The organism is Paenarthrobacter sp. NPDC018779 (assembly GCF_044391085.1).
Taxonomy (GTDB): Bacteria; Actinomycetota; Actinomycetes; order Actinomycetales; family Micrococcaceae; genus Arthrobacter.
Map to the genome: position 1 here is coordinate 169,893 of NZ_JBIRZS010000005.1, position 56,928 is coordinate 226,820.

General features: G+C 64.1%; 52 protein-coding genes (2 of these 52 running past the window's edge). 29 read left to right on the forward strand and 23 right to left on the reverse strand.

What is annotated here, in order from left to right:
- Positions 1–328, forward strand: the 3' end of a protein-coding gene (locus ACH488_RS08565; RefSeq protein WP_397323530.1) for an SAM-dependent methyltransferase. It extends 401 nt beyond the left edge of the window; only the last 328 of its 729 coding nucleotides appear in the window; the start codon falls outside the window, past its left edge; the stop codon is at positions 326–328.
- A 130-nt stretch (positions 329–458) separates the two neighbouring features.
- Here the strand turns inward: ACH488_RS08565 and ACH488_RS08570 are convergent, their stop codons facing one another.
- Entirely contained in the window at positions 459–1,496 is a 1,038-nt protein-coding gene (locus ACH488_RS08570) for an Lrp/AsnC family transcriptional regulator (protein WP_397323532.1), read from the reverse strand.
- 139 nt (positions 1,497–1,635) lie between these two features.
- Between ACH488_RS08570 and ACH488_RS08575 the strand changes: the two genes are divergently transcribed.
- Both ACH488_RS08575 and ACH488_RS08580 read left to right on the forward strand, forming a co-directional pair.
- Entirely contained in the window at positions 1,636–2,853 is a 1,218-nt protein-coding gene (locus ACH488_RS08575; RefSeq protein ID WP_397323533.1) for a M20 family metallopeptidase, read from the forward strand.
- 25 nt (positions 2,854–2,878) lie between these two features.
- A complete protein-coding gene (locus tag ACH488_RS08580) occupies positions 2,879–4,171 on the forward strand; it encodes an MFS transporter (protein ID WP_397323534.1) in 1,293 nt (430 codons plus the stop codon).
- A 71-nt stretch (positions 4,172–4,242) separates the two neighbouring features.
- Here ACH488_RS08580 and ACH488_RS08585 read toward each other — a convergent pair whose 3' ends face one another.
- Positions 4,243–5,499: an MFS transporter gene (locus ACH488_RS08585; protein WP_397323608.1), complete on the reverse strand. Its 1,257-nt coding sequence runs from the start codon at positions 5,497–5,499 to the stop codon at positions 4,243–4,245.
- Positions 5,500–5,681: 182 nt separating this feature from the next.
- On the opposite strand from ACH488_RS08585, the gene trmB reads away from it, so the two are divergent.
- Genes trmB through ACH488_RS08600 form a run of 3 tightly spaced genes read left to right on the forward strand, consistent with a single transcriptional unit; the run spans position 5,682 to position 7,491 of the window.
- Positions 5,682–6,587, forward strand: a complete 906-nt coding sequence (gene trmB, locus ACH488_RS08590; protein ID WP_397323535.1) for a tRNA (guanosine(46)-N7)-methyltransferase TrmB — start codon at positions 5,682–5,684, stop codon at positions 6,585–6,587.
- A gap of 21 nt (positions 6,588–6,608) precedes the next feature.
- Positions 6,609–7,001 carry a hypothetical protein gene (locus tag ACH488_RS08595; RefSeq protein WP_397323537.1) on the forward strand — a complete coding sequence of 131 codons (393 nt, stop codon included), beginning with the start codon at positions 6,609–6,611 and terminating at the stop codon, positions 6,999–7,001.
- Between the two features lies 1 nt (position 7,002).
- Positions 7,003–7,491 (forward strand): type II toxin-antitoxin system RatA family toxin, encoded by a 489-nt coding sequence (locus ACH488_RS08600; RefSeq protein ID WP_397323538.1) that lies wholly within the window; start codon positions 7,003–7,005, stop codon positions 7,489–7,491.
- Here ACH488_RS08600 and ACH488_RS08605 read toward each other — a convergent pair.
- Both ACH488_RS08605 and ACH488_RS08610 read right to left on the reverse strand, forming a co-directional pair.
- The gene (locus ACH488_RS08605; RefSeq protein WP_397323540.1) at positions 7,474–8,136 is read right to left on the reverse strand and encodes an anti-sigma factor family protein; all 663 of its coding nucleotides are present in this window, start codon (positions 8,134–8,136) and stop codon (positions 7,474–7,476) included. The two genes, ACH488_RS08600 and ACH488_RS08605, sit on opposite strands and share 18 nt — an antisense overlap.
- Positions 8,133–8,630: a sigma-70 family RNA polymerase sigma factor gene (locus ACH488_RS08610; RefSeq protein WP_397323542.1), complete on the reverse strand. Its 498-nt coding sequence runs from the start codon at positions 8,628–8,630 to the stop codon at positions 8,133–8,135. The genes ACH488_RS08605 and ACH488_RS08610 overlap by 4 nt, the downstream gene beginning before the upstream one ends.
- Positions 8,631–8,764: 134 nt before the next feature.
- Between ACH488_RS08610 and ACH488_RS08615 the strand changes: the two genes are divergently transcribed.
- Positions 8,765–9,286, forward strand: a complete 522-nt coding sequence (locus tag ACH488_RS08615; RefSeq protein ID WP_397323543.1) for a hypothetical protein — start codon at positions 8,765–8,767, stop codon at positions 9,284–9,286.
- A gap of 174 nt (positions 9,287–9,460) precedes the next feature.
- On the opposite strand, the gene ACH488_RS08620 is transcribed toward ACH488_RS08615, so the two are convergent.
- Both ACH488_RS08620 and ACH488_RS08625 read right to left on the reverse strand, forming a co-directional pair.
- Positions 9,461–10,345 (reverse strand): hypothetical protein, encoded by an 885-nt coding sequence (locus ACH488_RS08620; protein WP_397323545.1) that lies wholly within the window; start codon positions 10,343–10,345, stop codon positions 9,461–9,463.
- A 325-nt stretch (positions 10,346–10,670) separates the two neighbouring features.
- Positions 10,671–11,519: a hypothetical protein gene (locus tag ACH488_RS08625; RefSeq protein WP_397323546.1), complete on the reverse strand. Its 849-nt coding sequence runs from the start codon at positions 11,517–11,519 to the stop codon at positions 10,671–10,673.
- 165 nt (positions 11,520–11,684) lie between these two features.
- On the opposite strand from ACH488_RS08625, the gene ACH488_RS08630 reads away from it, so the two are divergent.
- From ACH488_RS08630 to ACH488_RS08640, 3 genes are all read left to right on the forward strand, one after another.
- Positions 11,685–15,110, forward strand: a complete 3,426-nt coding sequence (locus tag ACH488_RS08630; protein WP_397323548.1) for an SNF2-related protein — start codon at positions 11,685–11,687, stop codon at positions 15,108–15,110.
- Positions 15,111–15,289: 179 nt separating this feature from the next.
- Positions 15,290–17,449: an FG-GAP-like repeat-containing protein gene (locus ACH488_RS08635; RefSeq protein WP_397323549.1), complete on the forward strand. Its 2,160-nt coding sequence runs from the start codon at positions 15,290–15,292 to the stop codon at positions 17,447–17,449.
- Between the two features lie 155 nt (positions 17,450–17,604).
- On the forward strand, positions 17,605–18,189 hold the full coding sequence (locus ACH488_RS08640) for a hypothetical protein (protein WP_397323550.1): 585 nt from the start codon (positions 17,605–17,607) through the stop codon (positions 18,187–18,189).
- A gap of 286 nt (positions 18,190–18,475) precedes the next feature.
- Here the strand turns inward: ACH488_RS08640 and ACH488_RS08645 are convergent, their stop codons facing one another.
- The 3 genes from ACH488_RS08645 to ACH488_RS08655 all read right to left on the reverse strand — a co-directional run bounded on the left by ACH488_RS08645 (position 18,476) and on the right by ACH488_RS08655 (position 20,759).
- Entirely contained in the window at positions 18,476–18,655 is a 180-nt protein-coding gene (locus ACH488_RS08645; RefSeq protein WP_397323551.1) for a hypothetical protein, read from the reverse strand.
- Positions 18,656–18,921: 266 nt separating this feature from the next.
- Entirely contained in the window at positions 18,922–20,097 is a 1,176-nt protein-coding gene (locus tag ACH488_RS08650; protein WP_397323552.1) for an MFS transporter, read from the reverse strand.
- Complete coding sequence (locus ACH488_RS08655; protein WP_397323553.1) at positions 20,094–20,759, reverse strand: GntR family transcriptional regulator; 666 nt, start codon at positions 20,757–20,759, stop codon at positions 20,094–20,096. Before ACH488_RS08655 ends, ACH488_RS08650 begins: the two co-directional genes overlap by 4 nt.
- Before the next feature lie 271 nt (positions 20,760–21,030).
- Here ACH488_RS08655 and ACH488_RS08660 point away from each other — a divergent pair, with 271 nt between their 5' ends.
- On the forward strand, positions 21,031–24,537 hold the full coding sequence (locus ACH488_RS08660; protein WP_397323554.1) for a discoidin domain-containing protein: 3,507 nt from the start codon (positions 21,031–21,033) through the stop codon (positions 24,535–24,537).
- Between the two features lie 262 nt (positions 24,538–24,799).
- Positions 24,800–25,828 (forward strand): Fic family protein, encoded by a 1,029-nt coding sequence (locus tag ACH488_RS08665; RefSeq protein WP_397323555.1) that lies wholly within the window; start codon positions 24,800–24,802, stop codon positions 25,826–25,828.
- Positions 25,829–25,833: 5 nt separating this feature from the next.
- On the opposite strand, the gene ACH488_RS08670 is transcribed toward ACH488_RS08665, so the two are convergent.
- The 4 genes from ACH488_RS08670 to ACH488_RS08685 form a co-directional block, all read right to left on the reverse strand.
- Positions 25,834–26,634, reverse strand: a complete 801-nt coding sequence (locus ACH488_RS08670) for a GNAT family N-acetyltransferase (RefSeq protein ID WP_397323556.1) — start codon at positions 26,632–26,634, stop codon at positions 25,834–25,836.
- A 104-nt stretch (positions 26,635–26,738) separates the two neighbouring features.
- A complete protein-coding gene (locus ACH488_RS08675) occupies positions 26,739–28,640 on the reverse strand; it encodes a DUF2264 domain-containing protein (RefSeq protein WP_397323557.1) in 1,902 nt (633 codons plus the stop codon).
- Entirely contained in the window at positions 28,640–29,776 is a 1,137-nt protein-coding gene (locus ACH488_RS08680) for a LacI family DNA-binding transcriptional regulator (protein ID WP_397323559.1), read from the reverse strand. Before ACH488_RS08680 ends, ACH488_RS08675 begins: the two co-directional genes overlap by 1 nt.
- Positions 29,766–31,721 carry a heparinase gene (locus ACH488_RS08685; protein ID WP_397323561.1) on the reverse strand — a complete coding sequence of 652 codons (1,956 nt, stop codon included), beginning with the start codon at positions 31,719–31,721 and terminating at the stop codon, positions 29,766–29,768. Before ACH488_RS08685 ends, ACH488_RS08680 begins: the two co-directional genes overlap by 11 nt.
- 162 nt (positions 31,722–31,883) lie before the next feature.
- Here ACH488_RS08685 and ACH488_RS08690 point away from each other — a divergent pair, with 162 nt between their 5' ends.
- The 5 genes from ACH488_RS08690 to ACH488_RS08710 all read left to right on the forward strand — a co-directional run bounded on the left by ACH488_RS08690 (position 31,884) and on the right by ACH488_RS08710 (position 36,817).
- Positions 31,884–32,897 (forward strand): hydroxyacid dehydrogenase, encoded by a 1,014-nt coding sequence (locus ACH488_RS08690; RefSeq protein WP_397323562.1) that lies wholly within the window; start codon positions 31,884–31,886, stop codon positions 32,895–32,897.
- Between the two features lie 62 nt (positions 32,898–32,959).
- Entirely contained in the window at positions 32,960–34,243 is a 1,284-nt protein-coding gene (locus ACH488_RS08695) for an ABC transporter substrate-binding protein (protein ID WP_397323563.1), read from the forward strand.
- Positions 34,244–34,251: 8 nt separating this feature from the next.
- The gene (locus ACH488_RS08700) at positions 34,252–35,181 is read left to right on the forward strand and encodes a carbohydrate ABC transporter permease (protein ID WP_397323564.1); all 930 of its coding nucleotides are present in this window, start codon (positions 34,252–34,254) and stop codon (positions 35,179–35,181) included.
- Entirely contained in the window at positions 35,181–36,116 is a 936-nt protein-coding gene (locus tag ACH488_RS08705; RefSeq protein ID WP_397323565.1) for a carbohydrate ABC transporter permease, read from the forward strand. The genes ACH488_RS08700 and ACH488_RS08705 overlap by 1 nt, the downstream gene beginning before the upstream one ends.
- Entirely contained in the window at positions 36,113–36,817 is a 705-nt protein-coding gene (locus tag ACH488_RS08710; protein ID WP_397323567.1) for a hypothetical protein, read from the forward strand. Before ACH488_RS08705 ends, ACH488_RS08710 begins: the two co-directional genes overlap by 4 nt.
- Positions 36,818–36,926: 109 nt before the next feature.
- Here ACH488_RS08710 and ACH488_RS08715 read toward each other — a convergent pair whose 3' ends face one another.
- Complete coding sequence (locus ACH488_RS08715) at positions 36,927–37,271, reverse strand: hypothetical protein (RefSeq protein ID WP_397323568.1); 345 nt, start codon at positions 37,269–37,271, stop codon at positions 36,927–36,929.
- A gap of 59 nt (positions 37,272–37,330) precedes the next feature.
- On the opposite strand from ACH488_RS08715, the gene ACH488_RS08720 reads away from it, so the two are divergent.
- Positions 37,331–37,981 carry a hypothetical protein gene (locus tag ACH488_RS08720; protein WP_397323570.1) on the forward strand — a complete coding sequence of 217 codons (651 nt, stop codon included), beginning with the start codon at positions 37,331–37,333 and terminating at the stop codon, positions 37,979–37,981.
- 81 nt (positions 37,982–38,062) lie between these two features.
- Positions 38,063–38,533, forward strand: a complete 471-nt coding sequence (locus ACH488_RS08725) for a hypothetical protein (RefSeq protein WP_397323571.1) — start codon at positions 38,063–38,065, stop codon at positions 38,531–38,533.
- Here the strand turns inward: ACH488_RS08725 and ACH488_RS08730 are convergent.
- Positions 38,530–38,847, reverse strand: a complete 318-nt coding sequence (locus tag ACH488_RS08730) for a DUF3040 domain-containing protein (RefSeq protein ID WP_397323572.1) — start codon at positions 38,845–38,847, stop codon at positions 38,530–38,532. The genes ACH488_RS08725 and ACH488_RS08730 overlap by 4 nt on opposite strands.
- A 304-nt stretch (positions 38,848–39,151) precedes the next feature.
- Between ACH488_RS08730 and ACH488_RS08735 the strand changes: the two genes are divergently transcribed.
- Positions 39,152–39,514: a hypothetical protein gene (locus ACH488_RS08735; protein ID WP_397323574.1), complete on the forward strand. Its 363-nt coding sequence runs from the start codon at positions 39,152–39,154 to the stop codon at positions 39,512–39,514.
- A 9-nt stretch (positions 39,515–39,523) separates the two neighbouring features.
- Here the strand turns inward: ACH488_RS08735 and ACH488_RS08740 are convergent, their stop codons facing one another.
- The 7 genes from ACH488_RS08740 to ACH488_RS08770 all read right to left on the reverse strand — a co-directional run bounded on the left by ACH488_RS08740 (position 39,524) and on the right by ACH488_RS08770 (position 46,354).
- Positions 39,524–39,955 (reverse strand): heat shock protein transcriptional repressor HspR, encoded by a 432-nt coding sequence (locus tag ACH488_RS08740; protein WP_397323575.1) that lies wholly within the window; start codon positions 39,953–39,955, stop codon positions 39,524–39,526.
- Between the two features lie 10 nt (positions 39,956–39,965).
- On the reverse strand, positions 39,966–40,940 hold the full coding sequence (locus ACH488_RS08745) for a DnaJ C-terminal domain-containing protein (protein WP_397323576.1): 975 nt from the start codon (positions 40,938–40,940) through the stop codon (positions 39,966–39,968).
- Between the two features lie 272 nt (positions 40,941–41,212).
- The gene (locus tag ACH488_RS08750) at positions 41,213–41,866 is read right to left on the reverse strand and encodes a nucleotide exchange factor GrpE (RefSeq protein WP_397323577.1); all 654 of its coding nucleotides are present in this window, start codon (positions 41,864–41,866) and stop codon (positions 41,213–41,215) included.
- 2 nt (positions 41,867–41,868) lie between these two features.
- Positions 41,869–43,737, reverse strand: a complete 1,869-nt coding sequence (gene dnaK, locus ACH488_RS08755) for a molecular chaperone DnaK (protein WP_397323578.1) — start codon at positions 43,735–43,737, stop codon at positions 41,869–41,871.
- 191 nt (positions 43,738–43,928) lie between these two features.
- Positions 43,929–44,825 (reverse strand): DUF817 domain-containing protein, encoded by an 897-nt coding sequence (locus tag ACH488_RS08760; protein WP_397323579.1) that lies wholly within the window; start codon positions 44,823–44,825, stop codon positions 43,929–43,931.
- On the reverse strand, positions 44,818–45,618 hold the full coding sequence (locus tag ACH488_RS08765) for an oxygenase MpaB family protein (protein ID WP_397323580.1): 801 nt from the start codon (positions 45,616–45,618) through the stop codon (positions 44,818–44,820). The genes ACH488_RS08760 and ACH488_RS08765 overlap by 8 nt, the downstream gene beginning before the upstream one ends.
- A gap of 22 nt (positions 45,619–45,640) precedes the next feature.
- Positions 45,641–46,354, reverse strand: coding sequence for a TetR/AcrR family transcriptional regulator (locus ACH488_RS08770; protein ID WP_397323582.1), 714 nt, complete (start codon positions 46,352–46,354; stop codon positions 45,641–45,643).
- A gap of 135 nt (positions 46,355–46,489) precedes the next feature.
- On the opposite strand from ACH488_RS08770, the gene ACH488_RS08775 reads away from it, so the two are divergent.
- Positions 46,490–47,422 carry an NAD-dependent epimerase/dehydratase family protein gene (locus tag ACH488_RS08775; RefSeq protein WP_397323583.1) on the forward strand — a complete coding sequence of 311 codons (933 nt, stop codon included), beginning with the start codon at positions 46,490–46,492 and terminating at the stop codon, positions 47,420–47,422.
- A gap of 13 nt (positions 47,423–47,435) precedes the next feature.
- Here ACH488_RS08775 and ACH488_RS08780 read toward each other — a convergent pair whose 3' ends face one another.
- Entirely contained in the window at positions 47,436–48,455 is a 1,020-nt protein-coding gene (locus tag ACH488_RS08780; RefSeq protein ID WP_397323584.1) for an Abi family protein, read from the reverse strand.
- 575 nt (positions 48,456–49,030) lie between these two features.
- Here ACH488_RS08780 and ACH488_RS08785 point away from each other — a divergent pair.
- The 8 genes from ACH488_RS08785 to ACH488_RS08820 all read left to right on the forward strand — a co-directional run.
- The gene (locus ACH488_RS08785; protein WP_397323586.1) at positions 49,031–50,611 is read left to right on the forward strand and encodes an alkaline phosphatase D family protein; all 1,581 of its coding nucleotides are present in this window, start codon (positions 49,031–49,033) and stop codon (positions 50,609–50,611) included.
- 207 nt (positions 50,612–50,818) lie between these two features.
- On the forward strand, positions 50,819–51,481 hold the full coding sequence (locus ACH488_RS08790) for a hypothetical protein (protein ID WP_397323587.1): 663 nt from the start codon (positions 50,819–50,821) through the stop codon (positions 51,479–51,481).
- A gap of 32 nt (positions 51,482–51,513) precedes the next feature.
- Complete coding sequence (locus ACH488_RS08795; protein ID WP_397323588.1) at positions 51,514–52,755, forward strand: phage tail sheath family protein; 1,242 nt, start codon at positions 51,514–51,516, stop codon at positions 52,753–52,755.
- 1 nt (position 52,756) lies between these two features.
- Complete coding sequence (locus tag ACH488_RS08800) at positions 52,757–53,236, forward strand: phage tail protein (protein WP_397323589.1); 480 nt, start codon at positions 52,757–52,759, stop codon at positions 53,234–53,236.
- A gap of 991 nt (positions 53,237–54,227) precedes the next feature.
- Complete coding sequence (locus ACH488_RS08805; RefSeq protein ID WP_397323590.1) at positions 54,228–54,524, forward strand: hypothetical protein; 297 nt, start codon at positions 54,228–54,230, stop codon at positions 54,522–54,524.
- A gap of 1 nt (position 54,525) precedes the next feature.
- Positions 54,526–55,284 carry a hypothetical protein gene (locus tag ACH488_RS08810; protein ID WP_397323591.1) on the forward strand — a complete coding sequence of 253 codons (759 nt, stop codon included), beginning with the start codon at positions 54,526–54,528 and terminating at the stop codon, positions 55,282–55,284.
- Positions 55,281–56,801, forward strand: a complete 1,521-nt coding sequence (locus ACH488_RS08815) for a phage baseplate assembly protein V (RefSeq protein WP_397323592.1) — start codon at positions 55,281–55,283, stop codon at positions 56,799–56,801. The genes ACH488_RS08810 and ACH488_RS08815 overlap by 4 nt, the downstream gene beginning before the upstream one ends.
- Before the next feature lie 7 nt (positions 56,802–56,808).
- A protein-coding gene (locus ACH488_RS08820) for a hypothetical protein (RefSeq protein ID WP_397323593.1) crosses the window boundary here: on the forward strand, positions 56,809–56,928 show its start. It continues 219 nt past the right edge of the window; 120 of the gene's 339 nt are visible here — the first part of the coding sequence; it begins with the start codon at positions 56,809–56,811; its stop codon lies beyond the right edge, outside the window.

The following is a 56,928-nucleotide window of genomic DNA, read 5'->3' on the forward strand; positions in this document are numbered from 1 at the left end:
CGAGCCGGTCTTCGACTTGGTCTCGGCACACTTCCTCCACTCCCCCTTGCTGCCCTGGCAGGACTCCACCTCAAAGGCAGCGGCTGCGGTTGCACCGGGTGGCACGCTCCTGATCGTTGGGCACCACCCGCACGGACTGGCCCCATGGGGTCACCACCACGAACCGGGAATGTTCTTCACGCCGGACGAGCTGGCGGAATCGCTCGGCCTGGAACAGGGTCCTTGGCTTATTGACGTCCTGGAAGCCCGGGAGCGGACCATCGACGATCCCGACGGCAACCCCGCAACAATCCTTGACACGGTCCTGCGGGCGACGAAGAAGCCCTAGCGAACCGGGAGCCGCCCGGCCTCGGTTCGCTCCGAACACCGCCGCGGCACTCGGCTTCCCAGCCGCCCGGGGCACTGCCAGCCCAAGCGTCGCCGGACCGAGGCACCCAAGCCGCGCTCCGGCGTCGTACCTAAACAGCCTCCGGCAGCAGTTCGCGGTAAGGTGCCACCACCGTTCCCGTGGCTGTGGAGTCCGGGTTGAGCATCCAGCCGACGCGTTTGGCCGTGTTGAGCATGACCACGCTTTCCACCAGCTCAACGCCGGGGATGCGCTGCTGGATGGCGAGTTCCATCTCCATGACCTCGGCCAAAGTGCGCAGCCACATGATCATGGTGAAGTTGGTCCGCCCCGTGGTGGAGGCTGAGAAGCGGACGTTCCTGATGGCGCGGAGCTCGGTGGCGGCGGCCTCGTGCTGGCCGGCGGGGACGTTGGCGAACCATTGGACGGTGACGGGGTAGCCGGAGAATTTCTGTGCGATCTCGCAGCGGAAGGACAGCATCCGGCTGGCGAGTACCCTGCCCAGTTGCCGCTGGACCGTAGCTGGGTGGCGGCCGAGGGCACGCGCAATCTCGGCGGCGGAGGCGCGGCCGTCCCGGGCCAGGAACGGAATGAGGGCCAGGTGGCTTTCCGGGAGCGGGACCACAATGGCGTCCGGCGCCGAGGGGTTGGCCGACTCAGGGCCGGCGAGCGCGCGGATCGCTTGCTGTTCGGCTTTGCTCAGCACGTTGAGCCGCCAGGCGTAACCGCTCGTGTGGATGCGCGTGCAGAGGGACGTGTGGTACTTGGTGAGCCCGCGGACTTCCTTTAGCCGGGGCAGCAGGCTGGTGCTGAATTCGTCCAGATCCTGGGTGATCACCGTCAGAGTGAGGTCACGGTTGCTTGCCGCTTCCTCCACGGTGATGACCTCGGGAAGCTCGGCGACGGCAGCTGTAACCTGCGGCCGAAGGTCCATGTCGCAATCAATATCCACCATGGCCAGGCACATGTTCTTGGGGTCGCCCATGAGGTGGGCGGTGGTCCACGCTGCGCCGACCGCCCGGAGCCGGTCCCATCGCGCGGCCAGGGTGGTGGCGTGGACGCCCAGGACATCACCGGCGTCGGACCAGCTGATCCGCGGTGAAATCTGCAGGGCGTTGATGAGGCGCAGATCTTCTTCACTGAGTTCCATGGGTACATTCTCCCGCAATGATGCACGAATCCTGTGTCCTGTGCCTGAAAATGCAGATTTCCAGATGTTTCAGGATCTGTGAATCAGGTCACCACAGAATGGCATGAGGAAGCAATCGCCGAGCACCACAGGAGAACACATGACCATCGCCGCCGACGCCAAGGAACTGCAGGAAGACATCGTTCGCCTCCGCCACGACCTCCACCGCGAACCGGAGATCGGCCTGCAACTCCCCCGCACGCAGGAAAAGGTGCTCAAGGCGCTGGACGGACTCCCGTACGAAATCACGCTTGGTAAGGACACGACGTCGGTCACCGCGGTTTTGCGCGGCGGCGCGGCCCACGCTTCGGCCGAGAAGCCGGTGGTCCTCCTGCGCGCCGATATGGACGGACTGCCTGTCCAGGAAACCACCGGCGTTGATTACACCTCGCGGTTGGACGGCGCGATGCATGCGTGCGGACATGATCTCCACACCTCCATGCTTGCCGGGGCGGCCACCTTGTTGGCAGAACGGCGGGACCAGTTGGCCGGCGACGTTGTGCTGATGTTCCAGCCCGGCGAAGAAGGATTCGACGGTGCGAGCTACATGATCAACGAGGGCGTCCTGGATGCCGCGGGCCGCCGTGCGGACACCGCCTACGGCATGCACGTTTTCTCCTCGCTGGAACCGCACGGCCAGTTCGTCACCAAGAACGGCGTGATGCTCAGTTCTTCCGACGGCCTGGTGGTCACCGTCCTCGGCGCGGGCGGCCACGGCTCGGCGCCGCACTCGGCTAAGGACCCCGTGACTGCCGCCGCTGAGATGGTCACGGCCCTTCAGGTCATGGTCACCCGGCAGTTCAATATGTTCGATCCCGTGGTCCTCACGGTCGGTGTGCTGCACGCAGGCACCAAGCGCAACGTCATCCCGGAGACCGCCCGCATCGAAGCAACCATCAGGACCTTCTCCGAGGACTCGCGGCAGAAGATGATGGTTGCAGTACCCAAACTGCTCAAAGGCATCGCATCGGCCCACGGTTTGGAGGTGGACGTGGACTACCAGCAGGAATATCCCCTCACCATCAACGACGAGGATGAGACGAACACGGCCGAAAAGGTCATCGCCGGAATGTTCGGTGAATCCCGCCTCACCCGCATGGCCACTCCCCTGAGCGGCTCCGAGGACTTCTCCCGCGTCCTCGCCGAGGTTCCCGGAACTTTCGTGGGACTCAGTGCCGTTGCCCCCGGCGCCGACCACTCGACGTCGCCCTTCAACCACTCGCCGTACGCAACGTTCGACGACGGCGTCCTCACCGACGGTGCGGCGCTTTATGCCGAACTTGCCGTATCCCGCATCGCCACCCTTTCCGCCAACTAGCCCCACGGCCCCTTTGGAGAACCCCATGACCGCCACCGTTGGAACGTCCCCTGACGTCAAGGTCCACAAATCCCACCTGCGCACGCTCGTGGGCACCGGCATCGGCAACGCCGTGGAATGGTACGACTGGGCCATCTATGCCACTTTCTCGCCGTTCATCGCCAGTGCCCTGTTCAGCACCTCAGACCCAACCTCGGCCGTGCTGTCCACGTTGGCGATCTTCGCCGTCGGATTCGTTGCCCGCCCGTTCGGTGGCTTCGTGTTCGGCTGGATCGGCGACAGGATCGGCCGCAAGACCTCCATGACCATCGCCGTCGCGCTCGGCGCAGTGGGCAGCCTCCTGATTGGCATCGCCCCTACCTTCGCTGCCGTTGGCGCCTTCGCATCCGTGATGCTGCTGGTGGCCCGCCTCATCCAGGGCCTGGCGCACGGTGGTGAGTTGCCGTCGTCGCAAACGTACTTGTCCGAGATGGCACCCAAGGAAAAGCGTGGATTCTGGGCCACCCTCATCTACACCTCCGGCACCGCCGGCATCCTGGCGGGCACGTTGCTCGGCGCGATCCTCACGGCCGTCCTGAGCAAGGACGACATGAGTGCTTGGGGCTGGCGTATCCCGTTCCTGATCGGTGGCGCGTTGGGCGTCTACGCCCTGATCATGCGCTCCAAGATGAAGGAAACCGAGGCGTTCGAGGCCGAGGCTCCCAAGGAGAAGCGTGCCCCCATGTGGCCGCAGATCGTCAAGTACCGCAAGCAGGCGCTGCAGGTCATCGGCCTGACCGTTGGGCTCACGGTGGTCTACTACATCTGGGGCGTCGTGGCACCGAGCTACGCAGCAACCGCCTTGAAGATGGACCGCGGCGCGGCTCTCTGGGCCGGCGTGATCGCCAACGTCGTGTTCATTGCAGCCCTGCCGTTCTGGGGCAAGCTGTCCGACCGGATCGGCCGCAAGCCCGTCCTGATCATGTCCTCCGCCGGCTCGGCCCTGCTCCACTTCCCCATGACGTGGCTGCTGAAGGATTCCCCATGGCAGCTCGCCGTGTCCATGTCCGTGATGTTGTTCTTCATCGCAGGAAGTGCCGCCATTGTTCCGGCCGTGTACGCCGAGCTGTTCCCCACGCACATCCGCACTGTGGGCGTCGGCGTTCCGTACTCCATCTGCGTCGCCGCGTTCGGTGGCACGGCTCCGTACCTGCAGACGTGGCTGGGCACCATCGGCCAGGGTTACCTGTTCAACGTGTACGCCGTGATCCTGCTGGTGCTGAGCATCGCGTTCGTGTTCACGATTCCTGAGACGAAGGGCAAGGACCTGACCGTCTAGGCTCTCCCAAGTAGGGGACAGCTCCTGTCGCTATGAGCCCTCATAGCGACAGGAGCTGTCCCCTACTTGGGTTAAACGAAGCGGTCGCGGCCGGCCCGGTACCCGAAGAATGCCGCGAGCGAACCGACCACCAGGAACAGGATTCCGGCGGCAGCAAAACCACCTGTTGCCTGGTGAAGCTGGCCCACCATCAAGGTGCCGGTGGAACCCACTCCGTACCCGACGCCCTGCATCATTCCAGACAGGTGGGCGGCCGTGTGGGCATCCCGGGTGCGGACCATGATCATCGTCAGGGCCACCGCCGTGAGCGAACCCTGGCCCAGGCCAAGCAGCCCGGTCCAGAGCCAGATCAGCTCGGTTGGCCCAAAAATGCTGAGTGCGAAACCTCCGCCGGTCATCAACGCCACAACAGTGTTGATGGCCCGCTGATCCCTGAACCGTGTGGCCAGCGCCGGCGCAAACAATGAGCCCAGCATCTGCAGCACGATCGAGACCGACACCATCAAGCCGGCCGTGCCGCCATCAACGCCTCGCTCGCGCAGGATAGGCGCCAGCCACGCGAACACACTGAACGACATCATGGCCTGCAGCACCATGAACGCCGTCACCTGCCACGCCACCGCGGAACGCCACACGTTGACCCCGCCGTGCGTTGCTTGGTGCTTTATCGACGGTTGCCTGACGGCCAACGGCAGGAAAAGCAAAAGCACGACGGCGGCAGGCACCGCCCAGAACCACAGCGCCGAGGTCCAGTGGCCGGTTGCCGCAAAGACCGGATACGTGAAGCCCGCCCCGAGGGCTGCCGACGCGCAGATGGCTGTTGTGTAGAGCCCGCCCATGAGGCCCAGCCGGTGCGGGAAATCCCTTTTCACCACGCCGGGGAGAAGCACGTTGCACAGTGCGATCGCTGCGCCGCAGGCGGCCGTTCCCAGCAAGAGTGATGGCACATGGCCCGTTCCGGGGAGTTCGCTGGGCCGGATGAGGAGGCCCGCCGTGAGCACTGCCATGGCTCCCAGGAGCACCCGTTCAGCCCCGAACCTGCGGGCCAGGACCGGAGCAAGGGGTGCGAAGACACCGAGCAAGGTCACTGGCACGGTGGTCAGGACCACAACCGCCCAGCCCGGCAGACCGGCGTCGGACGTTATTTCCGGGAGCACAGCGGAAAAGCTGGAGAAGACCGTCCGCAGGTTGAGCCCGATGAGGATCAGGCAGACCGCCAGATACGCCAGGCCGCGTTTGCCTCTGAGTTCGGTGGGGGCTGCCGCGGGGTCGTCGTCGATCTCGGCATCCACCGCGACCTCGGGCAAGGAGCGTTTGTTCGCGGACATCTCTGGGCGCTGCGCTGATGAGGCGGGCTTCCCTGCGTTGGCGGGCTTCTGGGAGGAGGTCACACGTCCTATTCTGTCAGTCGGGCGCGAACGCAGTACTTTGGCTTGCTCACCTATTGTGGCGACCCTGGCCACAGACCCGGCGCTGCAGAGCCAGCGGGGCAACGTATTCTGGATAAGAGATGAGTGACACCCCAGAATCCCCGCGCCCCATTACTCCCGGTAGCCAGGCCTCCTTCGGAACCTACGGCGGCCGGCCGGTCAGCTTCGTGCGCCGCGGCACCCGTCTTCAGGGTCGCAGGCAGGCCGCCTGGGAAGAACACGCAGAGCGATGGGCCGTCCAGGTCCCGCGGCATGTAGCCAACACCTCGGTGCACCCGGAATACGTCTTCGACGCAGAGGCAGTGTTCGGGCGCAAGGCTCCCCTGATCGTCGAGGTTGGTTCCGGTTTGGGCGACGCCGTGGTCCACGCAGCGGAGCAGAACCCGGACAAGGACTTCCTGGCCGTGGAGGTCTACACCCCCGGGCTGGCCAACACCATCATGAAGATCAACGCTCGTGGGCTCACCAATGTGCGCGTGGTGGAAGCCAATGCTCCCGAGGTGCTGGAATCCATGCTCCCTGCCGGATCCGTCAGCGAACTCTGGGTGTTCTTCCCGGATCCGTGGCACAAGGCCCGGCACCACAAACGCCGCCTCATCCAGCCTGCCTTCGCATCCGTTGCGGCGAAAGCCCTCGAAAAGGGCGGCTACTGGCGCATCGCTACTGACTGGTCCAACTACGCCGTCCACGTCCGCGAAGTCCTGGCGGGCTCCACGGAATTTGAGAACATGCACGACGGCGAGCGCAGCGGCGAGGAGAGCCCGCTGACGCAAGTGTGGCAATCCGGCGTCGAATCCGTGGTGGGGGGTGCGCCGGTCAAGGAAGGCCGCGCCCCTGTCAGCACGGAGCACACCGGCCCGAATGAGGGCGTTGACCAGGAGGGCGGCTGGGCGCCACGGTTCGAGGGCCGCATCCGGACCAGTTTCGAGAACAAGGCGCATGAGGCCGGGCGCATGATCTTCGACCTCACGTACCGCAAGATCTAGCGAACGGATTTCGGGGGAACCATGAGCTACCAACCGCCGGCTGATTACTATCAGCAGCCGCCACGGACCCGGACACTTGGGTTGGGCGCAGGGATCACGAGCATCGTGGCCGCGGTGCTCTCGCCGGTGGCCGCAGTGGTGAGCATACCCTTGGGGATCGCGGCAGTTGCTTCGCAGATCAGCCGCTACAACCAAGGCAACGACGCGTGGTGGGTAGGCGCACTGGCTTTCGCTGCCTTGGCAGTCCTCCTGGCCGTGGTGTCCATGGTTTCCGGATTGATCGCCGTGTTCCGGTCCGGCCGCATGAATGCCGGACGGGTCACGGGCATCATCGGCCTGTCCATCATGGCTGTCAACGTGTTCGGCGTGGCATTCCTGGTCATCCTGTTGCTCGGTTCCGGGCAAGGTGCCTGACATGCCTCAAGTACGCGCAGAGAGGTTCATCCGGCTCGACCCGGAAACCACGTTTGCCCTTTCCCAGACCACGGGTGCGTTCCGGCTCAAATGGGATCCATTCATTTCGGCCCAGTCCTTTGTTGACGGTGCCAGGAGTGCAGGCAAAGGGGTGCGGACCAGAACGGTGTCCCGGATGGGGCTGACGATGGTCACGGAGTACGTCTCCTACACACCACCCCGCAACGTGGGAATGACCATGGTGGCCGGGCCGTGGTTCTTCGACAACTTCGGTGGCGGCTGGCGGTTCACTCCTGAGGGCGACGGCACCCGGGCTGTCTGGAAGTACACCTTCTCTTGCAAGCCGGCTTGGCTGGCGCCCCTTGCCGAAAAGGTGGGGCTGGTGGTGCTGGGCCGGGAAATCGAACGGCGCATCGAAGCGTTCGCCAAGGCGTGCGAGGACCCGGCACTCGTGGCCGAGCTGCACGCCGCATCACGGCACGGAAATTGATGCCACCGTCTTGTCCGAGTCGTCCCTCAACTCCACTCCCGCGATACCGGTCAGCTGCACGGGCGTGGCACCGGTGATCTTGATGCGCCCACTCGGCGTGGCCGTCCACCCGCAGGTCCGTTCCTCGGCACCGTCACGACCCTTCACCCACAGGTAAAGCGTCCCTTCCAGGGGCATGCTCCGGCCCTCAACGTCCAGCTCAGTCCCCCAGGTTTTCTTGACCATGCCCACGGTCAATTGCAGGCCATCGCCGGACTGTACGGAGTAGCTGGCGTCAGGCTTCTGCGGCTGGTTCAGGATCGGACCGGCCAGGACACCCACCGCGAGGCACGCCGCAGCCACGCCACCCACAACGGCCGCCCACCGCCGTCGTGATTTCCGCCTGCGGGCCGACAGGTCAACCAGGAGGGCCTGCGGAGCGGATTCCAAGGGTGTGAGCGGTTGCGTTGCGCCAGCAGTGGTGAGGGCGACGGCGTCCGCGGCGGGCACGGCGTCGAGCAGCGCGGGGAGGCTTTCGAGTTCCTCCAACTCCTTGCGGCACTCGGCACAACGCGTGAGGTGGTCCTCAAAGGCGCGGGCCTCGTCCGCTTCCAGGCCGCCCAACAGGTAAGCCCCCAGCAATTGGTGGACGGATTCGCCGTTCATTTCTCCACCCCCATTTCGTCAAGGATCGTTCGGAGGGCCTTCACTGCGTAAAAGGCCCGGGACTTCACAGTGCCCGCCGGAATGTTCAGCTGCAGTGCTGCTTCCGTGACGGTGTACCGCTGGTAGTGCAGGGCCACGAGCACCTCGCGGTGTTCGTGGCTGAGCCTCAGCAGCGCCTCCTCCATGAGCACGCGGTTGAGGAGTTCGTCCACACGTTCTGTGGCGCCTTGGTCCGGGAGGTCATGCTCGCCAGTTTCCGTGGGGCGCCGCTGGGCTTTCCGGTAATTGTCGATGATCACGTTCCTCGCGGTCCTGAAGAGGTAGCTGCGCAGGCTGCCCGTGATCTGAGGAGCGTGCTGCCACACCTTCAGGATGGTTTCCTGCACCACGTCGTCCGCCAGATGCGCATCGGGCGTGCAACTCAGGACGAAGCGTTTCAGGGCCGTGCCGTGGTCGCGGTAGATCGCTGCCACCACGTCCTCGTCCAACGGCATAGCCACCTCCTTCGCTTGTCACCCCGTACGACGCGTTTTACGCCCGCGCGGTTCACCCTTGAACCATTCTTCACCCCACGGCGTCGTACGGGTTAGCGCCGACCCGTCCGGCCGGCTCGTCATAGGAGCTAAGGATGAAAAAGCAACTCAGCCTGGGAATCGGGGCACTGGCCCTCGTGGCCGCTTTGGCAGGATGCGGCGGGAGTTCGGGATCCTCTGCGTCGGCGCCGCCGGCTTCTTCCGCTGCCGCTTCCTCGGCGGCGGCTTCGTCCAGCCCGGCCGCGGCCGCAGAGATGAAAGTGGCTTCTTCCAGCGCCGGCCAGATCGTGGTGGACAGCAAAGGAATGAGCCTCTACTTCTTCACCAAGGACGTCAAGGACTCGGGAACCAGCGCATGTACAGGAGCCTGCCTCGCGGCCTGGCCGGTATTTACGACGACGGCGGACGCCCCCACCGTTGACGGCGTCACGGGCACCGTGGGAACCATCGCGACGCCTGACGGGAAGAAGCAGGTCACGTTGAACGGGATGCCGTTGTACTACTACGCCAAGGACAAGGCCCCGGGCGACGTCACTGGCCAGGGCGTGAGCAACGTCTGGTACCTGGTGAGCCCAAGCGGCGAAATGATCAAGGGGGCCGCGAGCACGGGGTACTGAGTCTGGCCCGGCTACCCCGCCCTTCCCGCGCCGGGTTCGCGGGAACCCCTCCGTTCCCCGCCGAGTTCGCGGGAAACCTCCCCTGTCCGCATCGAGTTCGCGGGAAACCTGCCAACACCCCGGGAAATTTCCGGGGGTGCTGGCAGGTTTCCGGCGAACTGAGCGCAGGGACCGTCATCCGAGCGCCCGCAGAATGCGTTCCTTGAACGCCCGTTCCTGGAATAAGTCCTTCCATTCGATGCGAATGAAACGCCAACCATCTTCCATGAGGGCCTTCTCGCGACGCCTCTCCTGGAAGATGACCTCCTCGGTGGGTTTGTAGTCGAAGTATTTGGTCCGCCCATCAAACTCCAGCGCGAGCTTCTCCTCCTCCCAGGCGAAGTCCATCCGGTGCTCGCCTAGCCGGGTTCGCACCTTGAACTGCGGCTCGGGGAGCCTGATGCGCAGGCGTTGCATGAGTTCCCGCGTCAGCGTCTCGCCGGCCGATTCTGCGCGAACATCAGCGTTTTGCAGAGCCTTGCGCAGAATCCGGACACCCCGTTTGCCGGCAGAGGCGTCGGCCAGCTCTTCAACCAGGGCCCGGTTGGCGCCCAGCCGCAGCCCGTGATCCACGATGACCAAGGCCTTGGGATAGCTGAGCATCCGGGCACAGTCGGAAACCGTCCGCTCAAGCGTTGTCGCCCTCAAGCCCCGGACCGTACTGACCTGGACCTCGGAGAGGGCTTCAGTATGGGCCTGCACGTCCTTTCCCCAACGGTCGGCGGAGGCGCGGACCGGGTGAAGCAAGTGAACCTTGTCATTTACCCCGAACAAGAACAGCCCGTGAAGCCTGGCCGCGGAGAGATGGCTGTAGACGAAGCTTCCGGTGGACGTTGTCAGGGTGCCGTGTGCGTGGGCAGCAATCCGTTGCAGGGCACGCTGGCGCGGACCCAAGGCATCCCAACGGCTGGTCCGGATGTAGCACCCGTACCTCAGCCGTTGGATGTGCCCGGTGTCCAACAACGCTTTGATGCTTCGACTGTTGTGGCCCATGCCGAGCAACTGCTCGGTTCGCCACATATTTCCGCTCGCAGGGAGTCCCCGAACTTTGGGAGATCTGGATGTTTCTGGCGGTGTGCTCACCTGCCCAGCATCGCCACACAACGGGGACCGGCAAAAGGCTGAAATGGGCCTATGTGGACAGTCACGGGTGCCTCAGGAACCGGGTTCGCTGGAAGCGTGCCCACCGTCCGGAAACTTCCACGCGATCAGGCAGTGTTCCCGCGAACGCGGCGCGGACAACGGCCGGAGACTCCCGGGTTCGCTGGAAACAAACCAGCACCCCCGGAAACTTCCGGGGGTGCTGGCAGTGTTCCCGCGAACCCGGCGATGAGAACAGGGAAGCCTACGCCTCCACGAACTCGTCTGACTCCTCGAACTCCACGGCCGCGATGATTTCCTTCGTCTCGGGGTGGATCATGAAGGCCTCGTCTTCGTCCTCGATCATGATGTAGTCGCCGTGATCGGTGGAGAAGTGCCACGCGAGGGTAGTGACGCCGTCGTGCTCGTAGTTCGGATCGCCCATGGTGATTTTCTCGAGGGAGTAGCCAGCAACGTCGCACAGTTCGCGGATGATGACTTCGAACTCGGGTGCGTTGGCCATGGCTTCCTCCTCAGCCTCGGCCTGGCGCTCTTCAAGGTCCGGGATCAGGGCAACGCGCTCGGCGATGTGTGCCTCGATGTCCTCCTCAGACAGGACCAGCAGGCCGGGCTGGCTGCGGAGGTATTCGGCGTTGAGGTCCACAATGTCCTCTTCTTCCAGGAGTGCCTCGAACTCTCCGTCGAGTTCATCCAGCAACGCCACCGATGCAGGCATTGACTCGGACTCGTCCAGCTCGCCATCGAGGTAGGCCTCGGCCTCGTCTTCGGACAACGCGTCAAACGCAGCAGCGGTGCGGTTGAAGAGTTCCAGATGCCGGGCAGCGCCGATTCCCTCCAATCCGGCGCGGACAAAGGCATCCACTTCGTCGCGCTCGGGAGCAGTGAACACGTACTGGGCAAACCCACCGGCCAGTGCCTGCGTCAGGTAGAAGTCAACAAAGTAGCTGTTGACCGCAGCCGGTGCGATTTCGTCGCTGTTGAGGAGCTCCGCGTACATCTCATTCACTACGTTGACGTTGGAATCCACTACGTCCCCATTGCCGGCTTCGACGGCGGTCTTGTTCAGGACGACGGGGTACTCGTTGGTAGTCATGGGAAATCCTCACTGCTGAAAGCTGATGGTGCTCCGGACACCTTCAACGTACGCGCGCGAATGGCGCCGCAATCGAGGTTCAGGTTAACGGTGGGCGAAGTTTGGGGGCCGCTCCGGGCTGACTAAGATTGAGCAGATAACCTCCTGCCGAAAGTAGCCGCCTGCATGCCGTCCCACCCCGATGACAATTGGGAACTGGCCATACAAACACCTGCCATTAACGACCGCTCCCTCGCGGCCGGACTGGCCTATGCCATGGGCAGCCGGGTCACGGGCATCACGTTCGATTCGGCCACGGGGCTTCTCCTGGGCAAGGTCCGCGGCAACACACCGCAGCCTTACTCCACCTCGGCAAAACTCGTCCGCAAACCCAGCGGCTGGAGCTGCACGGTGGGCATCTGCAGCTGCCCGGTGCGCAAGGACTGCAAGCACGTTGCCGCCCTCCTCTTCACCGCTGAGGACCACCCGAGCATCCGCGCGCAGCTTTTGGCCCAGGCTCCCGGCATGCAAACAGCCCGCCCGGACCAGGCCGGCACCCGCCCGGCGTGGGAACTCGCCCTCAACAGGCTGATCGCCAAGCCGGGTCCGGCGCAGAGCCCCGCCGGGATTCAGCTCGCGCTGCAGTTCGAAGTGGAGGAACCGGCAGCCCACTTCTCCTACACAGGCCGCCGCGACCCCGTGCGCAGTGTCCGGCAACTCAAGGTCCGCCCCATGATGATGGGCGCCAAGGGCAAGTGGATCCGCGGCGACGTGTCCTGGAACAACCTCAGCTACGTCAGCTTCCGCCGCGAATTCAACGAAACGCAGGTGGAGTGGCTGCAAACCTTCCTCGCGGCCCACGGCTCCCCCAACGGCCGGCAGCAACCGTCGGGTGCCATGTGGCTGAGCCTGAACGACTTCACAGGCAAAAACCTCTGGGCACTCCTCAATGAAGCAACAAAGGCCGGAATCCCGCTGATTCATGCGGCTGGGAGCGAGCCTGTCCGCGTCGAGTCCCAACCCGCCGTCGTCGGCCTCAGCCTTGCCCGGCCCGGCGCGGCTCGGCCCGGCGCGAACGGCACCACAAGCGGAAAGCACGACGGCGGCCTGCAGCTTGCGCCGTTGGTGACCGTAGGCGGGGAGGAGGTTGATGCCGGAACTGTGGGCTTCCTGGGCAAGCCGGCCAACGGGATCTTCTTCACGCAATCCGGGGCCGAAACGCTGCCCGGCGTGACGGCGCAGAAGAACCTGATCACGCTGGCCCCGATCGATGGCACCATCAGCGACGAGCTCCTGGAGTTCGTCACTGACGGTTCCACACTGCAGATCCCGGCGGAGGACGAGAGCCGCTTCCTCACCTCCTTCTACCCGAAGCTTCGGCAGTCCACGCCCGTGCAGGCGGCTGACGAGTCCGTGGAGCTGCCCACACTGGCCGTGCCCACGCTCTCCCTGCTGGCCAATTACGGCAACGACCACAAGGTGAGGCTGCACTGGGAGTGGCATTACACCTCGGGGACGCTGGTCACGGCACAGCCTTTGTGGCGGCATCCCGATGACCGTGGGTACCGCGACGACGCCGCCGAGGCCCGCATTCTTGAATCGCTGGGGCACCCCTGGGAGACCGTTCCCGCCCTGGCAGAGTCCGCCACCGGGGGTTGGGGCGCGCCGCGGCTCACGGCCACCGCGGAACTGGGCGGCCTGGACACCCTCGCGTTTACCGAAGAGGTGCTGCCGGCACTCAGGGAACTGCCCGACGTCGTGGTTGAGACCTCCGGTGACATCGCCGACTACCGCGAGGCGGAAGAGGCACCGGTCGTCTCGATCTCCACCAAGGAAACGGCCAGCGGCGACTGGTTCGACCTAGGGATCGTCATCACCCTCGAGGGCGAACCGGTGTCCTTCGCCGCAGTATTTTCCGCGCTCGCCGCCGGACAAACACGCATGCTCCTGCCCAGCGGCGCCCACTTCTCGCTGGACCTCCCCGAACTCCACCAGCTCCGCGCGCTGATCGACGAGGCCCGCTCACTCCAGGACAATCCGGACAACAAGGACGGCAGCCTGCAGATCAGCCGCTTCCAGGTGGGGCTTTGGGACGAGCTGGCGCAGCTGGGGATCGTGGACGAGCAAGCAGCTGCGTGGCGGGAGTCGGTAGGTGGACTGCTCGACGACGGCGTGACCGGGCTGCCGCTGCCGGCCGGCCTCAACGCTGAGCTCAGGCCGTACCAGCATGAAGGATTCAACTGGCTTAGCTTCCTGTACAAACACAGCTTGGGCGGTGTCCTGGCCGACGACATGGGCCTGGGCAAGACCGTGCAGGCCATTGCGCTGATGTGCGCGGCGCAGGAGTTGGCCGTAGCCGGCGGAAACGACAGGGCCCCGTTCCTGGTGGTTGCCCCCACCAGCGTGGTCAGCAACTGGGCTTCCGAAGCGCAGCGGTTCGCTCCGGGCCTGGTGGTGCGCACCGTTACGGAGACTTTCGCGAAGAGTGGCCTGTTGCCGTCGGAGGCGATGGCGGGTGCCGACGTCGTGATTACCTCCTATGCCCTGTTCCGCATCGACTATGAGGCGTACGCCTACTTCCAGTGGGCCGGGCTCATGCTTGACGAGGCCCAGTTCGTGAAGAACCACCAGTCCAAGGCGTACCAGTGCGCGCGCAAACTTCCGGCGCGGTTCAAGCTGGCCATCACGGGTACTCCGTTGGAAAACAACCTCATGGAGTTCTGGGCCCTCACCTCGATCGTGGCGCCCGGGCTGTTCCCCAGTCCCAAGAGGTTCGCCGAAAACTACCAGAAGCCCGTGGAGAAAAACGGCGACTCTGCGCAACTGGGCAAGCTCCGCCGTCGTGTGCGTCCGCTCATGATGCGCCGCACCAAAGAGCAGGTGATCCAGGACCTGCCGCCCAAGCAGGAACAGGTCCTCGAGGTAGTGCTCAACCCGCGCCACCAGAAGGTCTACCAGACCCACCTGCAGCGCGAGCGGCAGAAGATCCTGGGGCTGATCGACGACGTCAACAAGAACCGTTTCACGATCTTCCAGTCGTTGACCCTGCTGAGGCAGCTGAGCCTGGACGCTTCGCTGGTGGACTCTTCCCTCTCCGCCGTCCGCTCGTCCAAGCTGGATGTCCTGTTTGAGCAGCTCGAGGACATCATCTCCGAAGGTCACCGCACCCTGATCTTCAGCCAGTTCACGGGGTTCCTCGGCAAGGTCCGCGAGCGGATGGACGCCGAGGGCATCGAATACTGCTACCTCGACGGCAGCACCCGGAACCGAGGCGACGTAGTGAGCGAATTCAAGAACGGCAGCGCTCCCGTGTTCCTGATCTCGCTGAAGGCCGGCGGGTTTGGGCTGAACCTGACCGAGGCCGACTACGTGTTCCTGCTGGATCCGTGGTGGAACCCCGCCTCCGAAGCGCAGGCCGTGGACCGCACGCACCGCATCGGCCAGGCCAGGAACGTCATGGTCTACCGGCTGGTTGCCAAGGACACCATCGAAGAGAAGGTCATGGCGTTGAAGGCCAAGAAGTCGCAGCTCTTCGCGGATGTGATGGAAGGCGATGCCTTGGCCGGCGGTTCGTTGACGGCGGAGGATCTGGCAGCGCTGTTCGCGGAGTAGCCTGCCAACTGACTGGCAGTTGTTGTTGTTCTGAGCGCTCATGGCAACCACTAGTGCCAGTCAGATGAGGCGCCGCCGTCGTAATTCTGCATCGCGTGTGAGGCAGTTGATCGTGACTGTAGAATCTCCTCTGGCCCCGCAAAAATGTGGTTGCTGACACATCACCAGAGGGAGCCGCAGTGGCCATTCTGCCGTTTTCAACGCATGAAACTTTCAGGGGTCCTTGGCGGCTGGCCTCGGCTGCTGTGCTCGCCGTCGGCCTGACGGCTGGTGCTTTGTTCGGCGTAGCCGCGCCGGCACACGCAGACGTAAAGGTCGCCGACATCGCGACGGGTAGCGGACCGGACACAACAGCGGTCAACCCGGTGACGAACAAGATCTACGTCGGGCACCTTGGGAGCCCATACGTTACGGTCATCGATGGTGCCAGCAAAGTTGCTTCCAGCATTCCCGTTGGCGGCGGAACATGGGCCTTGGCCGTGAATACGGTCACCAATAAAATCTATGCATCCGTTGTTGGCAGCAGCGTCGTCGAAATCGATGGTGCTACCAAGGCGACCTCTGTCATCGCCAGCGGCCAGCAGATCGTGGCGCTGGCGACCAATGAGAAGACCAACCAGGTTTTCGCCTCCGATCCGGGCGCGGACAGCGTGCAGATCATCGATGGGGCCACCAATGCCAAGGCAACTATTCCGGTGGGCACCAACCCGCGAGAACTTGCTGTGAACGCAACCTCAAACAAGGCGTACGTCGTTGATCAGGACAGCAACTCGGTGTACGTCGTTGATGGTTCCAGCAAGACTTCAGTGAAAGTCCCCGTAGGTTTGCAGCCCACGCACGTGGTCGTGAATCCACGCACCAACAAGACGTACGTCAGCTGCGAAGGAGAGACCGGGACCACTGGCCCGGGCGTCACCGTTATCGACGGAGCCACGAACGCGACGCTGAACGTCGCCGTCCGAGATACCCCGGGTGGTGTGGCCATCAACAAAAACACCAACAAGGTCTATGTCTCAACCGGCAGCGAGATGTCGGTCATTGATGGCTCTACCAACGCCGTATCCCGCATCAGCTTCCCCTTTGATGTCGATCATCTCCGGGGGCTGGGCGTCAACGAGAAGACAAACAAGGTCTACGCCGCCAACGAATGGCAAGCCAGCGCCGTAGTCCTCAATGCCAACACCGGGGTTTCCGCGACGATCTCCACAGGCTCATACCCACAGATGGTCGCCGTTAACGAAGCGACAGGGTTGGCCTACGTGCCCAACCAGGGCTCGGGAACAGTTTCCGTTATAGACGGTGCCGACGCACCCCCAGCCTTCACCGCCGGCCAGCCGCCCGTTGTAGCAACAGTTGGATCTTCATACAGCTACACGTTCCAGGCCAAAGGATCACCGGCACCGAAATTCTCGGTCTACGCAGGCACAGTGCCGCCCGGCCTGACCCTGAACCAGCAGACCGGCGTCTTGTCAGGCATCGCTAGTAAAGCCGGGACCTACAAGGTTCAGGTCGCAGCCGCCAACGGAGTCAGCCCCTCAGCCTTCACCAAGTGGTTTTCGATCACCGTGAACCCCGCCAAGAACGACTTCAACTCCGACGGCAAAGCAGACACCCTCGCCCGTGATTCGGCCGGGAACCTCTGGCTGTATGCGGGAGACACCGGCGGACACTTCTTGCCCCGGACCCAGGTTGGCTCGGGCTGGAATGCGATGACGTCCCTTGTGGCGCCCGGCGATTTGAATGGCGACGGCAAACCGGACGTATTGGCCCGGGACGGAGCCGGCTCGCTCTGGCTCTACCCCGGCAACGGATACGGCGAGTGGTACCCCCGTGTCCAAGTGGGAGCTGGATGGAACGTCATGACCTCGATCGTGGGTCCGGGCGACTTCAACGGCGACGGCAAACACGACATCCTGGCCAGGGACTCTTCCGGCGTTCTGTGGCTTTACCCCGGCAACGGCTCCTCCGGTTGGCTCCCCCGCGTCCGGGTCGGCTCCGGCTGGAACGCCATGGACAAGATCGCCGGTCCGGGCGACTTCAATGGCGACGGCAAGCACGACGTCATGGCCACCGACACGGCTGGCACGTTGTGGCTGTATCCCGGAAACGGGACCAGCGGGTGGCTCCCGCGCGTCCAGGTCGGTTCGGGCTGGAGCTCCATGACCGCCGTCGTTGGTCCCGGCGACTTCAACAGCAACTTCCCGCCCGACGGCACTGCGGACCTTCTGGCCCGCGACACCCAAGGCGTGCTGTGGCACTATCCCGGTGATGGCCGGGGTGGCTGGTTGCCACGTTTCGCTGTGGGTTGGGGCTGGGACGCCATGACGGCCGTGCTCTAGAAGCGTTCGACGGCGGTCTCCCGGATTTGGGCGGCCGCCGTCACCTTACTTCAGGCGCCTCCGTCGCCTCCGATACCTGTAGCTGCGGGGCTCGCTGCCTAGTAGTAATAGACTGCTCTCATTCGGCAAATTCGAGCTACGGGCCCAAGGTGACGATGATCAGACAGGCAGAGGTTTCATTCGAGCTGCATGCCTGGGTGGATGAAAGCATGCGAACTGTGAACGTCAAAGAACCCATGTACATGCTCGGCGCGGCAGTGGCGGACCCATCAGGTTGTGACCTCGTGCGGGATGATTTGCGATCCATCCTGACGGACGGCCCGAAGCTGCATTGGCGGGACATGGACAACCGCGCGAAGAAACTGTCCATTGATCTCTTGGGGGCGCTGGACGCAGCTCACATCGTCGTTGTGGCGGCGCCTCTTGAACCCCGGCGGCAGGAAAGGGCCCGAGCCAAATGCATGGAGAGGCTGTTCTCGGAATTGGGCGCCGTGGGCGTTACATCTGTCTTCCTTGAGTCCCGTACCCGATCGCTCAACGCACGCGACATGCACCTCGTCGATAAGTTGCGAGGTCGAAGAGTTATGCCTGAGTCACTCCGAGTGGAAATTCAACTCCCCTCGGAAGAACCGATGCACTGGATACCGGATCAGGTTCTTGGCGCCATGGGAGACGCTGAGGCGGGGGATGCCACATGGCTCGAAAGGTTCAGGGGCCACATCAGCCGACACATCATCTGATCCGGCTCACAAAGCGCGAAAGCCAGGTCCCGTCAACCGGCGGGGATCCTGGCTTTAACTTCCCAACCCCCCAGCAGGAGGTGGGCTACATCAATCGAACCTCAACGCGAATGAAAGTGTCAAGGCGTAGCATCGCGGCTGATTGACACTCTTTGACAGCGTTTCGCATCTGCCAAGCCGCCGGCGAACACTGACACGCCGATGGTGGCTCCCACTACGGGGTTGGCAATCACGGCGAAGAGCCCGCCGATCCCAAGTGCCACCGCCGCAGCCAAGATGTGTAATTTCAAAAGAGCCTCCAATCATCGACCATTCCCGGTTCCGACACGATGTCTGGGCGGGGGACCTTCCGGACTGCCCTGATTTCTACGTCTTCCTCGGCGCCGAACAGTCGCCTGCCAACTCCGTTGACGTAGATCCAGACGCCGGTTCCGTCAAGCATGACGTCCTGTACCAAACCAGCCATTACCCCCCCCCCCCCGCAAAGTCGATGTCGACTTCGTCACCGGGCAGGAAGTACTCCCAGGCCTTGTCATGACGAGTCGTCAGAGACTCCGGATCCATCATCCTGAACACGGTGCTCTTTTCCATGGCAAAACCCCCTCCACGTCTGCCTAATTAGCAGTGAAGGGTGCCTGCGGAAAATGACGGGCACAGCTGACTGGCAGTTGTTGTTGCTACCAGCGCTCATAGCAACCACAAATGCCAGTCAGTTGGAGGGGAGGACATTGCTCAGTCCAAGCGCACGCCTCGCAGCATCAGCATCGTCCCGCCAACAGCAACGGCAGAGGCCAGGAACACACCGGCCGCGCCGAGCCCAACAGCAACCACACCGATGGCGCTCGGCAGGATCACTTGGCCTACCCTGTTGCCCGCGAGCCGCAGTGCCAACGCCCGCCCACGTTGCCCCTCGGGTGCCTGTGCGGAGAGCCAGGACATGGTGAGCGGTTGGCCAATGCCGAGCCCGAGGCCAAGGAATGCCATGACAACGAACAGCAACCACTCCGGCATGGGAATCGCGGCAACGGCCAGGGACACTGTGGACACGGCCAGGCTCAGGACCAGCAGCTTCAATCGGCCCAGCGTCCGGGACACCCGGCCAAGCCCAAGCCGGGAGACCATGGAGAACACCGCCCTCACGGTCAGCATCAGGCCAACCGTGGCTGCGGTGATGCCGCGTTCGGCGCCCAAGGCCGGCAGGTAAACAACAGTCAGGTCCACCACTGCCAACACTGTTGCACTCGTGGCAAGTGCACGGGCCACGCCGGGTGTCCGCAACAGGGAGAAGGCGCTCCCCCGCGGCGCCTCGGCGGACCGTGAGGCACGTCGACCGCTGCTGACCCGGGAGGAAACAAGGAACGTAGTGCAGAACAGCACAAATCCCATGGCTACGGCCAGGATGAAGATCGCCTGGGTGTCCGGCCGCACGGATGCACCGCCAACAAGCGAAATGGCGAGCGGTCCCAGCGCCTGCCCCAACGACGCCGCGAACGTCAGGTAACCGAACGCGGAGTCTAGCCGGGAGGAAGCCGCGTTGTTCGCCACCACCGCCTGCTGCCCTACAACACAGGCCAGCTGGCCCGCGCCCAGAAGCGCCGTTCCGGCGATCAGCGCCGCTACGGACGACCCCCAAAACAGCAGGAACGTTGAACAGAGAAGCACGACGGCGGACCCGGCGGCCATGAGCCGACGCTCGCCCAGGCGGTCCACCAGGTTGCCGATCGGCATGGCAAGCAGCAGGGGAAAGACGGCGTAGCTGGCCGCGAGGACACCAAGAGCGAAGGCAGGGACGTCGAGCTCAAGGGCCCGGTACGTGGCGGCGGGCCGGACCAGGAATGTCACGGCCTGGATCAACGCCGAATGGAGAAGGAGTGCTGAGGACGAGCGTCGCCCGAGTTCGCCGATCATTCGAGGTCGAGGCCCTTGTCCGAAATCATGCGCACTGTCTCGTCCCGGGCTCCTATGACGTGGTCAAATGCGATCCTCGCAGCAGTGTCCGCGTCCTTCGCAGCCAGGGCGGCCACCAACCGGCGGTGGTCGGCCAAAGCTTCCTCACGCCGTTCCGAGGAGTTGTTGGTGAAGTATCGGTAGCGTTCCACTTGGCTGGCGATCTGCTGGTGGAAACGCAACGCCCAGGAGTTGCCCGCGATCGAGGCAATGGTGGCGTGGAGGGTGACGCCGTACTTCATGGCCTCGTCCGCGAAGCCCACCATGGCAGCGTTGCGCTCAAGGATTCCCTGCAGTTTTTCGATGTCCGCCTCCGTTGCGCGGGCACACGCTTCACGGGCCATGAGGGATTCCAGCGCGGCCCGCACGTCGTAGAGCTCGGAGATGGCCGTCGCATCAAGCAGTGGAACCAGCACACCCCCGGTGGGCTGTTGTTCCAGGAGGCTCTCGGAAATCAACCGACGGATCGCCTCGCGCAACGGCGTGCGGCTGACCTGCAACGCGGCAGCCATCGCCGGCTCGTAGATTCGTGTCCCGGGTTTGAGCTCCAGGTCCAGGATCTGCCGTTTGAGTTCCGTGTAAACGAGGTGTGCGCCGGTGTTCCGGGGTTGAGATGCTGCCATGCTGCCGCCAAGGTTGAGTGAGTGTACTTGTATACATCTATACAGTTAGCGTCCGCACAAAAGCAACGCGGGGTCAGATACGGCCCATCCAGACGGCAAAAAGAGGCTGTAAATAACCCCGCGTGGCAGTCGGGTGGGAACACTTCGGACCAACTGCGATCGACCCTGTTCGACTCCCTTGTGACACCCCAAACCGCCTCATAGTCTCGGCAGGACCGGTTTCACCAGCGCAGCCGGTTTCACCCGCAGACCCCGATGATGAGGTACCCCTATGCCGATTCCACGATTTCGAAGGCCGGTCGCTGCCCTGGCGGCGGCCGTCACAGCAGCCACAGGCCTGGCCCTCCTGCCCACAGCACCAGCCGCACAGGCGGCCGACGCAACCCAGATCACCATCACCCCGAACCCGGCCAGCCGCAGCGAAGCGTTCGAAGGGTGGGGAACCAGCCTGGTCTGGTTCGCGAATGCGACGGCGGGATACTCACCGGCACTGCGGGAGGAGCTGTACCAGAAAGTCTTCGGCGAGGACGGGCTGAACCTCAACATCGCCCGTTACAACGTCGGGGGCGGCAACGCATCGGATGTCGCGAACTACCTCAACGACGGCAGTGCTGTGGACGGATGGTGGAAGCCGGTGGCCGAAGCGCAACCCGGCCATCCGGCGTCGAACCTTTACAACCCGGACGGAAGCGTCGACAAAACCCAAGCCAACAAGCTGGCTTTCCTGAACGCCTGGGACCCGGACGACCCCGCTTCCTACAACCCCGACGCCGACCAGAACCAGCGGTGGTGGGTGGAGCGTCTCACCGAAGACCAGCAAATCACGCATTGGGAAGCCTTCAGCAACTCGCCGCCCTGGTTCATGACCAGGAGCGGCTACGTCTCCGGACAGGTCAACACCAACAAGGGCGAAAACCTGCTACCCGAGGCGGAAGGCAAGTTCGCCGCGTACATGCGGCACTCCGTCGAGCTTCTTGAAAAGGGCAGCGGGATCAAGGTGGACACCATCGATCCGTTCAACGAACCCAACTCCGGCTACTGGGGAACGGACATCAACGCCGCCACCGGGAAACCGCCCACAACGTACACGCAGAAGCAGGAAGGCGCGCTGATCTACCCGGCCGCGCAGGATCGCGTGACCAAGCTCCTGGCTGCCGAACTCGCCAAGGGCAGCACGGACGCGGTGATCTCGGCGATGGACGAGACGGATCCCACCAAGTTCATGACCAACTGGAACGGCTACAGCCAAGAAGCCAAGGATGCCGTCTCGCAACTCAACGTCCACACCTACGGAACCAACGATCGACGCCGCGTCCGCGACCTGGCCAACTCCACGGACAAGCCATTGTGGATGAGCGAAGTGGGCGGTTTCTGGACCGGCAACCCGGCTCTCGGAGATTCCACCAGCGGTTGGGACCGCTCAAACATCACCAATGGCCTGGGCATCGCGAGCCGGATGGTCAACGACCTCCGTGAACTTGAGCCCAACGCCTGGGTGTTCTGGCAGCCTGTGGAGGACACGTACAAGCAGGAGAAGGCCGACAAGGGCTGGGGTTCCATCTACGTCGACTTCGACTGCAACTACGCCGGCCGCGAGGGCTACTCCAACCGCCGGCTCAACGACGGCGCCGCCCTGGACTCCGCGAAATGCAAGGTCCTGACGAACCAGAAATACAACACCACCCGGAACTTCACGCACTACATCCGCCCCGGGGACTTCCTCATCCAGAACAACGACGCCAAGACGGCCAGCGCCCTCCGCGCCGACGGCACCGGTGCCACGCTGGTCCACTTTAATGACACGCCGACGCCGGAGAAGGTCACCATCGATCTCAGCCGTTTCGGGAGCATCGCTCCGGGTGCGAAGGTCACGCCGGTGGTCACCACCAAGTCTCCGTTGGACGACATCGAGAAGAACGCCCTGGTGAAAGGCGCGCCGGTCGCCGTCGACACCGCGGCAAAGTCCGCCACTGTTGAGGTGCCTGCCGCGTCCGTGGTGACGTTCGTCGTCGACGGCGTCAGCGGGGTTTCGGACGACGCCGCGCCGGTGGAGGACAGTCACCGCTACCACCTCACCGGTGAGGCGAGCGGCAAGTACCTGACGGCCGGCACGGGCGGTGCTTCGATCCAGGACCTCGGTTCCGACGCCGCCGGAGTGGCTCCGCAGATCTGGACGTTCAACGCAGTTCGCCCGGACGACGAGTTCTCCAATGACCGCCGCTGGGTTGTCTCTGCAGCGGACGGTCGCGTTCTGACCGGCAACGGTGGTGTGATGAACGGGTCTCAAAGTGGTGCAGCGTCCTTGGCTTCCCTCTCGCTGGAACAGGCCAAAACCACTCCTTCTGCACAGTGGATAGTGACCACGGAGAACGGGAAACAGTGGACGTTGGTCAATGCTGGAGCGGCGATTGCGCTGCAGGTTTCCGGCAACCAAACGGCGGCTGGGACATCCGTTGCGTTGGCGTCCTCCACGGGAACCACGGCAACCGCCCTTGCCAGCCCGCACCAAGCTTGGGCGTTCACGGACATCGCGGATCGGAAGCTGCTGGGAGTGGCTCCGCTGGACGTGAGCACTCCCGTTGGGACTGCGCCTGCGCTGCCAACCACCGTCACGCCTGTGTACAAGGCCGGTCCGGGCAAACCGCTGCCTGTGACGTGGGCGTCGGTCGATCCGGGCGCTTGGCAGAAGGCGGGGAAAGTGACGGTGTACGGTTCCGGCGTAGATCCCTATGGGCAGGCGTTTGAGGCAGTCCTGACCGTGACTGTGGGCCAGTACATTGCTACAGATCCTGCGTCTGTGACGGTGGGGGTTGGGTCTTCACTGGCTAGCGTGCAGGCGGCAGCGCCGACCACCGTTCCCGGTCAAATCGCAGATGGTCCGGCCCGGAACCCGCTGGCTGTGGCATGGGACTGGTCTTCCTTGAGTGCCGCTTCCCTGGAAACCGCGGGAACGCTGACCGTTCCGGGCAAGGCCGGATCACTTGATGCCACCCTGACCGTCATCGTGGTGGACCGCGTCCCCGTGGCCAACATCTGCAAGGACGATCCCGCCACCACCGTGACGGCAAGCTACACCGAGGGCTCGTACATCGCCAAGAACACGTGCGACGCCAACCCCTCCACCCGCTGGTCCAACTGGGTCAGCGGCGGCCGAAACGGAGACAGCTTGTCCTACGCCTTCGGCCGCGAGTACACCGTGTCCTCGGTGGCAGTCACCTCTGCGGAGAAGGCCGCGACGAGCGTCAAGGTCCAGTACCAGGACGCAGCGGGAACATGGAAGGACACCTCCGCGGGCACGGTGACCGGGCTCTCCGTTTCGGCTCCCACCACGGTGACCTTCGAACCGGTCACCACCCGCGGGATCCGGGTTGCATTCGTGACCACGGGGTCCTATACGAAGGTCGCGGAGGTGGCCATCGCCGGAACCCGCTTGGCAGATGCGGGACTCGCGGACCTCGGCCGGCTCCTGGTCAACCAGGCATCCGTGGTCGGCTTCGCTCCCGGAACCACCGCTTACCGCGCGTTGACCTCCTCGGCGACTCCCGCCGTCGTCGGCTACCCGTTGGACACGAACGCGAAGGTGACCGTCCGGCAACCCACCGCGGAAAGCCCGACGGCGGTAGTCATCGTGACAGCCCCTGACGGGACCGTGAAGGAGTACCGCCTGTACATCTCCACAGGAAAGGAAGCCTGCAAGGACGGCGGGTGGAAGTGGAGCCCGTCGCCGGTGTTCAAGAACCAGGGGCAGTGCGTGAGCAGCTTCGCCGCGGGTAAGTAGGAACCTGCCTTCACCAGCAAGGCCCCCTCGGAGGTGTTCCGAGGGGGTCTCCTTGTGCTCCAAACGAACAATAAGTGCAGCGTAACTGTCCGTTTGGAGGTAGATTTTGGGTTCATGGCCAGCACATGACTACCGCACCATGCCGTGTAAGTCTTCGGGCCGTCCGCCCCGGGAAGATCGCGAATTCAGCCAAGTGGATGTGTCCCTGCCACCCCACATTGCCGCAGCATCGTTCAGCCCTGATCCAGAGACCGTACTTGCCTTGGAAGAGGCTGCCAGGGCCGTCGGGGCGTTGGACATTACCGCGGGCACCCGAATGGCTGCGATCAGCGGATTCCTGCTGAGGAGCGAGGCCGTCTCGTCTTCAAAAATCGAGCATGTTGACGCGAATCGCAATGATTACGCGCGGGCGTTGATTGGACTGAAAGCTTCTTCGGACGCCAGGTCGATGGTCGCGGCGGCCGAGGCCGTGCAGAGCATGATCAATGACGCCGGTGTTACGGGCGAGATACATCTGGATTCCATCCTTGACGCGCACAAAACCCTCATGAAGGACGACCCGTTTGATGGGCACCACGCGGGGGCTTTCCGCAATGTACAAAACTGGATCGGGGGAAGTGACTACTCGCCTCGAGGAGCCGTGCACGTTCCACCTCCCCCTGAAATAGTGGGGGAACTCATGGAGGACCTGATGGCATTCAGTGCCCGCAGGGATATCCCGATCATGGCTCAGGCGGCCATCGCGCATGCCCAGTTCGAGTCGATTCACCCGTTCACGGATGGCAACGGCCGTATTGGCAGGGCCTTGATCGGCGCCATTTCCCGGCGAAGGGGCCTGACCAAGAACACTGTCACGCCGATCGCTTCAGCAATGGTTTCCGATGTTGAGACCTATTTTTCGCTCCTCAACGGTTATCGCGCAGGCGCCGTCGATCCCTTTGTGCTCTATCTGGCCCAGTCTGCCATGCGGGCGGCTGATGCAGCCCGGGAATCCGTTGCGGCGCTCGACGAACTTCCCGCTGCGTGGACGGACTTACTCCGACCACGGAGGAACTCGGCTGAGAAGAAGCTCATTCCGTGGTTACTGGAACAACCCGTCTTCGAAGCACACCGCGCTGCTTACATTGCTGGCGTAGAAGAAACGTCGATCTACAAGACACTCAACCGCATGACTGACGCTGGAGTTCTTACCCAAATCACCCAGTCGCAACGAAACCGCGCCTGGGCGGCAACCGAAGTCTTGGACGAGGTGGACCGGCTCAACCGACGGCTGGCCGGCCGTGACATCTAAGCCGGTCAGCTCCGCGTCCAACGATAGGGCGTGGTGGTTGAGACCTTGACCAGGCCGGAGCGCTCTAGGATCGGGCGGGAAAACTCGGTGGAGTCGCTGTTGATGAGCGTTTTGCCGTGCGTCAACGCGGACTGGGCCCGGCGGGCAGTCAGCGCACGATAGATCCCTCGGCCCCTCCATTCCGGTCGCGTTGCCCCGCCCCAAATTCCGGCAAAGTCGGTGCCTGGTACGGGTTCCAGACGGCCGGCGCTGACGATGACGCCGTCCGCCTCGGCAACCCAGAGTTCCATGGCATCATCAAGCGAAAGCCGGCGAAGCAGCGCCTCCGCCATCTCGTCCGAGACGGGCTCGCCGAAGACCTCGTCCTGCATGGCGCTCATGGCCCGCACATCAGGTTCACCAACCACCCGGCGCAGTGTCACGCCTTCCGGCAAGGGCACGTCCTGGCTGAGCGCACGGACTTCGCCGATCATGATCGACTCCGGCGCGTCAGGTGTGAAGCCATGGTCAAGGAGCGCTTCGTGGAGCCGCGGGGCATGGTCGTGACCGCGGGATTTCCATTCCACCTTGGTGATTTCCGGCAGACCGTCAAAGTAGGTCACGGCGTCCGAGACCAGCCCGCGGACTCCCTCTTCATCGGCCCCACCCAAGTCCCGGTACGTGATGAACCCGCGGCCACCCAGGAAGGTCACCAGACGGAGTGGTCCGTGCTCGGTCACCGTGAGGGCACTCGGCGTTTCCGCGTCGGTGCGGAGTTGCTCATCGTAGGCCGCGAGGAGGCGGGCTTTGGTGTCGGTTTGAGTCATCTGGAGAGCCTACCCCTGGGATTCTGCTGAATCATTCCTGAATCAGGTACCGCATCATGTCAAGGTCGGTCCCGGGTGAGGACGGAATGATCCAGCAGAATTTTTCACTGGTCGTCGAATCGGGTGAGCAGATCGGCCGGGATGCGTTCCCCGTCGGGGAATTCGAAGTGGCCGTCGGTGTAACGCACCGTGTCCGAAGCACCTCCGGCACCGGCGAGAAGTACGACGGCGGCGTAGTCGCCGTCGCGCGCGGGACCGGCGGTTCCGGCCCAAGGGATGGTGAGCTCCGAGCCCATCGGGTGCTCACCGGACCGGACGAACGTGCCGGAGTCGCCCAGCGCATTGCCGAATCCGTGCACAGCGAGGACCGAAGTCACAGTGGACGAGGCAGCATCTACTGGCCAGCCACCAATCCGCAAGGGAGCACCTGCCCCGGAACTGGAGGAATTGGAGGAACCGGAAACCCGCACCAGTCGTAACTCCAGAGCACCACGCGTCGCGGACACCACAGTCACTGAAGGCCCGGGAGTCGCCGTGCCGGAGACGCCGCTGCCGTGGTCCGGGCCGGCGTCGGGATCGGGCGTGATCCAGTTGGCCGTGAACCGGGACGCACCAACGGAAACTCCACCTATGGAGAAGGACCCGAGGTGCTCGAATCCGGTTCGGTGCGTCAGGCCGCCGTCAGGGCCAACGAACACCACCGCGTTGTCCAAGGACTCAGGAACCAGGTCCGGGAACGTGTGTGTCGAGTAGCCAATCCGGGCATACAGGGGCGAATCCGCCAAAACGGCCCCCGGAACGGCATGGTCCGTCCCGTGGTTCCTGATCCGCACAACGCCATCGGCAACGGTGCCATCCACTTGCCAACCCGGTGCCGCGATGAGCCGCTGCGTGTCTCCCGATTCAACGGGCAAGGGTGCCTCCACGGACGTCCACGCCGGGTGGTCAGCCGGGAGAGCCAAACCGAGCATCCCCTTCGCTGCCCAGTACGGCGATCCGAACCCTGAGTACGCCTGCTTCATACCTGGAAAAGAGCCGTGGAAGCCGATGGACAGCAGGCCTTCGGAGGTGACGGAGCCGTGCTGGACGAAGTAGTCGAGCATTCCGGACGACGCCCTCCGCGCCAAACCCGGAGCCAGGCGCGTGTGTCCGGACAACTCCCCCACCCAGAAGGATGCCGCGGCCGCGAAGCGGTAGATCAGGCTCCGGCCCTGGACCAGCGGAGCGCCGTTGGCTCCGACGAGGTAGGAGAAGTCGTCCAGGAAATCAGCCAGCCGGTCGCCGTCGAGCTTCTTGCGGGCCGCGACGCGCGGATCATTGGGGGCCATCAGCGCCCAGAGCTGCGGGTACACCTGGAAGGCCCAGCCAACATAGTGGTCGTAGGCACGCTCGGGACCGTCGGCGAACCAACCGCCGCCGCGGTAGAGGGAATCGTGGATGGCGAGCCCGGCGTCGATGTCCTCGTCGGAGTATCGCCCGCCAACCGAAGCCAGGAAGGTCTCCACCACGATCTGGAACCACACCCAGTTGATGGGCGGGTATTCCTCGCCGATCACGGTCTCGAACCACGCGATGAGCTGCTCCTGGACACGCTGGGGCAGTTTGTCCCACAGCACGTCGCGGGTCAGTGCCAGGCCAACCGCCAACGACGCCGCTTCAACCTTCGCCTGCCCCAGCTCGCCGGGCGTGGGCCACCGGTTGGGATTCGCGGGGTTGGTCCCGGCATCCAGGCCGGCGGCGTACCACTCTGCGATCCAGCCCGTGTTCGCGGGGTCGCCGGCGATCCGGAAGGAGGCCAGAAGGAACGTCCGGGCGAAGGCTTCCAGCGAATCGCTCCCCCGGCCGTACCGGCTGTTGGGCCCGGGCAGGTAAACGTTGGCGTGGTCCTCGGATCCGAAACGGTGGGCCGAGCGCAGGAGGTAGTCCGCGTAGGCGGTCCAGTGGGAACGGGTCAGGCCGGTGTACGGGGACAGCGCGTGGTCCAACGGCGGGAGTTCAAGAACCATCAGAGCGCATCCTCCAAGACAACCCTTGGAGCCCCCACGGACGACTCCCGGACAATCAGTTCAGGGTTCAGGTCGATCCGATGCACCGGCCGCATCCTTCCCTCGGCCAGGCGCGCGGCCATGAGCTGCACCGCCACCTTCCCCACGTAGCTCTTGGGCGGACGCACGGCAGAGATGGCAGGCTCGGCGAGGTAGGCAACCTCGTCGTCGTAACCCACAATCGCCATGCTTCCCGGCACATCCACGCCGCGGTCCACGCAGTGCTGCACGAAGGCCACAGCCTGGGTATCGGAGTGCACCAACATGGCGGTGGTTCCCGATGCGCGGCACAGTTCCAGCACGCGGTCAAAGTGCTTGGCGCGGTCTCCGTTGTCCAGCTTGGCCGAATCCTCGTGGATGGATTTGTCCAACGGAATCTTCAAAGCGTTCATGGCCTGCTTCCATCCACGAACCACGTGCGGGCTGGTGGGGCTGGTGGAATCGGTAAGGCATCCGATCATGCGGTGCCCCTCCTGCCACAGATGCCGCACGGCCATTCCCGCGCCGAATGCATGGTCCGTTGCCACCCACTCAAGCTTGTGCGCAGGAATCTCCGACGGCGCCCGGCGTTCGGCCAGGATCACGGGAATGGGCAGGGCATTGAGCCAGCGGAGCAACTCTTTGCCGTGCTCGCCGCCCATGTCCGGAGCGACGATAAGCCCGTCGATGTTCTGGGTATCGAGCAACGCCTGTACCTGCCGGCGGTTGTCGGCGGCGTCGTACGCCGAGCCGCGCACCACGATCCTGAGGTTCTGGACCTCGGCCTCGCCCCGGGCGCCGCTGATGACCTGCGGCCAGTAGTAGTCCAGGGACGGGACAACCATTCCGATCGAGTAACTGTGGGATGTTGCCCGTCCGGCAGTGGATCGGTCCAGCGGACTCGGAAGGGTTGCGCCGCCGTGTACACGGGACACGAGTCCTTCGTCGGCCAGGATGTTCACGTCTCGACGGATGGTCAGTTCGCTGACGCCCAATTTGGCGGCGATGTCGCGGACGGTGATGGCCCCGTGGGCGCGCAACTCCTCCATCAACCGCTCGCGGCGTTGCAGCGAGAACAACGACTTTCCACCGGATTCCTGGCCTGGTTCAGTGCTCATGTGTTGCCTCCAGAGTGAGGGTGAACGCGCCGGAAGCGCGGGTTTCAGCGGGCATGCGGAACCGCAGCCGGGTCAGCTTTCCGCCCCAGATATCGCCCAGCAGCGGATCGTCAAGGTGCCATTCGTCTACGAGCACGACGGCGGTCTCCGGCTTCCAGCGCAACTGGACTCCACGGCCGCCCGCCACTGTCGGGATGCCCGCCGGGGTGATGGTCGCCGTCGCGTCCCGGCCCAAGCGGAGGGTGCCGGCCACCAGGTAGGTGATGTCGACGTCGTCCGTTCCTTCCGGTGGCGGGGACGGGAGGTTCCAACGGTCATCGATGACCACAGTGCCGGCCTCCCGGTTGAGGAGCGAAGTGCGGATCCACTGCTCAGGGTGGCCGAATCCGTAGGCGGCGCCGAGACCCAGCGCGAGCGTCGGCTCGTCGGGAGTGGGTTCCTGCAGGACGGTTGCCGCGAATTCCGGGCCCGTCCCCTGTTCCAGCCCGAACGGCGCCGGGACGCTGTGCCAGGCGCTCTGCATGGCGCGGATCAGGTACCTGTCAGGGCCGAATGTTTGCGCGGTGTAGGTGGGTTGGCCGGCATCGACCAGGAGGGGCACACCGTCCATGGCAACCACTACGGAACCTACATCCCGGTGGTTGTGGTGTTCGCCGTTGTGCCCGCCCTTGGCCGCGAGGGTGAGCCCGTCCGTGGATCCGGGGGTTTGCCGGGCAAGCATGATCTGCACTGACGGGAGCCACGTCCCCCAACTGGGTCGCAGTTCAGGTCGTTCCCAGCGCTGAGAACGACCTGAACTGCGACTTAGTTGGGTGAGGACGCGGCCCAGCCCGGCGGCGGGGTTGGGTTCAGGCTCGACGGCGGCAAAGGTTGCGGCGAGTTGGGCGGCGTCGGAATCCCCCAGCCGCACGGCCCAGCGATGCAGCATGTCCCAGGGCAAGGAGTCGGCCGCGCGCGCAGGCCCATCGGCGACGTTGAGGAACCAGGACCCGCCCAGATGCATGCTGCCGGGGAATGCGACGAGTGCACGGACCACCGGAAGATCGGGATTGAGCCCGGCGGCTTCCTCAAGCAGTGCCAGGCCCTCCAGCGCGCGGCCGGCCCCGTTCCACCAGTAGGCAAAGCCTTCGTCGATCGCCCCATCTGCTGGAATCGAGGCGAGGAAGCGGTCGAGTCCCTCGATGCAGCGGGCAATGACCTCTGCCTGCAGCTCGGCGTCATCAACCAACAGCAACGCTGCGGCAATGATGTTGGTGTGGATCCACGGGTTCCAGTTGTGGACGTCGCCGTTGAGGCCAAGCCAGTGCCAATCGAGTCTGTCCAGGAAGGGCCGGATCACGCGCTCGTGCGCCTCAAAGCGAAGTCGTTTCCGCAGGCCGGGCGCACGCTCGTCCAGCTGCGACCCCAGGACGTGGTCCAGCCAGGCAAGCTGTGCCACCACTTCCCCGGCACCCAGATCGAGGTACGGACGCGAAGGGTCCGGGACTACCTCCCCGGAATGGGTGAACACGTCGTCGTGCGCGGCCCAGCTCCAGGAGCTCTGCTCGCACAGCAGGTACGCACCGTCGATCACTTCGTCCAGCCAGCCCTCGCCGGAGTCGGGACCGGAGACTGCAGCCATGACGACGGCGCGTGTCAGCCGCTGCTGCCGGCTCGCCACGAGTCCCTCGTAGGCCGTGCGGTTTCCGTCGCGGAAATAGCGCGCGTAGTGGGAGACCAGCGGTTGGGGCCATGAAGTCCCCTTCTCCGCGGTCGCTTGCTCAGCGAGCGACGACACAGAAGCCAAAGAGATGTGCTGCCACCCGCCGTCGGACGCCGGGCGCACGGTAAGCCGGGAGCGGGCGTCGCGGAGCGAGGTAAGCAAAGCCGGAATGGACGCCTCGGTGCCCCACGCGGTGCGCAGAGGCGGCGCGTCAACGGTGACGGCGCCGGGAGGATTCAGCATGGAATTCTTCTCTCAGATGTTCGAGTATGAACGTTTTAGATCAAGCTCGATTGAGTTGAATGAACTGTCTTGTTCATGAGTATGTACTGATTATTAGATGTGATGCAACACATAAATCACGGTCGAACAGACCAAAAGAAGAACCGAAGGGAGGGTCCCTGAATGTCGCTCAAGCCCCAGGCACTGCTGGTCATGAATAGCGGAACCTTTGCCGACCAGTTCGATTCCGCACGACTGGAGCGGCTGGCAGGAATGGTGGACCTCGGCGGGCAACCATGGACGGATTCCCTCGACGCACCCGAACTGGCGGGCCGCCTGGAAGAGGTGGAAATCCTGCTCACCAGTTGGGGCGTTCCGCGCCTCAACGCGGAACGACTGGAACGCATGCCCAAACTCCGCGCAGTCTTCCACTGTGCAGGGACGGTCCGCAGCTTCGTCAGCGAGGAACTCTGGGATCGCGGCATCACCGTCACCAACGGAGCAGACGCCAATGCGATCCCCGTCGCCGAGTTCACCTTCGCCTCGATCGTGCTCGCGGGCAAAAAGGCCCACGTCCTGGCCAACGACGCTCGTACCTTCCGCGAGGACTGGGACTATGCCACGGCCCGCGGCGAACTCGGGAACATCGGCCGGGTCATTGGAATCATCGGGTTCTCCCGCATCGGCCGCCGCGTGGTGAGCCTGGTCCAGCAACTCCAGGACGTCACGTGCCTGGTCAGCGATCCCCACGCCAACCCGGCGGAGGTCGCTGCCGCCGGTGGCAGCCTGGTGACGTTGGAGCAACTGCTGCGGGAGTCCGACGTCGTGAGTATCCATGCGCCGGCCCTCCCGGAAACCCGCAACATGATCAGCACCCGCGAGTTGGACATCATGAAGGACCACGCGACGCTCATCAACACAGCACGCGGCTCCCTCGTGGACACAGCGGCGCTCGAAGCCGAATGCCGCAAGGGTCGCATCACAGCGCTCCTTGACGTCACCGAACCCGAACCGCTGCCGGCGGACTCGGTGCTGTATGACCTGCCGAACGTGATCATCACGCCACACATCGCCGGCTCGCTTGGCACGGAAACCCGGCGGATGTCCGATGCCGCCCTGGATGACCTTGAACGGTACCTCGCCGGGAAAGACCTCTTGGCCGAAGTAGTGCACGCGGATCTGGGACTCAGCGCCTAAGTCCGAACGAACCAACCTGCCGCACGTGCGGCAGACTTAAACCAGTACTAAAGGAGAACGCAATGAAGCGCACAACCCTCGCCGCGATCGCCCTTGCGGTGACTGCAGGGCTTGGACTCGCCGGCTGCTCAGGCGCAGCAGGCCCTGCCGACCAACCGGCAGCAAACGGCAAGACCAAGCTGACGGTCTCTGTCTGGAACTACGAGGGAACCCCGGAGTTCAAGGCGCTGTTCGACAGCTACGAGGCTGCCAACCCGAACATCGACATTGAACCCGTGGACATCCTGGCCGATGACTACCCCCAGAAGGTCACCACCATGCTGGCAGGTGGCGACACCACGGACGTCCTGACCATGAAGAACGTCATTGACTACTCCCGCTACGCAAGCAACGGCCAGCTGCAGGAAATCGGCGACGTGGTGGACAAGGTTGGCAAGGACAAACTCGCCGGCCTCGACGCCTTCGACATGGACGGCAAATACTATGCAGCTCCGTACCGCCAGGACTTCTGGTTGCTGTACTACAACAAGGACCTGCTCAAGGCTGCCGGTGTGGAAGACCCCAAGGACCTGACCTGGGACGAGTACACGGCGCTGGCCAAGAAACTCACCACTACCGGCGCGGACGGCAAGAAGGTCTACGGCACGTACCACCACATCTGGCGTTCCGTGGTCGAAGCCATCTCCGCAGCCCAGAACAGCCAGGACCAGAACAGCGGCGACTACGGCTACTTCGAGGACCAGTACAACACCGCGCTGGACCTCCAGAAGAGCGGTGCCACCCTGGACTTTGGCACGGCCAAGAGCCAGAAGACCAGCTACCGGACCATGTTCGAAACCGGCCAGGCAGCCATGATGCCCATGGGCACCTGGTACATCGCCGGCATCCTGCAGGCCAAGAAGGACGGCAAGACCAACGTCAACTGGGGCTTGGCCCCCATGCCCCAGAAGAACGACGACGGCAAGGTCACCACGTTCGGTTCGCCCACGGCATTCGCCGTCAACAAGAACGCCGTGCACTCCGATGAGGCCAAGAAGTTCATCGAATGGGCTTCCGGTGAAGAGGGCGCCAAGGCAATCTCCAAGATCGGCGTTGTTCCTGCCCTGCAGAACGATGCCGTGAAGGACGCCTACTTCAAGCTGGACGGTATGCCCACCGACGAGCTGTCCAAGAAGGCCTTCACGCCGGACACCACCGCCCTCGAAATGCCTGTGAGCGACAAGTCGGCAGCCACGGACAAGATCCTCAACCAGGAGCACGATCTGATCATGGTTGGCGAGCGCTCCGTCACGGATGGAATTGCTGAGATGGGCAAGCGCGTCAAGAGCGAAGTCCTCGGCCAGTAAGGCTCGTCATGAGTACAGAAACAATCTCCAAGCCCGTTGCCCCGGCTGTTGCCGGCCGGGGCAACAGGAAGCAGGCCAGGCGTAATACCCTGATCGGCTGGACGTTCATCCTGCCGAACTTCATCGGCTTCCTGGCCTTCACCCTGATTCCGGTCCTCGCGGCCTTCGCCCTCTCCTTCATGGAGTGGACCTCGTTCAGCGCCCCCAAGTGGGTTGGGCTGGCCAACTTCCAGCGGATGTTCGCCTCTGATTCCTTCTGGATTGCGCTGCGCAACACCGTGGTCTATGCGCTCGGGCACGTTCCCCTGACCATGGCCCTGGCCTTGCTCCTGGCCATGCTGTTGAACCGGAAGCTCAAAGGCATCGGCTTCTTCCGGGTTGCGATCTTCTTCCCGTACATCACTTCCCTGGTGGCCGTCGCCGTCGTCTGGAACATGTTGTTCAGCCCGGACAACGGACCGATCAACCAACTCCTCCACGCAATCGGGATCGCCAATGCGCCGGGGTGGACCTCAAGCTCGGACTGGGCGCTTCCGGCCGTGATCATCACCAGCGTGTGGCGGGACATGGGGTACTACATGGTCCTCTACCTGGCCGGACTGCAAGCCATCCCCACCGAACTCTACGAAGCCGCGGAAGTCGATGGGGCCAGCGCCTGGCAGCGTTTCTGGAACGTCACCATCCCGTCGCTGCGGCCCACCACGTTTTTCGTGGTGGTCATGCTGACGGTCTCCAGCTTCAAGGTGTTCGACCTGATCGTCGTCATGACCAACGGTGGCCCCGGACGCTCCACCACGGTCCTGTCCCAGCTGATCTACCAGGAGGGCATCGGCGAAGGTAAGTTCGGCTACTCCTCGGCCATCTCGCTGGTCCTGTTCCTCATCGTCCTGACGGTCACCGTCCTGCAGTTCAAGATCCAACAGCGGAGGGAACGCTGATGACCAACATGGCCGAAGACCTCAAGGCTGAGGCCCGCTTCGCCGGGTCGGGCCTGCCTCCCGCAGGTGCGGAAGACCGCCGTCGTACAGTCCGCAAGCGTTCGCCGCGCGAGCAGAAGAAGCGGACCGCCAATGTGATCATCTACGGCGTGCTGGTGGTCCTGGTGGTGGCACTCATGGTGCCGTTCATCTGGATGGTGTCCTCCTCGCTGAAGGAGAACAACCAGGTCCTCACCGTCCCCATCCAGTGGATCCCGCAGGAATTCGTGTGGAGCAACTACACGGACATCTGGACCCGCATTCCCATGATGGGCTACCTGCAGAACTCGCTGTATCTCGCAGTGATCATCACCTGCCTACAGGTCCTCACGGGCTCGCTGGCAGCCTACGGTTTCTCCAAGGTCCGCTTCCCCGGGCGTGACGTGCTGTTCCTTTGCTACATCGGCACCATCGCCGTCCCGTGGCAGGCCTACATGGTGCCGCAGTACATCATGATGCAGAACCTGGGCCTCACCAACAGCTTCAACGCCCTGATCCTGCTCCAGGCTTTCGGCGCCTTCGGTGTGTTCCTGATGCGCCAGTACTACATGACCATCCCGGACGAACTCTGCGAAGCAGCCCGGATCGATGGCCTCAGCGAGTACGGCATCTGGGCCCGGGTGATCCTGCCACTGTCCAAGCCGGCGTTGGCCAGCCTGGCGCTGTTGACGTTTGTGAACACGTGGAACGACTACATGGGCCCGTTCATCTACCTCACGTCCAACCGCCTCTGGACCGTCCAGCTGGGCCTGCGTTCCTTCGTGGGCCAGTTCGACGCCGAGTACGCCATGATCATGACCGGTTCGGTGATCTCCGTGATCCCGATCCTCATCATCTTCCTGATCGGCCAGCGCTACTTCATCCAGGGCATCGCGACGAGCGGTATGAAGGGATGAGCACCGTGCGTGCTCCCCGCAAGCGCCGCTGGTCAGGGCCTGGATTCGAAACCTTCGGCAGCATCTTCGGTTTCGTCTACACCTTCCTGGCCGGCAACGCGCTGCTGGCGGTCGCCAACGCGCCGCTGGTGCTCTGCCTCTCCCTGGTGGCAGACCCAGCGGCCGCTTGGCCGTTTTTCCTTGCACTCTCGGTCACCATCGCGCCGTCCCTCGCCGGTATCTTCGCGGCCTTCCGGTCCTTGAACGACGACGGCGGCGCGGTCACCCCTGTTGCTGCCTTCCTTTCGGGATACAAGCGCAGTTTCACCCGCACGGCACCGCTTGGTGTGGGCGCGGTGGCGCTGCTCCTGTTCCTCGGCGTAGACCTCGTGGCCATCCAGTCTCTTCCGGGTGCCGCACTTCTGTTGCCGCTCATCGTCGTAGCAGCCGCCGTGACGGTGAGCCTGGCAGTGACGGCGATTGCCGGCGTCGTACTCCTGCCCCAAGCGAGGCTGAAAAGCATCCTCAAGGCCTCCCTCTACCTCGTGGTGCAGCGCTGGTACCTGAGCCTGGCCATGCTGGTACTGCTCGGCATCATCGTCTCCGCGGCCGTACTGCAGCCGGTCCTCGGCATCGCCCTGGCACCCGCTCCCCTGCTGTTCGTGATCTGGAGCAACGCCTCCTACGCCTTCCACGCCGTACTCCGTACCCCCTCCAACTAAAAACGCTCTCTCACCGAACCGCCCCTTCAGCCGATCGCTCTCTCATCCGATGAGAGAGCGTTGGCGTTTAAGGGGTGGAAGGTGAGAGAGCGTTCGTAGGAAAGGTTCGCTACTGGGCGCCGTTGCAGAGCTGGCCGTACTTGGTGCCGGCTTCCTGATATTCCTCAGTCAGCTTGCCGAGCTTCTCCTCGTCCGGGTTTTCCTTCGCCTGCTCATCCAGCAGGGCCAGGATGGAGGTCACCACCGGCTTCATGTCGTCCGAGGCGACACCCTCGATGGGACGAATGGCGTTGGCCACGCGGTTGCTTGCCGTCTTGTTGTTGCTCTGGGTGAGCCCGGATGCGGCGGCGGCCATCCTGTCGCAGGTCTGCGCGGTGGTCAGCTGCGGTGCTGAACAGGCGGAAGCCGAGGCGAGCAGCCCGGCAGCGATCAGGACAGTGGTGAGTTTCTTCATGATTCCCTCAATGGTCGACGTCTCTTCGATTGTAAAGGGCGTGGCCTAGGCTGGAGGACATGGCGATCATCCACAAAGCAACCCTGTCCCCCACCAAGCTTGAACTCATCGCTGACTACCTGCCGACGCAGCCGTGGTTCATCCAGGACGGCGAACCAGAGCTCATCGGCGCCTACCGCTTTGACGATCCTGCTGGTGAGGTAGGCATTGAAACCCACGTTGTTGCCGCGGGTGAACGCGTCTACCAGGTCCCGCTGAGCTACCGCGGACACGAACTCGGCGGCGCCGGCGAGTGGCTGATCGGCACCATGGAACATTCAGTCTTGGGCAAGCGCTGGGTGTACGACGCCTGCGCCGATCCCGTCTACGTCACAGCCCTCGCCACCGCGATCCTCACCGGACAAAAAGAAGCGGCGTTGCTGGTGGACGGTGAGGCAGAGCCGCGCCCCAGTACCGTCACGGTCAAGGGCAGCGGAAAGCTCGACGGCGGTGTACCCGGGTTGAGTGCTTCGGCGCCGGTATCGGGCAGCGGCGTGACGATCATCGATGCGGGGTCATTGCGCCTGAAGGTGAACCGTGTGGTGGATGTGGCCGCGGATGCTGCCGTCAACACTGCTGCAGCGCCGGAGTTGCACGCCGAACTCGCGCTGCATGGCTCGTGGGCAGGGCTCGAAAACCCCGTGGAGCTTGCGTCGGTGATCCGGGACTAGAGTCCGTCCACGGCACTGTTTGTCACCGGGCGGGTAGCGTAGGCTGACACACGGGGCCATCTACTCCGTGAAGGGGTCATCGTGTACTCAGTCAAATCCGTAGTTCCAGCTGTCCAGGACCTGGCAGGCGAGTGGGTCAAGCACGCCGCCGAAGGTACGGCGTCGCAAACTGACGCCGTGGTGGGGTGGGCATTGTCCCGGATCAACCATGCCGATGTGCCTTCGGTGGTGCACGGAGTTGTGCTCACGCTGACCGGTGACCGGAAGGCGGCCAAGCATGCGCGGGGCACCGCTGCGAAGGCCGTCAAGAAGGCAACACAAACGCTCCGGCGTGGACGCAAACAGAAGTCCGGGAGTGCGGGATTGGTGGCGTTCCTGGTAGGTGCCGGATTGTGCTTCGGAGCCGTCATGGCCTGGCGGATGATGGCCCGGCCTGGTGAGCCCACTCCCGTTCCTTCGGACACCACTCCGCCCGATCAGGCCGCCACAAACCTGGACGCCTCTACAAACTTGGACACGGTGCCGTTCAAACCGGATTCACCGGTCGTTTAGGCGCCTCGTCCCGCCTCATTTCCCGTCTCTCCGTTCCGGCGGATCCGTCGCCTGAGAACCAAACGGCTCAGCAAAAGGTAGGCTCCTCCACCAGCGACGAGGAATCCGGCCACGCCCACGATGAGGATCTGGGTGATGATTCCCGTAATGACCAGCGCGAAACCTGCCAGCAGAGCCAGAGCGCCCAGGATCATCCTGGCTCCCGTTCCACGGAGGCGCCCGGACCTCAGCTGAAGGTCAAGATCCGGGTCCGATGCAACGAGTCCACGCTCGAGCTCTTCGAGGCTCCGTCGCTCTTCATCCGACAACGACACCGGAATCCATCCCCACCCATGAGCATTCAACGCCACTGGCGCTTACATTCCACGCTGAGGCACCTGCGCTGCTTGCCGTGCCATGCCTTTATTATCTGTCGATTCGAGCGCCGTAGCCACAGCTTGCCCTTCCATCCGGCACGGGAAAGAACCACTCTGCGAGTACGACGTACGGCCGCTGGGGATTGGCTCACAGGCACGGCGATACTGTGACAAGCTAAGAACGTACCCAGCACGACGTACGGCAACCAACTGGAAGGCGATTCTTCCCATGGCACGACGATCTGCAAAAATTCCGAACAGCTTGGCACAGAACCCTGCGCCACGACGCGGCCGCACGGCATGGCTCGTGGTCATGGGACTCCTGGCGGGCATTGCCGGCGGCGCCTTTGCCTGGCGCATGCTGGCCCCGGATGGTGAACCCATTCGGCGCGAGCCTGTGGAAGACCCCCAGCCGCAGGACCTGGTGGTTCCCACCGAGCCCGTGGAGATCTCCACCCGCATGCGGCCCGGTGAATGGACAGAGGAGTCCCTGCAGGAACATCTCGAGGACTACAAGCAGCAGATCCGGGACATGGGCGCGTCCGAGTCGCAGATCATCGCCGAGGTGGAGCGCACGGAAGAGGGCGCAGCCAAGGTTGTGGTCCGCTGGGACCGCTCGGCTTAGTCCCTGCTACTAACGCTGTCCCTCCCCCGGCCGCGGTCGCCATACGACGACGGCCTGGGACCGGGCGCGGGGACGCTGGCCCCGTGCGAGGCTCACCACGTCTCCGGCAGCTCCCGCTGCGAAGATCCTCGCGTCCACGGGAGCCCGGCGGCGTGACAGTTCTTCGGTCAGTTCTGCCACGCGGTACTGCAGGGCAGCCACCTGGTTCTCGAGGTCCAGGATGCGCTTGATCCCTTCCAGGGACACGCCGGATTGCGAAAGGCGTTGCACCTCGCGCAGCCGGTCCACGTCGTTCTGCGAGTAGCGGCGGGACTTTCCGGGCGCGCGGCTGGGCGAGACGATGCCCAAGCGGTCATACTGGCGCAACGTCTGCGGATGCATGTCGGCAAGCTCCGCAGCTACGGAGATGACGAAGATCGGCTGGTTGACGTCGATAGCCATGACCTTCTCCTTACAACCGGGCCTTAGCGGCCAGGTCGTGACGCGGGTTGGCGTCGGAAGTCGCCGCAGCGAACGCCTTCACGGCCTCCTCCGCTTCCTTGCTCAGGTTCTGCGGAACGGCGACGTCGATGGTCACCAGCAGGTCGCCGGTCGCCTTGGACGTCTTCACGCCCCGGCCCTTCACACGCAGCGTGCGGCCTGCGGGAGTGCCCGCCGGGACGCGCAACTTGACGGTGTCGCCGTCGAGCGTTGGAACCTCGATGGTGGCGCCCAGCGCCGCCTCCGCGAACGTGACAGGCACGTGGACGCGGATGTTGTCCCCGTCGCGCTGGAAGAAGTCGTGGGGTTTAACGCTGACGGTGATGATGAGGTCCCCGTTGCCGGCCGGGCCAACGTTGCCCTTGCCGCGCTGGCGGACCTTCTGGCCGTCCTTGATGCCCGCGGGGATCTTGACGTCGATCACGTTGCCGTTGCTCTCGCGCAGGCTCACCGTGGTGCCCTTGATGGAACCGGCGAACGAGATGGACGTGGTGGCGGTACGGTCCGAGCCCTTCTGCGGGGCGCGCTGGAAACCGGTCTGGCCTCCCCCGAATCCACCGCCGAAAAGGTCTGCGAACTCCGGCGGAATGCCACCGCCCTGTGGTTGGCGTGCGCCAGCGCCGCCACCGAACAGGCCACCAAACAGGTCCTCGAAGCCACCATTGGCCCCGGCGCCACCACGACCACCTGCACCCGGAGCGAACCGGGCACCACCCATGGCACGGATGGCATCGTACTGCTGCCGGTCCTCAGGACTCGACAGCACCGAATAGGCCTCGGAGATGTCCTTGAACTTCTTCTCCGCGACAGCGTCCCCGGCATTGGTATCCGGATGGTACTGCCGCGCAAGCTTGCGGTAAGCCTTCTTGATGTCAGCGTCGGACGCGTCCTTGGCAACACCAAGGATCGCGTAAAAATCCTTTTCAACCCAGTCCTGGCTGGCCAAGAGCGTTTCCTTTCAAATCAAAACTAAAGCAGCTGCGTGAAACCACCTTAGGCGAGCCGACCGCCGAAGCGGGGCGAGCCAAGGGGCCCCGGGAGTGGCATCCAAGGATCTGGCCGCGGGCCCCGATACGAGCTTGCGAGTGTTGGGAAGGCCAATATCCGCTGCCGGAGCGTGACGGCTGACGTCCGTAGGACGAAAGCCGTCACGCGTAGGGGCGGGGGCCCCTTGGCTCGCTTCGCGTGGTTCGTACAGTCACCCGCCGAAGGCGGAAGTTACGCCGGTACTGCGACGATCACTTGGGCTGCCCGCAGGACACGCTCTCCTGAGCGGTATCCGGAGCGCAGCACCTGGCTGACCGTGTCTACTTCGATGTCCTCGCCGGGCTGCTGGATGAGTGCCTCGTGGATGGTGGGGTCGAATTCGACTCCGGTGTCCGCGATGCGCTCCAGTCCATACGTCTTCAGCGCATTTTCCAGCTTGGTGGCGATGGCGGCGAAGGGGCCGTCTTCGAGGTCACCGTGCTGGCGTGCGGCGTCAACATCGTCCAGCACCGGGAGCAGGGAGTTCAGGACGCCGATAACGGCCATCTCCCCTGCTACGGCGCGGTCGCGTTCCACGCGCTTGCGGTAGTTGACGTACTCAGCCTGCAGGCGGAGGAGGTCGTTGCGCAGTTCGGCTGCCTGGGCTTCCGCCGCGGCACCGGGTGCGACCGACTCTTCAGCCGGAACCTCTACCCCGTTGAGGATTTCCTCAGCCTGGGACAGGGCATCGCCCTCGGTGGACGCAGCGTTGCTTTCGGCGTTCGCTTCGCCTTCAGGATGGCGGGCGGCCCCGGTCTCCGGGTCAACCTTGCGGTTGTCCCGGATCACCGGCTTGCGCTGCTCGTTGCCTTCAGAGTGCTCTGCTTCGTTGCCGTGATGAGGCATGGTTACTTCTTCGCTTCGTCTTCGTCGATGATCTCGGCGTCGACGATGTCCTCGTCAGCCTTGTCGCCGGCGGCACCTGCGGAGGCACCTTCAGCACCGGCACCGGGGGCGTCGGCTGCTGCAGCCTGCGAGTAGATGGCTTCGCCGAGCTTGGTCTGGGAAGCCTGCAGCTTCTCAAACGCCGTCTTCACGGCTGCGTCGTCGGTGCCTTCGAGCGCGGACTTGAGGGAGTCGACGTCGGCCTTGACCTCGGTCTTGACCTCTTCAGGCAGCTTGTCCTCGTTTTCGGCGATGAGCTTCTCCACCGAGTAGGCGAGCTGCTCAGCGGAGTTACGGGTGTCCGTAGCTTCACGGCGTGCCTTGTCCTCGGCAGCGTGCTCTTCGGCTTCACGGACCATGCGGTCAATGTCGTCCTTGGAGAGCGCTGTGCCACCGGTGATGGTCATGGACTGTTCCTTGCCGGTGCCCTTGTCCTTGGCGGACACGTGCACAATGCCGTTGGCGTCGATGTCGAAGGTGACCTCGACCTGCGGAACACCACGCGGTGCCGGGGCGATACCGGTCAGTTCGAACGTGCCCAGCGGCTTGTTGTCGCGGGTGAATTCACGCTCGCCCTGGAAGACCTGGATGGCCACGGACGGCTGGTTGTCGTCAGCGGTGGTGAAGGTCTCCGAACGCTTGGTGGGGATAGCCGTGTTGCGCTCGATGAGGTGCGTCATGACGCCACCCTTGGTTTCGATGCCGAGGGACAGCGGCGTGACGTCGATGAGCAGGACGTCCTTGCGCTCGCCCTTCAGGACACCGGCCTGGAGTGCGGCACCAACGGCCACAACCTCGTCCGGGTTGACGCCCTTGTTGGGCTCCTTGCCGCCGGCGAGTTCCTTGACGAGCTCGGACACGGCAGGCATACGGGTGGAGCCACCGACGAGCACGATGTGGTCGATGTCCGAAACCTTGATGCCGGCTTCAGCGATGACGTCGTGGAACGGCTTCTTGGTGCGGTCCAGCAGGTCCTTGGTGAGGTCCTGGAACTTGGCGCGGGTGAGCTGCTCGTCCAGGTGGACCGGGCCGTCGGGGGTGACGGAGAGGTACTGGAGGGAGATGTTGGTGCTGGTGGAGGAGGAGAGTTCCTTCTTGGCCTGCTCTGCGGCTTCGCGGAGGCGCTGGAGGGCGATCTTGTCCTTGGAGAGGTCGATGCCCTTGACCTTGAGCTGGTTCAGCAGCCATTCGACAACGCGGTTGTCCCAGTCGTCGCCGCCGAGGCGGTTGTCACCGGCGGTTGCGCGAACCTGGATGGTGGAGAAGTTGTCTTCGTCCTTGCCAACTTCGAGGAGGGAGACGTCGAAGGTACCGCCACCGAGGTCGAAGACCAGGATGAGTTCGTCTTCCTTGCCCTTGTCCAGGCCGTAAGCCAAGGCAGCCGCGGTGGGCTCGTTGACGATGCGCAGGACGTTGAGGCCGGCGATCTCGCCGGCTTCCTTGGTGGACTGGCGCTCGGCGTCGTTGAAGTAGGCCGGAACGGTGATCACAGCGTCGGTGACCTTTTCGCCCAAGTAGCTCTCGGCGTCGTTCTTGAGCTTCATGAGGATACGCGCGGAAATTTCCTGCGGCGTGTACTTCTTGTCATCGATGGCGACGGTCCAGTCGGTGCCCATGTGGCGCTTGACGGAGGCGATGGTGCGGTCGATGTTGTTGACGGCCTGGCGCTTGGCGATCTCGCCAACCAGGACTTCGCCGGACTTGGAGAACGCGACGACGGACGGCGTGGTGCGGCCGCCTTCTGCGTTGGCGATGACGGTGGGCTCGCCACCTTCAAGAACAGAGACCACGGAGTTGGTGGTTCCGAGGTCGATACCTACTGCACGTGACATATCTTGTTTCCTTTCAATGACCGATGTTGATGATTGCACCCGAACAGCACTCTCCGCTGAGGCGGGTTTTGCTGTCGGGAGCCCACTCAACAATCGGCTAGTTGAGCGTTCTGCACTCAACTGTACTCAGCCTCGAAAAGATGTCAATCCAAAGTTGAGTCAATTGCACTCAACTTTGCGGCTCGGCTTCTCTACTTCCCAGTGTTCACACGGAATTCCGGGCTCGTTTCGCCTACGGTGAACTGCTCAGGTGGCTCCGGCTTGTATACCCACGCCACGAGCACCACCGAAATGATCATCAGCAGGAACCACGCCAGCAGTTTGTCGATCGAGACGGCCTGCCACCCGTTCAACTGGTTCGGGTAGAGCCACGCGCGGGACCACGTGCCGATGTTCTCCGCGAACCAGATGAACAGCGCCACGAGAAGGAACGACACCAGGATGGGCATCCGGAAGCGCTTGCGGAACACGCGGTAGTGCATCACGCACCTGCCGTAAACGAGTACGACGGCGGCCAGCAGCACCCAGCGGAAGTCGAAGATGTAGTGGTGCGAGAAGAAATTCACGTAGATCCCGGCCGCAACAAGGGCTGTGATCCATCGTCGAGGGTAGCGGTCGAAGCGGAGGTCGAACAGGCGGAACACGCGGACCATATAGGAACCCACAGCGGCATACATGAAGCCGCTGAACAGTGGAACCGCGCCGATGCGAAGGATCCCCTCCGCACCATAGGACCAGGAGCCAACGTCCGTTTTGAACAGCTCCATGACGGTCCCCACCACATGGAACAGGACGATCACGCGAAGTTCGCGCAAGGTCTCCAGCCGGAAGACAACCATCAACACCTGGATTGCCACGGCCGCGATGGTCATGAAGTCGTTGCTGGCCAGCCCGGCGTTGGAGGGGTACCAGAGCCGCACCGCAATGATGACAGCCAACAGCGAGGCTCCGAAAACGCATGCCCACGCCTGCTTCAGCCCGAAGACAAGGAATTCCGTAAGTCCTGCACGCAGGCCACCTGTCGAGCGGTCCAGGTAGCGGTGGGCGAAGGCATCGATCGACCGCTCAACAGACGTGGAATTACGCATGCCGAACCGCACCCCTGAGCTGCGCCGGCTTCAGCGTGCTCAGGCAATAGTCCCGTGGCCAGTACCGGATCCGCTGCGGCAAACGTGGGTACACGTGCCCCACCAGGCGCATTGCACGGTCAAAGCGGCGCGCATGCACCGGCGTCCAGTCGAAGCCGAATCCTTGCCGGAGATGGTCGGGCAACAGTCCGACAGTCAGGAACCGGGCAACAGGCATCACGAGTCGCATCAGCGCCGGCCCGCCCGCCGGATAGAGCAGGTCCCGGGCGATCTTCCGTGCCTTCTCGTCCGGCTGCAGCACCGCCATCTGCGCATTCCAATACTCGGCAAACGCCGCCCGATCTGCCGGCCACATGTCTGCCGGAAGCTGAAGGGCCGTGCCGATCCGCGCGTAGTCCTGGTACATGAGGTCCGCAGTCTCGTCGTCGAGCTTTCCGTGGACTTGCTCGTAGACAGTGAGGGCCGTGTTGTAGAGGGTGGCCACCACCCACAGCTGCGATGAGGCGTCGAAGGCGTTGTAACCCCGGGACTCATGATCGGTGGTCCTGCGGACAGGTGCATGGGCCCGGTTAACAGCCCGGCGGACGGCGGCGATCTGCTCTTCGGTCCCGTACACCACGGCGTAGACGTAGGTCAGCGTGGCCTTGAGCCGATCCTGCGGCCGATCGGCGAAATTGCTGTGTTCCGCCACGCCATGACCCACCCGCGGATCGGCGATCTGGAGGAGGATGGCACGCCCCGCACCGGCGAGCAGGACGCCCTCCGCACCGATGTCAACCAGTCCACGAGCCATCCGAACACTCTACTTCCGCCCCTTACAGCCCCGCGACTCCCCGCAGGACAGCCAGCTGGTGTTCGAAGAGTTCATCGCGGGCGGCGAAGGTGTCCGCGCCATACTGGCCAAACACCTCAAAGCTCACCGCCCCGAACAAGGACGTCCACACCAGCACGCCCCTGGCGAGCGACGCATCCGGTGCTGCCAGCCCCATCTCCGCGCGGATTCTCGCGAGGTCTCCGGCGAGCTTGGGAGGGATGACGACGGCGGGAGGCACGTCTGCGGTCAAGGCGCCGGCGCGATAGGCGGCGTCGAATATTCCAACGAGGCGAACAATGACGCGGGTGCCTGGCACCGTGGTGCGCTCCCCAGGGGCTTGGTATCCGGGGACCGGACTGCCGAACAGGAGTGCGTAGCTGGCTGGCTCACGAAGCGCCCATCTCCTGACGGCCATGCCCAGCGCTTGGAACTGCCCCGCGAAGTCCTGTCCGCCGGCGGAGTCCACCGCCGCGTCTACCTCGTCACCGAGATCGTTGTAGGCATCGATGAGGAGGAGGGTCAGCAATTCGTCGCGGCTCTCGACGTAGCGGTAAACGGCCGAGGAGACCACTCCCAGGTCGCGGGCAACTGCGCGAAGGGAAAGTGCGGCGGCTCCGTGTGTGGCCAGATGTTCCCTGCCGAGCCGGACGATGTCGGCGATGGTCTGGGCGCGGGCACGTTGCCTGGGCGTAGGTGGCTTGGGGGTCTCCGGCATGAGGACAGCTTGCCACATTTGAGAGCGTCGTCAGCAAAAGAGAGCAGCGCTCTTGACTTAAAGGCGGCGGGGGTTCATTCTGAGATTTATGAGAGCACTGCTCTCTATTTCAGAGGAAGCCAGGAAAGGAACCCCATGTACGTCGTCACCGGAGCAGGACCTGTTGGATGGACCGTGGCCGAAACTCTCGCCATGCAAGGGAACGAGGTCCGGGTGGTCACCAGATCAGGCAGCGGACCGGAGCATCCCCTGATCCAACGCGTGCGCGGAGACGCCTCTGACGCCGCTCAGTTCAGCGAAGCAGTTCGAGGCGCGCAGGCGATCTTCCATTGCATTCACGGTTCCAAGTACCGCGCAAAGGAATGGGCAGCTGAACTTCCTGGGGCCGAGCTGGTGGTGATGGACGCAGCGGCAGCCGTGGGCGCCGTCGTCGTTTTTCCCGAAAGCCTCTACTCCTATAGCGAGCCGGACCGCATCATGACGGAGGCCGGCCCTCGCGAGGCGACCGGCGGCAAACGTGGCGTCCGGACGGAGCTGCTCAAGGCGCGGGAGGCCCATATGGCGAACACCGTGAGCATCGTGGCAGGCGACTTCTTCGGGCCGCGGGTCATGATGGCCCACGCCGGGGAACGCATGGTTCCTCTGGTGCTGGCAGGGAAGACGGTCCAGGTGGTGGGAAGTGCCGACCACCCGCACTCCTTTACCTTCGTCCCCGACCTGGCCGCGGCCATGATTGCTGCGGCTCAAAGGCCCGAACTGTGGAACCGTGTGCTTCACGCGCCCACCGGCCAGGCGATATCCCAGCGCGGACTCGCTGCCGCCCACGCTGCTGCGGCGGGCCTTGGCGAGCCGAAGGTCAGCGCCATTCCCGGCTGGGTCCTGCGCGCGGCGGGCGTCTTCTTCACGGACATGCGTGAACTGGCGGAGTTGCTCTACCAGTTCGAGCGCCCCTTTGTTATGGACTCGAGTGAGAGCCAAGAGCTGTTGGGCCTGGAACCGACTTCCCTGCAGGATGCAGCGGCGGCAACGGTGGCGTGGTGGCAGACGAAGCGCGCGACGCTGGCTTAGGACCTGCTCGAAGTCACCGCGACTGCCATAATGCCAAGTTCTGCCAGTCCTCGGGAAATCCCATGCTTACACACGGAGAAAGGAGTTCAGCCCCACCTGGGGCGCGAAGTCTGATATCCAACTTCTTAATGTGGGTTCTAAAGGTCAGGTGCCAATTGGTTCCGCCGGAGTGCGACCGAAGCATGAAGGCCAGGGTTGCTGCATAAATGTAGAGTCTCTGATGTGCTTTGGGCGTGGCCGTAAAGTCAGGTCGAGTCAGATGTGCCAAAAAGGCACCGATGGTGTCGTGCTCCTTGAGCGAGATGGCCCTTTTGAAGGCCCGATTGAAAAGCCGGGAGCCGTGCGCAGACGCGTTTCGGAAGTCGACCATCATCCGGAGCACTGCACCGAAGCGCCGCGGGTGGGCGAACCCAAACATGCGCGCTACCTCGCGAGCATCAGGTGTCTGCATCAATTCAAAGAGATACGGCAAATTTCCGAAGCTCAGCACCTCGGTGACGGCCCAGATAGGGACCTCTTGCTGCGGATACTTCAGCAAGTGATGCTTGAGGAAATCTTCGTCTTCTGCCGCTGCCCCGACAGCGCCCCGCCAGGTGGAGGTCCATGCCTCAAACTTCGTGCGACCTCCCGCGGGCCGATCACAATTGTGCTCATCAAGGAACCTCTTGGACGCATGTGCGGCCACATCCCTCGCCGCGAGGGTATGGGCAATCGCAGCCCTCAGACGAACTTCGAAGTCCATCAGGCCTTCTTGGCAGACGCGGGCGAGTTTGAAGTCGAACGCTTCCAACGCCATGACATGGTCGATACTTGCGCCGGGGATGTAGTCATCCGAACGGTACTGGTGGAGTCTGATGTCGACTTCGTGGGCCGGAAGAAGTCGTCGAAAGATGTATCGGTACGCACCCGACCGGAAGTAGCCTACCCGGCTAAGGAACGTCAGCGCTGTATCGCGGTCAGGAACTGCCAGACCACGGTCCTCCAGATGTTGAAGCAACTCTTCGCGCTCTTTGAATTCCTTGGTGTACTCCACACTTCACCGACTCGTCCCGCTAACGAAAATTGCCCCCTTGAGCCGAGGCTCAGAGGGGGGCAATGTCTGATGGATAGAACCTAACACATTTACCTGTGAACCACAGATGAGCAGGCCGACGCTGGCTTATTCAGTCCTTGTTGTGGGGTTGGTTGGTCGGGTCGTGTGAGGATGTGGTGTTCAAGGGCCGCAACGGACCAACCATTGAGGACGGCTTTGGACGCATACCAACGCCTCAGATCGTGGTCACTGACTTTGTTCAGGAGCGCGACGTTGTCGCTCCGGACGCAATCGTCCAGACACCGTCACGGCAATTGTCCAACAGCCTGTTGGACAAATGCGTCCGGAACATCGGCGTAGCCCTCGGGCAAGGACACTGCGCGCGAGCCGGTCACGGCATTGGGATTCAGTTCCATAGGTCAAGCCTCACAGCAACCACTGACATTCCTGGCGGGTCAGGCAGGTTTCGCGATCGGCGCAGCACCGACGCGGATTAACCGCTTTTGTCACACAGTTAACTCCCCATTCACACTACCCTCGGCACCTGTCAACTAAGGTTCCTTAGCGTCGAGGCCATGGAAAACATCACCCGCAGATCCCTCATTTCCGTCGGCCTCGGCGCTGGCTTGGTTGCCGCACTCCCCAACAATGCGGTCGCCGTTTCAACAGCGGACGACGCCGGTCTCCGCACCGATCCGTTCACGCTCGGTATCGCCTCCGGCGAGCCGTGGCCGGACGGCTTCGTGCTGTGGACCCGCCTGGCTGTAAACCCCGTGGCCGAAGACGGCTTGGGCGGCATGCCGTCCCGCAACGTCGCCGTTGCCTGGGAGGTGGCAGAGGACCAGGCGATGCGCCGGACAGTAGCCCGCGGCGTCGAACATGCCCGGATCGAAAGCGCCCACTCAGTGCACGTCGAAGTAAAAGGACTTAAGCCAGGCAGGGAGTACTTCTACCGTTTCCGGACGGGCCGCCACATCAGTGCTGTGGGACGTGCCCTCACCAGCCCCGCCCCCGGTGAAACACCGGCCGCCCTCGCCATGGCCTTCGCCAGCTGCGCCCAGTACGAGCACGGCTACTTCACGGCCTACTCACGCCTCGCGGAGGACCACCCGGACCTGGTGCTCCACCTCGGCGACTACCTCTACGAATACAAGAAGGGCAGTTACGTGATCGGCGGCGGCAACCCGCGCGACCACGAAGGTCCCGAGACCGTGGGACTGGCAAGTTACCGCCAACGGCACGCACAGTACAAGGCCGACACCGACCTTCAGGCCGCCCATGCCATTGCCCCGTGGCTGGTGGTGTGGGACGACCACGAGGTGGACAACAACTGGGCTGACGACATCCCCGAGAACAGCGACCCAGCCCAGCTCAACGACACCACCGAACACTTCCGGCAGCGTCGTGCAGCGGCGTTCCAGGCGTATTACGAAAACATGCCACTGCGTCGGTCGTCGTTGCCGGCTGGGTTCGACATGAAGATCTACCGCACCATCCAGTGGGGCCAGCTCGCCAACTTCCACATGATGGACACCCGGCAGTACCGCGACGACCAGCTCGCGGGTGACGGATGGCGGAAGAATGTTGCCGAGCGCCTGGATGAGGACCGCACCATCACCGGCGCCGAGCAGGAAAAGTGGCTGCTGGACGGTTTCAGGAACTCCACGCAGCGCTGGGACATCCTGGGGCAGCAGGTCTTCTTCGCCGAGCGGGACCGCGACAAGGCGGTCGACGTCGACGACGTCTCCATGGACGGCTGGGACGGGTACGCCGCCTCCCGCCGCCGCATCACCCAAGGCTGGGTGGACGCGAAGGTGCGCAACGCCGTCGTGCTTACCGGCGACGTCCACCGCCACTGGGCCACCGACCTGAAGGTGGATTACAAGGATCCGGCGTCGCCCGTTGTCGGCTCGGAACTGGTGTGCTCCTCCATCACGTCCACGGGCGACGGCAGCGGCTCCACCACGGACCCGACCATGGCCTGGAACCCGCATCTGAAGTTCTACAACGACAATCGCGGCTATGTGAACACCCGCATCACCAAGGACTCCTTGACGGCGGATTTCCGCGTGCTGGACTACGTCACCAAGCCAGGCGCACCGGTCAGCACCAAGAAGTCCTTCACCATCAACGATCGGGTTCCCGGCCTGGCCTGATCCGTCCGAGGGGACCCCACGCAACTGGGGGACAGCACCTGTTCCATTCACGGCTCAGTGGAACGTTTGCTGTCCCCCAGTTGGGTACCGGGCCGGCCGTTTTCAAACGAATGGAGTTACCCCGGTTTCCCCAGTGACTACGCGCAACGGCGGGAGTAACCTATTCCCAGTTACGTTTGTGGGTCACCTAACCGCTGGGGTTCTGCCGTGGGCTATGTGCGTTCGTCGCTGTCCGACCTTCTCGGGGTCCTTTCCGACGCCGTCGCTCCCCAACGCGTCAGGTTCGACGACGGCTCCCCCACCGCAGGCGTCCCGGCACCCGACGCTCCGGTAGTAGTCCACGCCGTCGCACTCAACCGGGTGGGCCGCTCACGGCGGGACGGACCGGTGCTCGATCTCGAACTGCGCGTAGCCATTGAATGCCACGGCCCCGAACAACTCGACAACATGGAGCGGCTCCTGCTGTCCGTGGAACGCCACAGCCAGTACTCCATTGTTTCCAGCAACGAGTACCGGCCAGGCGAGTATCAGGAAAGCATCGAAGACGGGCTCGGGTTCCTGGTCCGCATCCCCGTCGCGCTGCGCTTCGAAGAACCCTCCGGACCACCCGTCCTGGAGCCACTCATCGCCAAGACCGGCGTTGCCCGGCGCATCCACGGACGCTTGGTGGACGTCCACAACAAGGGCATCCCCGACGCCTACATCCACGCCCATTCCTCCGCCACGGCCGTCGTCAGCGATGCGACCGGCCACTTTGAGGTCCTGGCCTCGGCGGACGAACTCCAGCACTTTGCCGTAGCGGTACGCGGCACTGAACGGGAAGTCTCGGCCAGCACCAGCAGCCTGCCGGTCATCATCCGGTGGACCTGAGCCCGCTTGGCGGGTAGGAAAGGGAGCGCACCATGGCGAACTATCAGGCGCCAGGCGTTTATGTACAGGAAGTGCCCAGCGGCGCGCGAGCCATCGGGCAAGTGAACACGAGCATCGCCGGCTTTGTGGGCCTGGCCCCGGACAAGAACGCCTTGGTGGGTGAACTCCGCGTGCTGGACAACTGGACCCAGTTCGTGGACCAATACGTCGGCAACGCGGCTGCGGGGACGCCCCTCTCCAACGCTGTTTACGGCTTCTTCTCAAACGGAGGAAGCCGTTGCTATGTGGTGAACATCGGGGCGGACGGCAGCCTCACCGGGACCGCGTCGGCGCCGAACGGGCTCACGCTCTTCGAAGCCGTGGACGACATCTCCATGGTGGCAGCCCCCGGCTACGCCACCGCCGAAGCCTACGCGGCACTTCAGGCACACGTGGAACACCCGCTGCGCCAGGACCGCATGGCGATCATGGACACGCTCGAGAAAATAGACGACGTCGGCGCGCTCACCCGGGCGGCGACGTCCGGCGTCCCGGAGGACACTGGTTCGGCTTCATCGCCGAAGAAGAGCGACAGCACACCCGACGCCGCTGAACAGGAGGACCTCGGAGCCCCACAATCACCCGGGGGCTACACGGCGCTGTACTTTCCCTGGATCGTGATGATCGATCCCGTCTCCGGCCAGAAGGTGACCCAACCGCCGTCGGGCCATATCGCCGGGGTGTGGGCGCGGGTGGACGCCACCCGCGGAGTCCACAAGGCGCCAGCCAACGAGCCCATCCAGGGCGCCCTCGACCTGGTGCGGCGGGTGAGCCGGGGCGAGCAGGAAGTCCTCAACCCCGCGGGCGTGAACTGCATCCGCTACTTCCCCGGCGAGGGCATCCGGGTGTGGGGGGCACGGACCAAGGCCCCCGAAGCCAGCGAATACCGCTACGTGAACGTCCGGCGGCTCACCAACATGATCAAGGAATCCGTGGCGGACGGGACACGCTGGGTAGTCTTCGAGCCCAACGACCACACGCTGTGGAAGTCGATCCGGCGGGACATCGGCGCGTTCCTTACCAACGTCTGGCGGGACGGCGCCTTGCTCGGGACTACTCCTCAACAGGCCTTCTTCGTCAAATGCGATGAGGAAACCAACCCACCCGAAGTCCGCGACGCCGGGCAAGTGGTCACGCTGATTGGCATAGCGCCCGTGAAACCGGCCGAGTTCGTGATCTTCAAGCTCATGCAGTCGGCCGAGAACACCAGCCAGACAGAGAACGCAGGAGCCTGACATGAGCACCCCAACCCCTGCCGCCCAACCCGGAAACGTGGTGGACCCGTACCGCGCGTACAACTTCAAGCTCGTGATCCAAGGTGTGGTGCAAGGACATTTCACCAACGTCGAGGGCCTTGGACTCAAGATCGGCCGCATCCTCTACCGCTCCGGCGGCGAAAACAGCACCGTCCGCGTGATCCCCGGCCAAGTCGAATACACGCCCGTCACGTTGAAGTACGGCCTGACCGATTCCACGGAAATGCTGCAGTGGCTGTTCAAAGCCGTGAACGGGACAGTGGAGCGGCGCAACGTGTCCATCGCCATGCTCAACGACGCCGGTTCCGCGGAAGTCCGGCGCTGGAACCTCTTGGGCGCCTGGCCGTGCGACTGGTTCGGAGCACCCCTCGACGCGCTGGGGAAGGACCTCGCGATCGAGACCCTGAGTATCGCCTACGACCGCCTGGAGCTCGACGATGCCCGCGCTCCCGTCGCCTGACCCCTTCTCTTGGCGGCGGTCGCTGGCCGCGCGGTTACGCCGCGTGGCCGCATGGGTGGAGCCGGTTCGCGGGTCTGACGCCGTTTGGACGCCTGGTGCCGACTTGGGCCCGGCGGATGCCAGCGTCGTGCCCGGCGCGGAACCTGGGGCCAGCGTCGTGTCCGGCGCGGAACCCGCCTCGGGGCTCTTCGAGGAAGGCACGACGACGGCCCGCGGCTTTGATCTCGAAGGCGCACCCGAGCATTGGGTCGCGTTGTTGCGGGACGCAGGACTGGCCCCTAAGGCAGCCGGCGGCTCCGTTCCTTCCAAACCGCTCTCACCCACTCCCCTTGCAAGGCCCGCTCCGCGTGGCATTCGCCGTCTCTGGCGCGCAAAGCAGGCCCCACAACACGAACCCCCTCCCGTTGCGGGGTCCGCTGTACGTGCTTCGGAGCGTCCAATAGGCGCAGAGCAGGCCCCACAACGGACGCCTGCCCTGCGGCTTCGCACACCATCCCGCTCACAAAGACCCCAAGCACCCGCAAACACTCCCCTTGCTGGGCCCGCTTTACGCTCGAACCAGCCAACAAAGAATGCAGAGCGGGCCCCACAAGTCGGTCGCACCCAGACAGCTCCCGTTGCGAGGCCCGCTGTACGTGCTTCGGAGCATCCAATAGGCGCAGAGCAGGCCCCACAACGTAACCCCGCGCTCAGGCTCCGCACACCATTCCGCTCACAAAGACACCAACCCGAAGGACCCCAAACGCCCGCAGGCACTCCCCTTGCGAGGCCCGCTGTGCGCCCCAACCAGCCAACAAAAAGCGCAGAGCAGGCCTCACAAGGCAGTCCCACCCAGGCAACTCCCGTTGCGGGGCCCGCTGTACGTGCTTCGGAGCGTCCAAGAAACGCAGAACAGGCCCCACAACGGACACCTGCCTTGCGGCTGCGCACACCAACCCAACCCCAAAGACACCAACCCGATGGATCCCAAACGCCCCCAAGCATTCCCCTTGTGGGGCCCGCTTTCCGCCCCAACCAGCCAACAAAGAGCGCAGAGCGGGCCCAACAACGCACTCAACCCCGGCACGACCACCACGCCACAGCACACTCGCCGGCCACCGCACACACCTCCGCTGCCGCGCACACTCCCGCCACGACGCACACGCCCGCCCCTGCCCAATCTGGCGCCTGGCCGGAACTGGCACCCCGGCCCATCCTGCCGCCAGCCAACCCAGCGAATGCGGCGAGCCCGGTAGCCCAGGCCATGGCCCGCCAGACCCGGCTGGCCCTGGAACAGGAAGCGGTGTGACATGGAACGGGTCGCCTTCCTGATCGAGGACACCGGGGAACACCTGGGCTGCTTGCTGAACCCCGAAACCGTGGTGATGCAGCGAACTGCAGGCGTGGAGCCTCGGCGCAGTGCGGGCGGCAAGCTCAGCGGCACGGGTTTGGCGGACGATCCCCTCCTTTTCACCGGTGGCGGCCACACGGAATTGCGGCTGGATCTCCTGTTCGACGTCGACCTCGCGCCGGCGTCGCTCCATGTGCAGGACGTGCGGCAGATGACCCGGCCCATTTGGGCGCTCGCGGAAAACAGCGCCGAAGTGGAGCGGCAACGTCGGCCGCCGTCGGTCCGTTTCGTCTGGGGCCGCGCGTGGAACGTGCCGGGGATCGTGACGGAAGTGGCGGAACGTTTCGACCGCTTCGCGCCGGACGGCTCACCCCTGCGTTCGTGGATGCGGATGGTGTTTGTCCGGGTGGGCCAGGCCGCTGACGAGGAAGGCGGCGAGAATTACGAGCTCGCACAGCGCCTGCCTGCCGTGGACCTGACGGCACCACCCGTGGACACCCTCCCGGTGACCGGCGACGGCAGCACGGACCGGGACGCGTTAATGCCCGACGGCGGCGACCTCCTTCCCGAGGTACCGCCGGCCGAGCTTGGGCGGCTGTCCATTGCAGCCTTCGGCACGCCCCTGCTCTGGAAACTCCTCCTTGAGTACAACAACATCGACGACCCCGCCCACTTCAATGGACCCCTCGCGGTCCCGCCGGTCGGTGAGGCACCATGAGGCAGCTCCAAGGCCTCCCCGAGCTCATCGTCACGCTCGGCCGTCGCAGGCTTGGCACAGCGGAGACGGCAGCCATCGTGTCCGTCAACGTGCTGAGTTCCCTGGCGAGGCCGGCCCAATGCCTCATCACTTGGCGCCCAGGCCCGGGCCGGACAGCCGCAGCAAGGGGCGGAGTGGACCCCGCGCCCGGCGATGCCCTACGGGTGGAACTCGGCGGCCAACGTACGCCCCTTTTCGCGGGTGAAGTCACGGTGGTGGAGTACAGCTACGGAGCGGACCTCGGCCAGGAAATCCGCATCCGTGCCTACGATGCGCTGCACCGGCTCCGCAAACGCCAATTCACGCGGCTGCACTCCGATACGGACCTTGCCACCTTGGCCAAGACCCTCTGCGACGGGACAGGACTGAACGTGGTGGGCGGCGGCGAGCACCTGGGCAACGTCTACCAATGCGCCCGAACAGACCTAAGCCTGCTCGTGGAACAAAGCGCCCGCGTAGGCGCCTATCCCGTGGTCCACGATGGCACCCTGACCCTCACCGGGCTCGACGGCGACGGCGAACCCGTGGACCTCATGCTCGGCTCCACGCTCCACTCAGCAGAGATCGAAGTCAGCCAGGAACCTGCCTACGCCAGTGCCGCAAGCCATGGTTGGCGCGCCGAGGATGCGTCCACCCACCAGGCAACAACCAGTTCCTCCACCGCCAAGGCAATTGTCTCTGCCGACCCGGGCCTGGCCAGCGTGGGTGCGGGCGGCCCCTTCCGGAGGGATAACGAACTCCTGGACAGCACTGCGCTCGCGGACTGCCTGGCCCACGCGGAGTTGGACGCCCGGATGGCCGGTCAGGTGACGGGCGTTTTCGTCGCCGAGGGCAATCCACGGCTGAGGGCGGGCGGCAGGGTCAGGATCGTGGGCGTTGCCTCGAAGATCGAGGGGACCTACCTGATCGCGAGCGCCGCGCACCGGCTGGACGGGACGGGCTACGAAACCACGGTGACCACCCGGCCACCCGCCGCAGCACCGGAACGCAAGCAAGATGTCTTCACGCTCGGGATCGTCGTGGACGCCGAGGATCCCGAAGCGCGGGCACGGGCGCAGGTCCGGCTGCCGGCCTACCCGGACCTCCAAACAGCGTGGGCGCCGGTCCTCACCCCCGCGGCCGGCCCGGACAAAGGCCTCGTGGCAACTCCCGCTCCGGGCGACACCGTCCTGGTGCTGCTACCGGCAAGCGACCCGGCCCAGGCAATCATCCTGGGCGGTCTCTACGGCCGCGAACAGCCGCCGGACCACAGCGTAGGGACGCCCCGGAACAGCCGCTACACCTTCCGGAGCACGGACGGCCAGGAGCTAATGCTCGACGGCGGCGCCCGCACCATCAGCTTCACGGACGGGCACGGGTCATCCGTGGAGCTGGGTCCGGAAAGACTACGCATCACGGCAGCCACGGATTTGGTCTTGGAAGCCCCGGGCAAGGCCATGAAGATCCGCGCGAAGACCGTCGACTTCGAGGAGGCCTGAAGACGCCATGAAGTTCCTCGTCAAGGAAGCCATCCTCCGCTGCGGGCACGACGGCAAAGTGGAAAACGTCCCCTCCCAGGAATGGGTCCGCATCAAGGACTCCGCGATCCTGGTAGCCACGGATCCA

What these genes read in the sequence shown, in the direction of transcription:
- ACH488_RS08690 (WP_397323562.1), top strand. Translation starts at nt 31,884, where the DNA reads ATGTCGCTCAAGCCCCAGGCACTGCTGGTCATGAATAGCGGAACCTTT.
- ACH488_RS08750 (WP_397323577.1), bottom strand. Translation starts at nt 41,866, where the DNA reads ATGCCTCATCACGGCAACGAAGCAGAGCACTCTGAAGGCAACGAGCAG.
- ACH488_RS08625 (WP_397323546.1), bottom strand. Translation starts at nt 11,519, where the DNA reads ATGACTACCAACGAGTACCCCGTCGTCCTGAACAAGACCGCCGTCGAA.
- ACH488_RS08700 (WP_397323564.1), top strand. Translation starts at nt 34,252, where the DNA reads ATGAGTACAGAAACAATCTCCAAGCCCGTTGCCCCGGCTGTTGCCGGC.
- ACH488_RS08765 (WP_397323580.1), bottom strand. Translation starts at nt 45,618, where the DNA reads ATGGCTCGTGGACTGGTTGACATCGGTGCGGAGGGCGTCCTGCTCGCC.
- ACH488_RS08585 (WP_397323608.1), bottom strand. Translation starts at nt 5,499, where the DNA reads ATGTCCGCGAACAAACGCTCCTTGCCCGAGGTCGCGGTGGATGCCGAG.
- ACH488_RS08680 (WP_397323559.1), bottom strand. Translation starts at nt 29,776, where the DNA reads ATGAGCACTGAACCAGGCCAGGAATCCGGTGGAAAGTCGTTGTTCTCG.
- ACH488_RS08630 (WP_397323548.1), top strand. Translation starts at nt 11,685, where the DNA reads ATGCCGTCCCACCCCGATGACAATTGGGAACTGGCCATACAAACACCT.
- ACH488_RS08655 (WP_397323553.1), bottom strand. Translation starts at nt 20,759, where the DNA reads ATGGCAGCATCTCAACCCCGGAACACCGGCGCACACCTCGTTTACACG.
- ACH488_RS08645 (WP_397323551.1), bottom strand. Translation starts at nt 18,655, where the DNA reads ATGGCTGGTTTGGTACAGGACGTCATGCTTGACGGAACCGGCGTCTGG.
- ACH488_RS08720 (WP_397323570.1), top strand. Translation starts at nt 37,331, where the DNA reads ATGGCGATCATCCACAAAGCAACCCTGTCCCCCACCAAGCTTGAACTC.
- ACH488_RS08675 (WP_397323557.1), bottom strand. Translation starts at nt 28,640, where the DNA reads ATGGTTCTTGAACTCCCGCCGTTGGACCACGCGCTGTCCCCGTACACC.
- ACH488_RS08810 (WP_397323591.1), top strand. Translation starts at nt 54,526, where the DNA reads ATGGAACGGGTCGCCTTCCTGATCGAGGACACCGGGGAACACCTGGGC.
- ACH488_RS08670 (WP_397323556.1), bottom strand. Translation starts at nt 26,634, where the DNA reads ATGACTCAAACCGACACCAAAGCCCGCCTCCTCGCGGCCTACGATGAG.
- ACH488_RS08620 (WP_397323545.1), bottom strand. Translation starts at nt 10,345, where the DNA reads ATGTGGCGAACCGAGCAGTTGCTCGGCATGGGCCACAACAGTCGAAGC.
- ACH488_RS08715 (WP_397323568.1), bottom strand. Translation starts at nt 37,271, where the DNA reads ATGAAGAAACTCACCACTGTCCTGATCGCTGCCGGGCTGCTCGCCTCG.
- ACH488_RS08800 (WP_397323589.1), top strand. Translation starts at nt 52,757, where the DNA reads ATGAGCACCCCAACCCCTGCCGCCCAACCCGGAAACGTGGTGGACCCG.
- ACH488_RS08605 (WP_397323540.1), bottom strand. Translation starts at nt 8,136, where the DNA reads ATGAACGGCGAATCCGTCCACCAATTGCTGGGGGCTTACCTGTTGGGC.
- ACH488_RS08770 (WP_397323582.1), bottom strand. Translation starts at nt 46,354, where the DNA reads ATGCCGGAGACCCCCAAGCCACCTACGCCCAGGCAACGTGCCCGCGCC.
- ACH488_RS08695 (WP_397323563.1), top strand. Translation starts at nt 32,960, where the DNA reads ATGAAGCGCACAACCCTCGCCGCGATCGCCCTTGCGGTGACTGCAGGG.
- ACH488_RS08640 (WP_397323550.1), top strand. Translation starts at nt 17,605, where the DNA reads ATGATCAGACAGGCAGAGGTTTCATTCGAGCTGCATGCCTGGGTGGAT.
- ACH488_RS08660 (WP_397323554.1), top strand. Translation starts at nt 21,031, where the DNA reads ATGCCGATTCCACGATTTCGAAGGCCGGTCGCTGCCCTGGCGGCGGCC.
- dnaK (WP_397323578.1), bottom strand. Translation starts at nt 43,737, where the DNA reads ATGTCACGTGCAGTAGGTATCGACCTCGGAACCACCAACTCCGTGGTC.
- trmB (WP_397323535.1), top strand. Translation starts at nt 5,682, where the DNA reads ATGAGTGACACCCCAGAATCCCCGCGCCCCATTACTCCCGGTAGCCAG.
- ACH488_RS08795 (WP_397323588.1), top strand. Translation starts at nt 51,514, where the DNA reads ATGGCGAACTATCAGGCGCCAGGCGTTTATGTACAGGAAGTGCCCAGC.
- ACH488_RS08685 (WP_397323561.1), bottom strand. Translation starts at nt 31,721, where the DNA reads ATGCTGAATCCTCCCGGCGCCGTCACCGTTGACGCGCCGCCTCTGCGC.
- ACH488_RS08705 (WP_397323565.1), top strand. Translation starts at nt 35,181, where the DNA reads ATGACCAACATGGCCGAAGACCTCAAGGCTGAGGCCCGCTTCGCCGGG.
- ACH488_RS08760 (WP_397323579.1), bottom strand. Translation starts at nt 44,825, where the DNA reads ATGCGTAATTCCACGTCTGTTGAGCGGTCGATCGATGCCTTCGCCCAC.
- ACH488_RS08740 (WP_397323575.1), bottom strand. Translation starts at nt 39,955, where the DNA reads ATGGCTATCGACGTCAACCAGCCGATCTTCGTCATCTCCGTAGCTGCG.
- ACH488_RS08775 (WP_397323583.1), top strand. Translation starts at nt 46,490, where the DNA reads ATGTACGTCGTCACCGGAGCAGGACCTGTTGGATGGACCGTGGCCGAA.
- ACH488_RS08650 (WP_397323552.1), bottom strand. Translation starts at nt 20,097, where the DNA reads ATGATCGGCGAACTCGGGCGACGCTCGTCCTCAGCACTCCTTCTCCAT.
- ACH488_RS08610 (WP_397323542.1), bottom strand. Translation starts at nt 8,630, where the DNA reads ATGCCGTTGGACGAGGACGTGGTGGCAGCGATCTACCGCGACCACGGC.
- ACH488_RS08575 (WP_397323533.1), top strand. Translation starts at nt 1,636, where the DNA reads ATGACCATCGCCGCCGACGCCAAGGAACTGCAGGAAGACATCGTTCGC.
- ACH488_RS08815 (WP_397323592.1), top strand. Translation starts at nt 55,281, where the DNA reads ATGAGGCAGCTCCAAGGCCTCCCCGAGCTCATCGTCACGCTCGGCCGT.
- ACH488_RS08710 (WP_397323567.1), top strand. Translation starts at nt 36,113, where the DNA reads ATGAGCACCGTGCGTGCTCCCCGCAAGCGCCGCTGGTCAGGGCCTGGA.
- ACH488_RS08615 (WP_397323543.1), top strand. Translation starts at nt 8,765, where the DNA reads ATGAAAAAGCAACTCAGCCTGGGAATCGGGGCACTGGCCCTCGTGGCC.
- ACH488_RS08595 (WP_397323537.1), top strand. Translation starts at nt 6,609, where the DNA reads ATGAGCTACCAACCGCCGGCTGATTACTATCAGCAGCCGCCACGGACC.
- ACH488_RS08580 (WP_397323534.1), top strand. Translation starts at nt 2,879, where the DNA reads ATGACCGCCACCGTTGGAACGTCCCCTGACGTCAAGGTCCACAAATCC.
- ACH488_RS08570 (WP_397323532.1), bottom strand. Translation starts at nt 1,496, where the DNA reads ATGGAACTCAGTGAAGAAGATCTGCGCCTCATCAACGCCCTGCAGATT.
- ACH488_RS08785 (WP_397323586.1), top strand. Translation starts at nt 49,031, where the DNA reads ATGGAAAACATCACCCGCAGATCCCTCATTTCCGTCGGCCTCGGCGCT.
- ACH488_RS08600 (WP_397323538.1), top strand. Translation starts at nt 7,003, where the DNA reads ATGCCTCAAGTACGCGCAGAGAGGTTCATCCGGCTCGACCCGGAAACC.